Raw genomic sequence first — 56,926 nt, 5'->3', positions numbered from 1 at the left:
GGCCTGCGCACGCTGTCGGAAAACCCCGGCCTGCGGGATATGAGCCGTGGCGAAATCAAGAAAGAGCTGGACCGCTTCTTCCTGATCAACAATGTGCGCGGCCAGCCGACCGAGTCTGTGCAGATTATCCGCGGTGCCGACAGTATGCTGGTGAGCGTCGATTACGAACTGCGGCAGCCGCTGTTCTACAACGTGGATGTGATAATGAAATTCAACAAGCAGCTCAACACGGCCAAGGTCGAACTCTGCTGTGAGCCGCTGGTAGACCTGGAGCAATTCCGCAAACGTGACTGACCTGTTGCTGGACCGGCTGAGCCAGCGGCTTGGCCACACCTTTGCGCGCCGGGACCTGCTGGAACTGGCGCTGACCCACCGTTCCCACGGCAGCCGCAACAACGAGCGGCTGGAATTCCTCGGCGACTCGATACTCGGTTTCACCATCGGCGCGGCGCTGTTCGAACAGTTCCCTCTGGGGCGCGAGGGCCAGTTGAGCCGGTTGCGGGCGCAGCTGGTCAGCGGCGAGACGCTGGCCGAGCTGGCCCGGGAAATGAAGCTGGGCGACTGTCTGCGCCTGGGCGAGGGCGAGATGAAAAGCGGCGGTTTCCGCCGCGCCTCCATCCTGGCCGATGCGGTGGAGGCACTGATCGGTGCCATCTACCTCGACGCGGGCCTGGAGCGCGCGCGCGAGCGGATTCTGGACTGGTATGCCCGGCGGCTGCAGAACCTCTCCCTCGAGACCGCCAAGGATCCCAAGACCCGCCTGCAGGAGTGGCTGCAGGCGCGCCAGAGGCCGCTGCCGGAGTACCACGTGGTGGATGTCGGCGGCGCCGAGCACGCACAGAAATTTATCGTCGAGTGCCGGGTCGAGGGCCTCAACAGCCCGGTGCGCGGCGAGGCCGGCAGCCGCCGCGCGGCGGAAAAGGCCGCCGCCACTGAAGCCTACAACCGCCTCACCGGGCAGCGCTGAGTCTATTATTGCCCGGATACCGCGGGCCAATTTCGGAGAACTTCTTGAACGAACAAGCCACCAGTCGCTGCGGCTATGTCGCCATTGTCGGCCGGCCCAATGTGGGCAAGTCCACGCTGCTGAACCACCTGCTGGGGCAGAAGCTGGCGATCACCTCGCGCAAGCCCCAGACCACCCGCCACAACATGCTGGGTATCAAGACGCAGGGCCCCAACCAGATTGTGTTCGTCGACACGCCGGGGTTGCACGCGGATGCCGACAAGGCCATCAACCGCTACATGAACCGCGCCGCCAAGAGCGCTGTGCGGGACGTGGATGTGGTGGTGTTCGTGGTCGAGCGCACCCGCTGGACCGAGGGCGACCAGTTGGTGGCGGACAAGTTGCGCGGCTTCAGGGGGCCGCTGGTCATCGCCGTCAACAAGGTGGACCAACTGGACAACAAGGGCGAACTGCTGCCGCAACTGCAGGCGCTGGCGGAACAGCACCCGCAGGCGGAAATCGTCCCCATCTCCGCTCTGCGCGGCGTCAACCTGGATGTCCTGGAAGATGTCATTGTGCAGAGGTTGCCGGAGGGGCAGCACTTCTTCCCCGAAGACCAGATTACCGACCGCAGCTCGCGCTTCCTGGCCGCCGAAATCGTGCGCGAGAAGGTCATGCGCCAGTTGGGCGCCGAAGTGCCCTACCAGGTCACGGTGGAAGTGGAGGAGTTTGCCCAGGACGGCCCGATACTGCACATCAGCGCCGCCATCTTGGTGGAGCGCTCCGGGCAGAAGCGGATGATCATCGGCAACAAGGGCGAGCGCATCAAGCAGATCGGCAGCCAGGCGCGCCAGGATATGGAGCGGCTGTTCGACAGCAAGGTGATGCTCAACCTGTGGGTCAAGGTCAAGTCCGGCTGGTCCGACGACGAGCGCGCACTGCGCAGCCTCGGTTACCGGGACGACTGAGCCGACCGACAGGGGATTCCGAAGGTGGAGACCACTGATCACAACCCCGCAACAGGAGTGCGCCGTGCCCGCTGCAGCTGCGGCGCCACCGTCTACCTGCAACTGGATAGCGAGCCGGCCCCGATCGGTGTGCCGGTGGGCGCTTTCGCCGATCCGGAGTTTCCCGGCCCGCCGGCCTCTATCCACGAGAGCCATCGCCACCACTGGGTGACGCTCCCGGACGATATCGGGCATTTGCCGTAATGGCGGGGCCATCGATGTCACAGCCGCAAACGCCCCTGGAACCCGCCTATATCCTGCACTCGCGCCCCTACCGGGACTCGAGCCTGATCCTGGAACTGCTGACCCCGGAGCGCGGTCGCATTGGCTGTGTGGCGCGCGGTGCGCGGCGCGACAAGCAGCGTCGCCAGCACTCGCTGCAACCCTTTTCGCCGCTGTTGGTCTCGCTGCTGGGGCGCGGCGACCTGAAAACCCTGGGCCCGGTGGAAAATGCCGGTGCGTCGCTGTGGCTGAAAGGGCGCGCCGTCTACGCGGGGCTCTATGCCAACGAGCTGCTGGTGCGGCTGTTGCCGGTGGGCGAGGCCCAGTACGCGGTGTTCGCCGCCTACCAGACATTGCTGCAGTCCCTGGCCGCGCTCGATGGCGGCAGTTCGGAGCAGCTCGAAGCGCCCCTGCGGCGCTTCGAGTTGCAGTTGCTGTACCAGCTCGGCAGCTGCCCCGAGCTGGGGTATTGTGCGGCAACGGAGGGGCCGGTGCGCGCCGACGGCAGCTACCGGCTGGAGAGTGAAACCGGTTTTGTGCCGGTGGTGCGGCGGGAGGATGCGCGCTATGGTGTCGGCGAATTTGCCGGCGCAGAGTTGCTGGCGCTGGCGCGGGCCGTCGACAGCGGCGAAATGGCCGCGGCGCTGCTGCCCGCGGCCAAGCGCCTGACGCGGCTGCTGCTGGCGCCGCTGCTGGGCGACAGGCCGCTGCAGAGCCGCGAATTGTTCAGACAGGTGTACCGGAAACAATGATCGTCAGTATCGGCACGGATATCTGCAGTTACACCCGCGTGGAGGCGGCCTGGCGGCGTTTCGGCGACCGTTTTGTCGAGCGGGTACTGTGTGGGAACGAGCGCGCGGCCTTCGCCGGCCTGGCGATCCCGAATCGCGCCGCCTACCTGTGCAAGCGCTTCGCTGCCAAGGAGGCGCTGGGCAAGGCCCTTGGGACCGGTATCGGCGCCGGTATTTCCTGGCAGCATATCGAGGTGCGCCGCCGCCGCGGGCAGGGGCCAGAGGTGTTCCTGAGCGGCGAGGCGCGCGCGCGCGCGGAACGTATGGGCGTGGAGCGTATCCACCTGACACTGTCCGACGAGAAGGACTTTGCGCTGGCGTTCGTGATCTTCGAGGGGGGCTAGTGGTCCATGCGGAAAGTTGTGTAACTGTTCGCGTCGCCAAAGCGCCCAGCTCTGCGTTGAGAAAGCTTGAAATAGAACCACTATTCCTGCGCTTTTATTCCTGCGCTTTCTCGCCTTGATCTGAACACTTTGGCTGTGCTCCTTAGTCACCAAACTTTCCGCATGGACCACTAGGTCAGGAATTCCCCGCGGACTCCAGGCCGAACAGTGCGTCCAGGTTCTGCTCCGAGGCCCACTCCCGCAGCGCGCGGATTTCCCGCGCGGTGTCATCCACCAGTTTCCGGTCGATTTCCGCCGCACTGTCGCCCTGCAGCGGTCGCAGGTATTCCTGTAACCTGGCGGTGGCGTCGCGCAGGCGCGGCACGCCGCAATAGCAGCAGCCGCCATGCATCCGGTGCACCAGTTCGAACAGCGCCCTGTGGTCGCCGGTCTCGCGCAGGCGCTTCAGTTCCTGCTCGTCCTGGACCAGCCCCTTGATCAGCATCTGCAGCATGTCGCGGGCCAGGCCGGCGTCGTTGTTGCTCAGGTTGAGGCTGTCCCCTATATCCACCAGTCGCGATCCGCTGCGCTCCGCCTCCGCTGGCGGCGCAGCCGGGGCCAGGATCTTCATCCAGCGCTTGATCATGTGGTTCAGCTGGGCTTCGCTGACCGGTTTGCTGAGATAGTCGTCGAGGCCGGCGGACAGCAGGCGCGCTTTCTCCTCGGCGCCGGCGTGGGCGGTCAGGGCGATGATCGGGATGCGGCCGCGGCTCTCCAGCTCGCGAATCCGGCGGGTGGCCTCGATACCGTCCATGTCCGGCATCTGGATATCCATGAAGATCAGGTCGAAGGATTCCCGCCGCCAGCGCTCGATGGCCTCTTCACCGCTGGCAGCGGAGACCACCTCGATACCCTGGCCGCGCAGCAGTTCGCAGACCAGCAGGCGGTTGGCCTCGTGGTCGTCCACCGCCAGCACCCGCGGTGCCGCCGGCCAGGGCAGGGCCGGGTGGGTGCCACTGGGGCGACTCTGGCCATGGTTGGGTGCGGTCCGCTTGACCGCGCGCAGGAGGCTGTCCCGGGTCACCGGTTTGCCGAGGAAGGTCAGGGCCCGCGTGCGCAGTTGCTCGTAACAGCGGCGCAGTTCGACCGGCGAGCCCTGGATGATGGTGCGACACTGGTAGGTGTCCACCAACTGTTGCACCGTGCCGATAAACTGCTCGAAGTCGCCGCCGGCGATGGCGGTGTCGATGATTACCGCATCCGGCAGTGCGTCGTGCCGCCACATCTGTTCGATGGCCGGCTGCAGGGTACTGGTATCGCCGAGCTCCACTGGTTCCACCTGCCAGAACTTCAGCAACTGGGCCACCTGCATGCGGGTCATGCGGTTGGGGTCGGCGATCAGGATACGGCAGCCGGGGAACCGGTCGCGGGTGGGCAGGGTGCGATTGCGCTCCAGCAACAGCGGCAGGTGTACCCAGAAGGTGGAGCCTCCGCCGGGCGCCTCGTCGATGCCGATGCGGCCGCGCATGCGCTCGATCAGGCTGCGGGCGATGGCCAGGCCCAGGCCGTTGCCGCTGATCTGCTGGCTCTGTGGCTGTTTCTTGCTTTCCAGCAGCTGTCGCAGCTCGCGGCGGCCCTGTTCATCGATGCGGTTGCCCAGGTCGGTGACGCTGATGCGCACCAGCAATTCCGAATCCTTGCCGCTCTGCACGCTCATGCGCACCGGGATATTGCCGTCGGCAGAGCTGCGCACGGCGTTGCCGACCAGGTTGGTGAGGATCTGCTTGATGCGCAGCGGGTCGCCGATCAGGGTGTCGGGCAGTTGACTGTCGATCAGCGGCACCAGCTCCAGGCGCTGTTCGTAGGCGAACGGGGCCAGAATCTGCAGGGTTTCCTCGAGTAGCTGGCCCGGGTTCATGGGGATGTGGTCCAGCACCAGGTTGCCGGATTCGATGCGCGAGAAATCCAGGATGTCATTGATGGTGGTGAGCAGGTTTTCCGACGAGCGCAGGATCGTCTGCAGGTAATCCCGCTGCAGCTCGTCCACCTCGGTTTTCAGCAGCAGGTTGGTGAAACCGATGATGCCGTTCAGCGGCGTGCGGATCTCGTGGCTGGTGTTGGCGAGGAAGTTGGATTTGACCCGGCTCGCCTCCAGTGCCTTCTTGCGCGCCAGATCCAGCTCGATATTCTGCTCTTCCATGCTGTCGAGGGACTGGCGCAGGTCTTCCATGGACTGCAGCAGGCTGGATTTGTACTCCTGCTGGTAACAGGCCAGGTTCTCGGCCATGCGGTTGATCTGCTCGCCGAGGTGATTGGTCTCGCGGGTCTCCGTCTCCTCTATCCGGATGTCGAACTGGCCGTCCCCGATCCGCTCCAGTTTGTTGCCGATCCGGGCGAGGCTGCGGGCAAAGCGTTCGGAGATGAAGGTGGACCAGACCAGGGCGCCCAGGGTGCAGATGATCGCCGCCAGCAGCCCCACCAGCAGTACCTGGTAGATACCGATGATGAAATAGGGGCGGTGCAGCTCGATACTGATCCAGCAGTGGATCTCTTCATCCTGCAGCGGGTGCAACACGAGCAGGTTGCCATGCTTGTTGAAGACCAGGGTATCGCGACCGTGGAGTTCGTCGGCACCGACAACGGTGCGCGGTCGCGGGCCGACACCCACCAGCTTTTTGAGTCCGGTCGCCGGGTCCGGCTGCTCGTCCTGTGTGGTGTAGATATGTACCGAGCGCACCATGTCTTTTTCCAGCATCAGGGTCAGGAGACTGTGGCGCAGCCATTCCAGGCGCATCTCGTTGGGATGCCCGCCGGAGAGTTCGAGCAGGGCCGCCAGCTGTTCCGCGCTGGCGCGGCCGTGGGCCAGCAGCAGCTGGCGGCGGTCGTGCATCTGTTGCAGGGAGAACACAATCGCCAGTACCAGCGCAAGCACCAGGGCAGGAGCCAGGGTAAAGCGAAACAGGATGGCCCGCAGTGAGCGCAGGTGCGGCGGTGGATCCTGAAGCGGCGCGGGGGGCGGTGAGGCGGCCATGGCAAATATCGGTTCTGGTCGGGAGCGTTATTTTTGTTCGATTCTACTCCTCTGTGCAGTATATGTAACCAACGGCTATATGGGCGTCTGGATTCGCGCCGGCGGCGCCGGGCGGGTAGAATAGCGCACCGTTTTAGTCAGGATCTGGATGGAGCATGGATTACCCCACGATTGCCGACTGTGTGGGCAATACCCCACTGGTACGCCTGCAGCGCCTGCCGGGAGAGACAAGCAACACTGTTCTGCTCAAGCTGGAGGGGAACAACCCCGCCGGTTCGGTCAAGGACCGCCCGGCCCTGTCGATGATCCAGCGCGCCGAGGCCCGCGGCCAGATCAACCCCGGCGATACGCTGATCGAGGCCACCAGCGGCAATACCGGTATCGCCCTGGCGATGGCGGCGGCGATCAAGGGCTATCGCATGATCCTGATCATGCCCGAGAGCGCCACCGACGAACGCAAGGCGGCCATGACGGCCTATGGCGCCGAGCTGATCCTGGTCAGCGCCGAAGCCGGCATGGAAGGCGCACGCGATCTGGCATTGCAAATGCAGGAGGAAGGGCGGGGCCTGGTGTTGAACCAGTTTGCCAACGACGACAACCCGCGCGCCCACTACGAGGGCACCGGCCCGGAGATCTGGCGCCAGACCGGCGGTCGCATCACCCATTTCGTCTCCTCCATGGGCACCACCGGCACCATCATGGGCTGCGGCCGCTATCTGAAGGAACAGAATCCAGGGGTGCAGATCGTCGGCCTGCAGCCCACCGAGGGCTCCAGTATCCCCGGTATCCGCCGCTGGCCGCGGGAATACCTGCCGGAAATTTTCGTGCCCGGGGAAGTGGACCGGGTGATCGATATGGAACAGCGGGAAGCGGAAGAGATGGCGCGCCGCCTGGCGCGGGAAGAGGGCATCTTTGCCGGCGTCTCCTCCGGCGGTGCCGTGGCGGGAGCACTGCGGCTGTCGGCGGAAGTGGAGAATGCCACCATCGTCGCCATCGTCTGTGACCGCGGCGATCGCTACCTGTCATCTGGATTGTTTGATGAATAGCACAATGGTCCATCACCCTTTGTCGCATGTAAGAGAATCCGGCGGCGGCCCTGCTACCGCTGGCTGTTCGTGAGACACACAGTGAATACCTCCATGTACGCTCGCAATCGACATCCCTGTCTCATACGGTCCCACGAACAGCCAGCGGCATCAGGACCTTCGCATCGGTTCCGCAGTTTTTTCCCGGAGCCTGAGGGGCGGTAATCAATGGTTCAAGTCAGAAAACACCACTCTGTCGGCGCCGATGGCGAGCTGGATCTGGAATCCTGGCTGCGCCACGTGCAGACGCTGGCCAATCTCGACGGCGGCGCACTGGTGACCCTGCGCCGCGCCGCGGAGATGAGCGCGGAGGCGGAGACGCGGGCCATTGCCGCGGAAAATATCTGGGCCGAGGGCGCCAGCAGTTTTGCCACCGGCCTGGAGATGGCCGAGATTCTCGCCGACCTGCAGATAGACGCCGAGGCGCTGATCGCCGCGGTGCTCTACCGCGCGGTGCGGGAAAAGCGCTTGGAGCTGAAGACTGTCGAGGAGACGTTCGGCAAGAAAGTTGCCAAGCTGATCCGCGGCGTGCTGCGCATGGCCGCGATCCGCAGCCGCAGCGCCGACACCGGTGACGAGCGCCAGGGCACCGCGGTGGAGGAGCACTCGGAAAATATCCGCCGCATGCTGGTGGCACTGGTGGACGATGTGCGCGTGGCGCTGATCAAGCTGGCCGAGCGCACCTGTGCGATCCGTGCGGCCAAGAATGCCGAGCCGGCCAAGAAACGCCGCGTCGCGCGGGAGGTGGCCGACGTCTACGCGCCGCTGGCCCACCGGCTGGGTATCGGCCATATCAAGTGGGAACTCGAGGATCTGTCGTTCCGCTACCTGGAGCCGGACGACTATATGCAGATCGCAAAGCTGCTCGACGAGAAGCGGCTGGCGCGGCAGCACTATATCGAGGAAGTCCAGCAGTTGCTGCGGGACGAACTGGGACGCGCGGATATCGAAGGCGAGGTCTACGGCCGCGCGAAACATATCTACAGTATCTGGCGCAAGATGCGCCGCAAGAACATCGGCTTTTCCCAGGTTTACGACATTCGCGCGGTGCGCATCCTGGTGCCCACGGTGCGCGATTGCTACGCGGTGCTGGGTATCGTGCACAACCTGTGGCGCAATATTCCCAACGAATTCGACGATTACATCGCTTCGCCGAAAGAGAACGGCTACCGCTCGCTGCACACCGCGGTGATCGGCCCGGAACGCAAGGTGCTGGAGGTGCAGATCCGCACTTTCGCCATGCACGAGGAGGCCGAGTACGGGGTCTGCGCCCACTGGCGCTACAAGGGTACCGATGAGAAATCGGATGGCCAGGACAGCTACGAGCAGAAGATCTCCTGGCTGCGCCAGGTGCTCGACTGGCACGAGGAGGTGGGTGGCAACCCGCTGCAGGACGACCTGCGCTCCAGCGAGGCGGACAGCCGCATCTACGTATTCACCCCGGATGGTCACGTGGTGGACCTGCCCCGCGGCGCCACGCCGCTGGATTTTGCCTACAAGATCCACACCGAGATTGGCCACCGCTGCCGCGGCGCCAAGGTGGATGGCCGCATAGTGCCGCTCAACTGTGAGCTGCAGACCGCCAACCAGGTCGAGATCCTGACCGGCAGGCGCGAGTCGCCGAGCCGCGACTGGCTCTCTGCCGGCATGGGCTACATCACCACCTCGCGCGCCCGCGCCAAGATCATCCACTGGTTCAAGCAACAGGCCCGCGACCAGAATGTCGCCGATGGCCGCAGTATTCTCGACGGCGAGTTCAAGCAGCTGGCGCTGATCGATTTCGATTTCGAAAAGCTCGCCGCGAAACTGAACATGCACTCGCTGGACGACCTGTACGCGGCCGTGGGCGCCGGGGATATCGGCGTCGGCCAGGTGTTGAATGCGGCCCAGCGCATGGTCAAGGTGGAGCGGGTGGACGCCGAACCGTCGCTGACCGCGTCAGTGGCCCGCGGCGAGGGCAAGGCGGATGTCTATATCGACGGTGTCGGCAACCTGATGACCCATATCGCCCGCTGCTGCAACCCGGTGCCGGGGGACGAGATCATGGGCTATATCACCCTCGGCCGCGGCGTCTCCATTCACCGCAAGGACTGCGCCAATATGCTGCGCATGCAGGCGGAGGAATACGAGCGCGTGCTGCAGGTGGAATGGGCGCAGAAACCGAAGGAACTCTACGCCGTGGAGATCATGATCGAGGCCTATGACCGCCACGGCCTGCTGCGCGACATCACCGCCATGCTCGACAGCCAGCGCATCAATATCACCGCCATGCAGACCCGCTCCAACAAGCACAAGCACACGGTGGACATGGTGCTCACCGCCGAGGTGCACGGCTTCGAGGAACTGAGCCGCGTGCTGCACCGTATCAACCAGCTGCCCAACGTGGCATCGGCCAAGCGGCGGATACTGCATTGATACTCGGGACTCGGGACTCGGGACTCGGGACTCGGGACTCGGGACTCGGGACTCGGGACTCGGGACTCGGGACTCGGGACTCGGGAGCGCGGAGCTCCAGGCCCGCGTAGGGTGCGCTGTGCGCACCAGCTGAACTGTCGGTGCGCAGGGCGCACCCTACGGAGAAGGAAACACTGTGCAAGATAAGCAGTACACAATCGAAGACCTGCTCCACCTGATGGCCCGGTTGCGCAACCCCGACGGCGGCTGCCCCTGGGACCTGAAGCAGGATTTCTCCACCATCGTTCCCTCCACCATCGAGGAGGCCTACGAGGTGGCCGAAGCGATCGAGACGGAGGATTTCGAGCACCTGCACGAGGAGCTCGGCGACCTGTTGTTCCAGGTCATCTTCTACGCCCAGTTGGGCCGGGAAGAGGGCCACTTCGATTTTGCCCGCATCGTCGACACCCTGGTGCGCAAGCTGGTGCGCCGCCATCCGCATGTTTTCCCCAGTGGCGGGCTCTATGGCGATAACAGCGGCGGAGCCATCGACGAAGCCCGCGTGAAGCAGAACTGGGAGGCGATCAAGGCCGGTGAGCGCGGCGCCAAGGGCGAATCGGGCACCCTGGATGGCGTGGCCCCCGGGCTGCCCGGCCTGACCCGCGCCGTAAAGCTGCAGAAGCGCGCCTCCCGCGTGGGATTCGACTGGCCGGACATCAGTGGCGTGCTGGACAAGATCGAAGAGGAACTGGCCGAGCTGCGCGAGGCGGTCGCCGCCGGCGACCGCGAGCACGCCGCCGGGGAGTTGGGGGACCTGCTGTTTTCCTGCGCCAACGCCGCGCGCCACCTCGAGGTGGACCCGGAAACGGTACTGAGGGGCTGCAACCGCAAGTTTGAGCGGCGTTTCGGTGTGGTGGAGGCCGAATTGGGAAAAACGGGCCGCTCGCCCGAGGACGCCGGACTCGATGAGATGGACAGGCTGTGGGAGCGCGCCAAGGAAGGGGAGTAAGGCCTCCTGTCCGCAGGGATCTGTCACCGCTGCCCGCAATCTCAGCGGGGTGCGATCAAGGTGTTTTCACACTGCCCCGTCTTTTCGAATTCCGCCACATTGCCGAGGGTCGTTCGCGTGATATTGGTCATCGCCTCGCGGGTAAAAAAGCCCTGGTGGCCGGTGATCAGCACATTGTTGAAGGTCAGGAGCCGCGCGAATATATCGTCGCTGAGCACCGTGTCCGAATGGTCCTCGAAAAACAGGCTGTCCTCCTCCTCGTAGACATCCATTCCCAGGTAGCCGATTTTGCCTGACTTGAGCCCGCGGATAATGGCGGCGGTATCGATGACGGCGCCGCGGGATGTATTGATCAGGCAGACGCCGTCTCGCATTTGGGCGATCGCGTCGCTATCGATCAGGTGGCGGGTTTCGGGCAGCAGTGGACAGTGCAGGGAAATGATGTCCGATTGGCGACAGAGTGTCTGTAGCGGTACATAGCGCATGCCCAGATGGCGGCACTCGGCGTTTTCCACCGGGTCGACCCCCAGCAATTCGCAGCCGAACCCGTGCATGATACGGCTGAATACGGTGCCGATTTTGCCGGTCCCCACCACGCCCACGGTTTTGCCGTGCAGGTCGAAACCCATCAGGCCCTCCAGGGAAAAGTTGCCCTCTCGCACGCGCGCATGGGCGCGCACGATGCGCCGGACCAGGCCGAGGGTCAGGGCCGCCGCGTGCTCCGCCACGGCATAGGGAGAGTAGCCGGGAACATTGGCGACCAGGATGCCCAGCTTATTGGCTGTGGCAATGTCCACATGATTGAAACCCGCCGAGCGCAGCGCCAGCATCTTCACGCCCCGGTCGCGCATGCTTTCCAGCAGCGGCTCCTGCACCGGGTCGTTGACGAAGATACAGATGGCCGGCGCATCGCCGGCCAGGACCAGGGTATCGCGATCCAGGTGGGTGTCGATATACAGCAGTTCGTGGCCGAACTTGCGGTTGAAGCGATCGAAATAGCGCTTGTCGTAGTTGCGGGCGTTGTAGACGGCGATCTTCATCGTGTTGGTCATATTTTCAGCAATATACAGGGAAGCATAGTCGCCGCAGCGACCCGCGGCAGGCGGTGGGCAGGGGGCTGCAGGCCGCGTATAACCTTGCCCCCCAGTGGGGCAACGTGTAAGGTAGCGCTCTTTTCATGCGGCGGGGATTGACACGCCGGCATAATCTGGAGGCATTCTGACCATGCGAATCATTCTCTTGGGGGCGCCGGGGGCCGGCAAGGGCACTCAGGCACAGTTCATTACAGAGAAATTCGGCATCCCGCAGATCTCCACCGGCGATATGCTGCGCGCCGCGGTCAAGGCGGGAACCCCGCTGGGTCTGCAGGCCAAGGACGTCATGGAAGCGGGTAAACTGGTCTCCGATGACCTGATCATTGCGCTGGTGAAAGAGCGCATCTCCCAGCCGGATTGTGTCAATGGCTTCCTGTTCGATGGTTTCCCCCGCACCATTCCCCAGGCACAGGCGCTGCTGGATGCGGATGTCCGCATCGACCATGTGCTGGAAATCGCCGTGGACGACGAGGAAATCGTCAAGCGCCTGTCCGGCCGCCGGGTACACGAGGGCTCCGGGCGCGTATACCACGTCGATTACAACCCGCCAAAGCAGGAAGGTGCCGACGACGTTACCGGTGAACCGCTGGTGCAGCGCAGCGACGATACCGAGGAAACCGTGCGCAACCGCCTGGCGGTGTACCACGAGCAGACCGAGCCGCTGGTCGGGTTTTACCGCGAACTGGCCGAGCGCGCCCCTGAAACCGCCCCCAGATGCAGCAAGGTGATCGGTGTCGGAACCATGGACGATATTCGCGAGAAGGTATTTGCTGCGCTGTCCTGATCTGCTCCTGTCGCCGGATCGTATAAGAGGCTCCCGAATGGGGGCCTTTTTTATGTCTGCTATTGTTCCGTGCAATTGGTGGCTTGCGAAGCGAACAGGTACCATCTGGGCCTGTCAGTAAACGGGGATTGTTTCATGTCGACAGCGGTAATTTTGATGAATCTGGGGACGCCGGCGGAACCGACGGCCCCCGGGGTGCGGCAGTTTCTGCGCGACTTTCTCTCGGATCCCCGGGTGGTGGAAATTCCCCGCCCGCTGTGGCTGGCGATCCTGCACGGCCTGGTATTGCCGCTGCGACCGGGCAGAATCGCTCCCGCCTATCGCGAAATCTGGGGGCGAAGTGCGGATGGGGAGGCGGTGGAAGGCTCGCCGATACTCCACTACACCCAGCGGCAGGCGGAATTGCTCCAGCAACGCCTGGCGGGCACGCGACCGGATATTACCGTGACTTACGCCATGACCTACGGCAAGCCGGACCTCGATTCGGTTGTTCACCGCCTGCGCCGTCAGGGCTTTGAATCCTTCCTGGTATTGCCCCTCTATCCGCAGTACTCGGCCACCACCACCGCCGCAATCTACGACCGGGTGGCGCGGATCTATCGCAGCTACCGCGATGTACCGGACATTTCCCTGGTGCACGACTACTATCGCCATCCTTTATATATCCGCGCGCTGGCCGATTCGGTGCGCGAACTCTGGGACAGAGAAGGCCGGGCGGAGAAGCTGTTGCTGTCCTTCCACGGTATTCCCAAGGCCAATGTGACCAAAGGCGATCCCTACTACCGCCAGTGCAATGAAACGGCCGAACACCTGGCCGCCGAACTGGGCCTGGACAGGGATTGCTGGCAGGTGAGTTTCCAGTCCCGTTTCGGCAAGGCGGAATGGTTGCAGCCCTATACGGATAAAACCTTGATCGAGTGGGGGAAAAAAGGGCTGGCCAGTGTCGATGTCATCTGCCCGGCCTTCGCCGCCGATTGCCTGGAAACGCTGGAAGAAATTTCTGTGGAGAATCGCGCTAATTTTGTCGACGCGGGAGGGGGGCAATATCGATATATTCCCGCCCTGAATGCGCGCGCCGACCATATCGAGATGCTGGCGGCCATTGTCGGGGAAAAATTGCCGGTAAAAGCGCAGCTTTAATGCGCCGCATTTTTGCCTCTACCGTACCCGAAAATGGAAATTTCGGGCGGTTTGTCAAAAAAACACACTTTTTTGTAAAAAAATCCTTTCTTTTTGGCCTTTTTTCTTGCAAAGCGGGTGTTTTTTATTAACTTTGGTAAAGTCGTATCGTTTTAAACGTTATGGCTTGCTCTGAACTTGCAGTATGACCGCCCCCGGGAGGTCTTTCTTCAGCAGCAAATCGGCAATATCGCCAGGGAAGTTGTTCCGCAACACTGCGAGGGGCACTGGAGGCGACCACCGTATCCATTCTGCGGAGTACACCAGCGGTTAAGGGTGATGAGTAGATGGATAGACGAGCAGCAAAGGGTGCCGGGGGTCGATAGTCACTGGCTACCCGGGCAGTTGTTGTGAAGCAGCTTCGACACACTTTTGAGTTTGCAGAGGTAGTTCTACAACTCAGAGAGGAGACAAGGGATGGCACGAGTAGCGAAGAAGAAAGCGCGCAGCAAACGCGCTGCCAAGGCGAAAGCTCCGGTAGCGGTTTCTCCGGCAGTGAACAAGACGCAGAAGGCCGTGGATTCGGCGACCAAGTCGCTGGACGCCCAGCTCGATCGCGTCGCCAAGGCGCGGGCGCGGGTGCAGAAAAGCAATACTGCAGCCGCGAAACAGGCACTGACCAACGCGAACGCCAAGGCGAAGGATTTACGCGCCAAAGTGGCGTCGGCAAAACAGGACCTGGCCAAAGCCAAGGCGATGGACACCGTTCGCCAGGCGGAGGAGGCAGCCAAGCAGAAAATTGCCGATCTCGCGGACAGTCTTTCCAGCAAGGCCGAAAAGGACCTGTCATCGGCGATGAAAGCGTTCGAGTCGCGCTGGAAGAAAAATCGCGCCAAGGCCGATGCGAAAAAGCTGAAGACTGCAGAGCGGAAGGCTGAGAGCAAGGTCAAGGCCGCCGCCAAGAAAGCGACTGCCAAGGCCAAGGCGCTGGACAAGAAGGCCGCAGCCAAAGCCAAGGCAGATGCCAAAAAGGCGGCCAAGAAAAAGGCCGGTCGTCCGAAGAAGTCTGCCGCCAAGAAGAGCGCTGCGAAGAAGAGCACCGCCAGGAAAAGCACGGTCAAGAAGTCGGCCCGCCGCGGGCGCCCACCGAAGAAGCAGACGGTAGGCAAGAAGACGGCGGCCAGGAAAACGGCCAAGCGCCGCGGTCGCCCGCCGAAGAAACGCTGATTTTACCGATCGGCACACGAAGCCCCGGTTCTGCCGGGGCTTTTTCGTTGCCGAAGCAGCGCCCGATCGGGCCAGCTCCCGCACTGATACATGACTCGCCCGGCCGACCGTGACACAATTCGCCCCCACCGAGTTGTAGAAACGAGTGACGCTGTGAAGATTCTCGCCCTGGATACCACCTCCGGAGCCTGTTCCGTAGCCCTTTACTGCGATGGCCGGATGACGGAGCAGTTCGTCGAGGCGGAACGGGACCACACCCGCCGCCTGTTGCCGATGGTCGACCGCGTGCTCGGCGATGCGGGCCTGGGGCTCGCCGGGCTGGATGCGCTGGCGGTCAGCCGCGGTCCCGGCTCCTTTACCGGCCTGCGCATCGCCATCAGTTGTACCCAAGGGCTGGCCTTTGCCGCGGACAGGCCGGTGGTGCCCGTTTCCAGCCTGGCCGCACTCGCCGCCGGGGCCCGGCGGGCGCACCCTGAGTGGCGGGGCGGCGCCATCGCCGCGGCCCTGGATGCGCGCATGCAACAGCTCTATTGGGGCGTGTACGGCGCGGAGACACCCAATGCCAGCCTGTTGCCGGAATCGGTACAGGATCCGGCGCAGGCGGCGCAGTTGTTGGGCGAACCCGGCCTGCCGCAGCCGCTGTACGGTGCCGGCCCCGGCTGGCACTATCTCGCGGACGATGCAGTGCCGCTGGCGCAAACCGACCTGAAGGCAGCGATTCACGCGCGGGATATTGCCGAGCTGGCCCTGCCGCTGTTGCAGGGCGGTGCCGCCGTCGCGGCCGAGGAGCTCGAGCCCCTCTACCTGCGCAACGAAGTGACCTGGAAAAAACGACAGAAAATCCGCGCGCGATAACCCATTCATGGACATTCTTCAGATAATCTTCCTGGCCCTGACCCAGGGCCTCACCGAGTTTCTGCCCATCTCCAGCTCGGCCCACCTGATCCTGCCCTCCGAGGTCCTGGGCTGGCCCGACCAGGGGCTGGCCTTCGATGTCGCGGTGCATTTCGGTTCGCTGGTGGCTGTGGTGTTCTATTTCCGCCACGACGTCTGGGCCCTGATCCGCGACGGCCTGGGGGGCTTTGCCAGTGGCGACTTCAGCGACGACGGGCGCCTGGCCTGGTTGATCGTGCTGGCTACCATTCCCGCGGGGCTGGCCGGGCTCGCCTTCCAGGGCTTTATCGAGACGGAACTGCGCTCCGCGGCAGTGATTGCCGCCACCACCATCGGTTTCGGCCTGCTGCTCTGGTGGGCGGATGTGCGCGGTGTGCGCACCCGGACACTGGCGGACCTGGACTGGAAAAAGGCGCTGTTGATCGGCGTCGCCCAGGCGGTGGCCCTGATTCCGGGGACTTCCCGCTCCGGTATTACCATGACCGCGGGGCTGATGCTGGGCATGAAACGCGAAGCCGCCGCGCGCTTCTCTTTCCTGATGTCGATTCCGATCATCGCGCTCAGCGCCATACTGCTGACCTATGAACTGGTGACACAACGGGGGCCGGTTCCCTGGGAGGATATTCTGCTGGGCACACTGTTGTCGGGGATCAGTGCCTATCTCTGCATTCATTTTTTCCTGCAATTTATCAGTCGTATCGGCATGGCGCCTTTCGCTATCTATCGCCTGATACTCGGCGCGGCGCTGATCTGGATGCTGGTGGGATAATTGTCGGGACTCGGGACTCGGGACTCGGGACTCGGGACTCGGGACTCGGGACTCGGGACTCGGGACTCGGGACTCGGGACTCGGGACTCGGGACTCGGGACTCGGGACTCGGGACTCGGGACTTCAATGGTGCGCACGGCGCACCCTACGACTACGACTACGACCCGGAGCAGGCTGAAAGCCAGAAAGAATAGCGCCCCTCTCTCATTGGGAGAGGGGCCGGGGGAGAGGGCGCCCGACCGCGCCACTGAACTAGAGATAAGGAGCAACCAAATGGCAACCGTCGCATTTCTAGGCCTGGGCATAATGGGCTACCCGATGGCTGGCTACCTCGCCAAAGCCGGCCACGCGGTACGCGTTTACAACCGCACCGCCAGCCGCGCGCAACAGTGGCTGGGCGACTACGCCGGCGAGGCCTTCGACACACCCGCGGAGGCGGTCCGCGGCGCTGAATTCGTATTTGCCTGCGTCGGCAACGACAACGACCTGCGCCAGGTGGTGGCGGGAGAGCAGGGTGCTTTCGAGGGGATGGAAAGCGGGGCGCTGTTCGTTGATCACACCACCGCCTCCGCCGACGTCGCGCGTGAACTGGCCGCCATCGGGGCGGATAAGGGCATCGGCTTTCTCGACGCCCCCATCTCCGGCGGCCAGGCGGGCGCCGAGAACGGCGTGTTGACCGTCATGGTTGGCGGCGAAGAGACGGATTTCGAGCGCGCCCGCCCGCTGATCGACTGCTATGCGCGGGCAGTGAACCTGCTCGGCCCGGTGGGCAGCGGCCAGCTGTGCAAAATGGTCAACCAGATCTGTATCGCCGGCGTGGTGCAGGGGTTGGCCGAGGGGCTGCACTTCGCCAGGGCCGCGGGCCTGGATGCGGAGCAGGTGGTCGAGGTGATTTCCAAGGGCGCGGCGCAGAGCTGGCAGATGGAAAACCGCCATAAAACCATGCTCGCCGGCGAATACGAGCACGGTTTTGCCGTGGACTGGATGCGCAAGGACCTGGCCATCGTACTAGACGAAGCGCAGCGCAATGGCGCGCTGTTGCCGGTGACGGCGCTGGTGGACCAGTTCTACAGCGAGGTACAGGCGCTGGGCGGCGGCCGCTGGGACACCTCCAGCCTGCTGGCGCGGCTGACCAACCTGCGCTCTTTCGACTGAATCCCGGTTTCCCCGCCGGGGCGGCTTTCCTGGGAACGCGGAGCTCCAGCTCCGCAATCGCGGCCATGGGCCGCTCCTACCGTTTCGATCAACCTATGAATGTCCTCCTCCTCTCCGCCTACGACGCCGACAGCCACAAACGCTGGCGACGCGGCCTGGTCGAAGCCATCCCCGACTGGCGGTGGACGGTACTGACCCTGCCGCCGCGCTATTTCAGCTGGCGTGTGCGCGGCAACAGCTTGAGCTGGAGCCGCGGCGAGGCGGCCGAAACCCTGCGCCGGCCCTGGGACCTGATCGTCGCCACCTCGATGACCGACCTGTCCGCGCTGCGCGGCCTGGTGCCCGAGATCGCGGCGGTGCCCACCGCGGTCTACTTCCACGAGAACCAGTTCGCCTACCCGCTGAGCGGTGACGCCTTCGGCTCCGTGGAGCCGCAGCTGCTGAATATCTACACGGCCCTGGCGGGAGACCTGTTGCTGTTCAACTCCGACTACAACCGCCGCACATTGCTGGCGGGGGCCGAGGCGTTGCTGAAGCGCTTTCCCGACTGTGTTCCGCCCGGGCTCGGTGCGGAGATCGCGCAGAAGTCACAGGTGTTGCCCGTGCCTCTGGAGGAGAGTGCCTTTGCGGTGGGCAAGCGGGGCAGATCCAACCGGCCGACGTTTATCTGGAATCATCGCTGGGAGTACGACAAGGGGCCGGACATCCTGCTGGCCGCGTTGCAGCAGTTTGTCCAGCAGGAGCTGCCGTTTACGTTGCATATGGTCGGACAGCAATTCCGCAAGCAGCCGCCGGAGTTCGCCCGTATCCGGGAACTGCTGGTCGAGCACGACGCGCTCGGGGCCTGGGGCTATCAGCAAAGCGCGGCGGACTATCGCCGCCTGCTGCGGCAAAGTCACGCGGTACTGTCCACGGCCCGCCACGATTTCCAGGGGCTGGCGGTGCTGGAGGCCGTCGCCGCCGGCTGTCGGCCACTGGTGCCGGACAGCCTGGCCTATCCCGAGTGGTTCGGGCCCCTGGGCTACCACTCCGGTGGGGGTGAGGATTCCGCCGCGATTGAGCTGGGCGATGCCATGGGGGCCAGTGCCGGGCGTATCCTGCGGGGCGAACCGCTGGCAGTAGCAGATGTTTCCCGCCTGCGGTGGCCGTCGCTGGTGGGGCGCTATCGGGAGTTGCTCGGCAATCTGGCGGCGAGTGGGGAACCCGGCTAGCGCGCGCCATACAACCCTGCGTGCGAAAAGGGTATTATTCGCCCCTCAATTCCCGACCAGACAGCACGGAACAGCAACGATTTATGAGTAAGCAGCGCGTACTGACCGGCATTACCACCACCGGCACCCCCCACCTGGGCAACTACGTGGGTGCCATCCGCCCCGCGATCGCCGCCAGCCAGCAGGAGAACAACCAGTCCTTTTATTTCCTGGCCGACTACCACGCGCTGATCAAGTGCCAGGACCCGGAACTGGTGCACCAGTCCACGCTGGAGATCGCCGCCACCTGGCTGGCGCTGGGGCTGAATACCGACAATGTGGTCTTCTACCGCCAGTCGGATATCCACGAGATTCCCGAGCTGACCTGGCTGCTCACCTGTCAGACCGCCAAGGGCCTGATGAATCGTGCCCACGCCTATAAGGCGGCGGTCGACGCCAACCGCGCCGATGGCGAGGATTCCGATTTCGGCGTGACCATGGGCCTCTACAGCTATCCGATCCTGATGGCCGCGGATATCCTGATGTTCAACGCCAACCAGGTGCCGGTGGGTCGCGACCAGATCCAGCATATCGAGATGGCCCGGGATATCGCCCAGCGCTTCAACCACCATTACGGCGAGCATTTCGCGCTGCCGGAGGCGCTGGTGGACGACCATGTGGCGGTGCTGCAGGGCCTCGACGGCCGCAAGATGAGCAAGAGCTACGGCAATACCATCCCGCTGTTCCTGCCGGAGAAAAAGCTCAAGAAGCATATCAACAAGATCGTGACCAACCTGCTGGAACCGGGCGAGCCCAAGGACCCGGATACCTCCACGGTATTCCAGATCTGGCAGGCCTTCGCCACTGAGGCGCAGACTGCGGAGATGCACAAAGCGTTCGAAGAGGGTATCGCCTGGGGCGAGGCCAAGAAGCAGCTGTTCGAACTGATCAATGGCCAGATCGGCGAGGCGCGGGAGCGCTACGAGGAGTTGTTGGCGAACCCGGCGCAGATCGAGGTGGAACTCGAAAAAGGCGCGGAGAAGGCCCGCGCCGTTTCCGCCCCCTTCCTGGAAAAGCTGCGCCACGCGGTGGGTATCCGCAAGATCGGCTGATCGTCATCGGTGACCGCGGGAGCGGCAGCGCCCGCGGGACATACCTGCGCCCCATTCGCCGCCAGCACCAACCGGAGTGACCATGGCCTACCTCTATCTCGCCATCGCCATTATCGCCGAAGTCGCCGCTACCACGGCGCTGAAGGCATCCGAGCAGTTCACCCGGCCCGGCCCTACGCTGATCGTCGTGGTTGGCTACGGTATCGCCTTTTACCTGCTGACACTGGTACTGCGGACTATTCCGGTGGGTGTGACTTACGCCATCTGGTCTGGCATGGGCATCGTGCTGGTCGCTGTAGCCGGAGCGGCTGTCTACAAACAGATTCCGGATTTGCCCGCCATCATCGGCATGGGGTTGATCCTGCTGGGGGTCATCGTGATCAATGTGTTTTCAGGCACGGTGGAGCACTGACTCCTGTTGCCTTCCGGTCTCTCCAGGCCGGTCTCTTCCCCGCTTTCCATCCAGCCCTTTCGTTCCCGCATTCCCGCACCTGCCCGCGTCCGGGCCAATCACCGAAACGAATGATATTTGATCAAATCGGTGCGGTTGGCCGTTAATAACTTTGAAAGTAACAATCATTCTTATTAATATCGCGCGCCATAAGTTGCCCGTGACCCAGTCAAATGGAGTGGGCGCAATGAATATCTGACGCTGATTAAGGGAACGCCATGCGTAAAGCCTGTTTCGAAAACGGTACCGCGGAAAACTCACCGTTTTCCAATCTTTCACAAGTTGTCGGCCTCTCCGGCCTGGCGCTGGCCATTGCAGTAGCCAGCGGCTCCGCCAATGCACAGTCGGGAGGGCAGGGAGAAAAGGCGAAGAGCCTGGAAGAGGTATCGGTGACCGAGGAACTGAACCTCTCCCGCCAGACCTCCATCGGCAAGCTGGACGTGCCTGTCAGTGAAACTCCCTTCTCCGTTTCACTGCGCAGCAAAGCCTTTATGGACGAGGTCGGGGCCAAGTCGGTGCAGGATACGCTGCAGTATTTCGCCGGTGTCAATGGCGGTACCTACGGTATCGATTCCCGCGGCGACTGGTCCACGGTGCGCGGTGTGGATCCGGTCCTCTTTATCGATGGCCTGCAGTCACTGTTTGGCAGCTACAATGGTGCCCGCGCCAACGCCTATGCATTTGAGCGGGTGGAAGTCATGAAAGGGCCTTCATCCGTACTCTACGGGCAGGGATCCACTGGCGGTATCGTCAACCTGGTATCCAAGCGACCGCAACGCGAGTTCGGTGGTGAAGTGCTGGTACAGGCCGGCGACTACGATCGCAAGGTGCTCGCCGGGGACGTGAGTGGTGTTCTGGACAGCGATGGCGAGTGGGCCTACCGCCTGGTGGGGTACCAGCGCGATGCCGATGCCCAGGTCGACTATGTCGAGGACAACAGCCTGTTGTTGATGCCGTCTGTTTCCTGGCGCCCGAGCGAAGACACCGAGGTAACCTTCCTGACCAGTTACCAGAAGGACGAAACCGGCACGACCGCCGCTTTCCTGCCCTGGGGCGGAACACGTATCGACAACGCCAACGGCGATATCGCCACCGATACCTTTCTCAGTGAGCCGGGTTGGGACAAGTACGACACCGAACAGACGGCTTACAGCCTCTGGGCCGATCATCGCATCAACGACAACTGGGGTATCAACGCCAGCGTGCGCTACTCCGAGGGCGAGGTGGATTACAACTCCATGTATGCCGATTTCGGCCTCAGTCGCCTGAACCCGGACATCCGCGAAGTTTCGCGCACCGTCTATATGAGTGACGCCAGCAGTGACCTGCTGATTTTCGATGTGCGTGCCAATGGCACTTTCAATACCGGGGCACTGGAGCACCAGTTCTCCATCGGTGTGGACAGCCAGGATGCGACCATCGACAACGATCGTATCAGTATCGCCGGGGGCGGCGGCACCATCGATATCTTCGATCCCGTGTACGGCAATTTGCCCGGCAATGAAATACAGCCACTGGACCAACCGGAGACAACCACGGAGCAGTTGGGCTTTTACCTGCAGGACCAGGTGAGATTGTACAACTGGATCTTTACCGGCGGCCTGCGTCGCGACTCTGTGGAGTCCGGTACTCGCGGTGGCAACAGCCAGGAAGACGATGCCACCACCGGGCGTCTCGGCGTGATGTATGCGTTTGATGGCGGTATTTCGCCCTATCTCAGCTATACGGAGTCGTTCGAACCGGTCGGCGGTGCCGACAGTGCGGATCGTCCGTTCAAGCCGGTAGAGGGCGAGCAGTTTGAGGCGGGGGTCAAGTACCAGCCGGCCGGAACCAACCTGTTGCTGACTGCGGCGGCCTACGAGATCAAGCAGAAGAACCGTCTGACCCCGGATCCGGAAAACCCTGGATTCGATGTACAGACCGGGGAAGTCACCATCGACGGTGTGGAGCTGGAGGCCAGTGGCAACTGGGGCAATTTCACCCTGGTGGCCAACTACAGTACGACCAACACTGAAGTCAGCGAGAGCAACAACCCGCTGGAGTTGGGTACAGAGCTGGTTGCCGTGCCGGAACAGCAGCTTTCACTGTGGGGTAGCTATGAGTTCAGCGACTGGTTGCCCGGACTGGATCTCGGCTTCGGGGTGCGCCATGTCGGTGAAAGCTATACCGGTGTGGATAATGTCGCCTATATTCCGGAAGCTTTTCCCGCGGACAACCCGGACTATACCCTGTACGACGCGACCATCGGCTACACGCTGGACAGCTGGAAATTCCAGTTGAATGCGAAGAACCTGACCGACGAGATCCATACTACGTCCTGCCTGTATCGCGGCGACTGCTTCTACGGCGAGCGCCGCTACGTCACCGCTGAGGCCAGATACACGTTCTAAAACCGGGGGGCCACAGCTTTCACATATTGAGATAGGCGGAATAACCGCTGTCGGTGCGGACCCCGTATGGCACACTAATCCGGATCCGCTTCCCGCCGGTGCCGGGCCCGCCAGCGCGGGCGGGGTGTGCCCTCATCGGGTGCCGGCCAGCCCTCCCGCTGCGCGCTGCGGTCGCCGTCGTGTTCCTCGGTCTGGTCGTGAAAGAGGTGCACCCGGGTCTCGAACGGCATGTCGATATGTGCCTCGTCGAGGGCGAGCTTTATCGCGCGCACGACGGCGGCGCCGATATGGTTGGCATCGGTCTGGCGGCTGTGGGTCCACCATCGCACCCGGATGTTGACCGCGCTGGCCGCCAGCTCCCACGGCAGTGCTTCCACCGGCTGTCCATGCCGGTGCTGTAGCGGCCTTACTCCCGCGCCGGGCCCGCGTGTCCCGCCGGGCGCAGGAAGCTGCCGTGGTGCAGGTAGTGGATCACCTGTGCGATCACCTCGTCGTTTTTCATCATGAAAACGTGGGTGACCGGCATGGCCAGGTGGTCCTTCATGCCGTCGAGTTTGGTGCTCTCAACCGATACCTTGCCGTCGTCTGTGTCGGGAATCATCTGCGACAGGATCAGGTTGATACTGCGGGTACCGGCGATAATGCCCAGGTCGAAATCTGCCGGCCCGAGCTTGTTGGGAACGCTCAGGCTGCCGGTTCCCAGTTGCAGGCCGGCATCGCCGAACATGAAATGGAAGCCGGGAAAGTCGCCCAGCCGGTCCACCACTTCGCTGCCGTTATTCGGTGGGCCGAGCATCACGACGCGACCGAGATTGTCCACCGGCACGCGGCTCAGGTATTGCCGCACGAGAATGCCACCCATGGAATGAGTGACAAAATTGACCCTGTCGCGACCGTGGCATTTGTCCAGCGCCGGGGCTATGGCCCTGCCGGCGAGCTGCTCGATCGGGTAGTCGGTGGAAGGATAGTCCACATTGACGGTGGCAAACCCGGCATCCGCGATGGCGGACTCCAGCTTGGTCATGGACGCATCGGATTTGCCCAACCCGTGCAGCAGTATGACGCATTCCGATTGTGCCAGGGTTGTCACCGGCAGCAGGAGTAGCAGTAGCAGGGTGACGGTTCGCATGTTTGGCCCCTTGTTGTTTTCGTCCCAGCTTATCAGCTTTCCGGTGCCGCTTCGCCCGGCGGATAGGATTGTCCGCCGCGCACATTCACGTCCTGCTGCGGGAAGGGTATGGAAATGCCGTTTGCATCAAATGCCTCCTTGACCCGCCGGGTCATGTCCCAGTACACCTCCCAGTAATCCTCGCCCATGACCCAGGGCCGCACGATAAAGTTTACCGAGCTGACTGCCAGCTCCGCGACGCGGATCACAGGCTCCGGACTTCTCAATACCTTCGGGTGGTTTCTCACCGTTTCCTCAAGTACCCGCTGCGCGGTTTCGATGTTGTCGTCGTAGCCGATACCAAAGGTCATATCCACGCGGCGGGTGGCGGTGGTGGTGTTGGTGATGACATTTCCCCAGACGTTGGAGTTGGGCACGATAATCACCTGATTGTCCGGCGTGATTACGGTGGTGGACATCATGCTGACAGATTTGACGGTACCGGCGACACCGCCGATATCGACGAAGTCCCCTTCGTCGAACGGTCGGTTGAACATGATCATCAGGCCTGAAGCCAGGTTGCCCAGGGTGTTCTGCATGGCGAATGCGGCGACAAATGAAGCCCCGCCGATCAGCGCGAACAGCGGTGTGACATTGATGCCGAGCAGGGCCAGCAACATCAGCAGGCCGATGGCGAGGCACAGCCAGAAAACCGCAAACTCGACAAAATTCTCCAGCAGGCGGGAAAAGTGCGGGGACCTCTGTGCGCCCCGTCGCGCCCAGTGGCCGACGATGCGGGCTAGTGCGAGCAGCGCGATCAGCCCGATGATAAAGGTCGCAAATTTGACCAGCAGCCTGAGACCGCCCTCGCTGGAGAACAGCCAGCTCCTGAAGTATTGCCAGACGGTTTTCAGGTCGGCGGTACGGGTTTGCTCCATCAAAACGGCGGCGCGGTAGTTCCGGTAAACCCTGATCTCATCGGCATTGCCGCCCTTGCTCTCCCAAGCGTCCAGCACCGAGGCGAAGTGGTGGCCCATAACCTCGCGTTCTGCGCCGATGGTCAGCATGTGCGCTCGCCCGGCATCGGCTTTTTCGACATCTGCAGCCTCCTCTGCGGCGTTGATCGCAAGCTGTGTCTGAATCAGCTCGGTGGTCTTGTCACGGTAGAGTTCGAACCATTTTTCCGCCACCGCACCCAGTTGATCGCGGGACAGTGGCGTCAGGCGGAGGGACAGCTCTTCGCTGTCGATGCTGGGATCGCTCACCCGGGGCGGCAGATCGGGCGTCTCGGTGGAATCGGACGGCGCTTCTCTGGCGGCAGCCGGGGCCTCGCTGTCGGCGCTTTCATCCTCCTGCGCCAACAGCGGCAGTGACAGCAGCAGGCATAGCCAGGTGCAGGAAATACAGGGCAGTGAGCGTGCCGGGCGCGAAAGGGGCATGGAGTACCTCATGTTACGGGAGCCGGCGGACCTGCGGAGAATCGGCGCGGAGGCAACCGCCGGCATACAGCGCAGGCAGTAAGTATAGAAGTGCGACGGAGGGGGCGGGCGAGGCCGGGGCACGTGTCGGCCCGGCCCCGGTGTCAGCGGGGCGGCACAGCCTGCCGGATTGCGGCGACGAACTGCTCGGGCCTGTCCGGGGTGACGACAATGGTGCGGGCCGGAAAGCGGAGTACGACGCAGTTGGCACTATCTGTTGCAAAGGCGCGATAGCGCCCCAGTGTGTCGTTGCGGAACAGGCCGATAAAGCCGAAAAGACCGCCGTTGCCGAAAATGCGGATGGAGCCGCGCATGGCCTCAGCCTTTGCCTCTGCACTCTGCAGGTCGCCCAGGTCGATACGCGTTGTCCAGGCCGGACGCAATACCTGCAATGTCTGCCCCTGGATCGCATAGCCGCGGATCGCGAACAGTGCGCCCAGCAACAGGATTGCGGGGGGCAGCCAGATGGAGATCGCGAACAGTACTGATCCGGTCTGCGGTGCCCTATTCAGCAGCATCAGCGGCAGCCCCAGCAGCAGAATGGCAACCAGCGCGGTCAGCCACTTCAACTGGCGGCTCCAGGGTGCGGTAAAACGAATGGATTGCATGCTTCTATAACGCCGATAGTGATGGTTAAGCGGTCAATCATACTGGTGTGCCGGAGCCGCGGCAAAATGGCCGCGGTGGTGTGATTGGCTGGAAAAGTCAGTAAAACTGAGTGGAATGCATCCGCTTGGCAGGAGTAGAATTTCCCGGGTGTGACCAAGTTGACCACTGCAGTTCTGAGGACAGAGATGCACATATCGGCTGGCAATAACCGTTCGGCACTGGTGGTGGAAGGTGGCGCGATGCGCGGTATCTTCGCCGCCGGTGTCCTGGACGCATTTCTCGAGGCGGGCTATGCGCCGTTTGACTTCGCAATTGGCGTCTCTGCCGGCTCCACCAACCTGATTGGCTACCTGGCGGGCGACCTCGGCCGCAGCCGCCGGATACTGCTGGACCACGCCCGCCGGGCCGATTTCATCGACTGGCGACGCGCCCTGAAAGGCGGGCACTTCTGCGACGTGAGCTGGCTGTGGCACGCCTCTTACAAGGAGGTGCCGCTGAATGTCCGGCACTACTGCTGTAGCGGTGTTCCACTCTATGCGGTCACCACCAGTATCCACACCGGGGAAGCGCGCTACCTGGAAGTGACGGCGGAGAATATGCACGAGGTATTTCCCGCCTCCTGTGCGATTCCGCTTTTCTACCGCGATTTTCCCCGTGTAAACGGCGAGCCGATGACCGACGGCGGCCTGGCGGATTCCATTCCCGTATTGCGCGCCTACGAGCAGGGCGCCCGGGATATCACCGTGGTGCTGTCGCGCCCGCTCGGCTACCGCAAGCGGACGGGCCGGACGCCGCGGCTGATGAAGCAGTTTTTCCACGATCACGCGCGCCTGTTCGAGGCGGTATTGGAGAGGTCGCAGCGCTATAACCGGGCGCTGGATTTTATCCGGTCGCCGCCATTGGGCTGCCGGGTCACGGCCATTGCGCCGCCGGTGGATTTCCCGGTGGGGCGTTTTACCCGCGAACCGGTATTGCTCGAGCGGGGCTACCAGTGTGGCCGCGCATCGGGCGTCGAACACCTGGGTGCTGTGGAGGCCGGCCTGCCCGACGCGGGTTAGTATGCGGATTCGGCCCGCTTCAGCCGAACAGGTACGGGAAAAGCCTGCGCCTGTCCTCTTCGCCGAGCGCTTCCACGCGGCGGATATTGTTTTCGGGGATATTTTCCGGGTCCGGGTAGTGGCTCAGCACCCGCTCGATACTGGCCTCGCGGATCAGGTGCAGGATCGGGTAGGGCGCGCGATTGGTCAGGTTTTCCGCATCCTCCGAGGCGGTGTCCGCGAACTGGTATTGCGGGTGGAAAGTGGCGAGCTGGTAGATGCCGGTATAGTCGTTGCGCTCGATCAGCCACTCGGCCAGATCGAGGAACTGGTTGAAGTCGGCAAAGTCGCCCAGGTAAGGATGCTGCGATTGACCGGGCACGATCAGCAGCGTGGTTTCCAGCTCCCGCGCCGGCGTGTGGTCGAGGAGCCGCATCTCGGCCAGCAGCTCCGCCATCAGCGTTTCGTCGTCGCGGGCCTCGCTGATGGCGAAGCGGATCTGCCCGGCGCGCATGGGGCGGCGGGCAAAGGGGCAGAGGTTCAGGCCCACCACCACGTCGGACAGCCACCGCTGCACTGGTCGCAGGATTTCCTGCCGGGACACCGGCGCTACCACATCAGGTCGTCCGGGATCTGGAACTCCGCGTAGGGATCGTCCTCATCCGGCTCGCCGGATTGTTCCGGTGGCGGTACCACCATGGCCGCGTCGCGCTCGGCAATCTTGTCGGCGATGACCCGCGGTACCAGTTCGAACCGGTCGTCCTGGGCGACGATCACCAGGCGGCCGTGGGCCAGGTGGTCGCGGATTTTCCCGGTGACATGGATGGTCTTGATCTTGCGGTCGAAGGTGAAGTTGTAGGCGATATCGCCATCGCCTTTCGGCTGCTTGTTGCCGTCCACCATCTGCCGGATCTGCGCCGCAATGGCTTTCCGCTGTGCCCCGGCCTCGCGTTCGGCGTTCAGGGCGCGGTCGCGGGCGACTTTCTCGGCGCGCGCCTTCTCGGCAGCCGCCTTGGTTTCGTCTACCACCGGCTGGGCGGACTTTTTCGCCACCTTCTTCTGCTTGCGCTTCTCCTTGTCGACCTGCTTGGCCTTCTTGCTGTCTACCAGGCCGGCTTTCAGCAGTTGATCCTGTAGTGAAGTCATAGTCGTGCTTCCCGAATTTGGTTCTGTGCCGGGTGGGGCCGCTCCCGCGTCGGCTGCCGGCACCCGGTTGGCATTGCCCGTGAAGGGGTTTGGTCAAAAAGTGCGCTAAAGGGCGGGGATGATACACAAAAGTGTGGCGGGACAGAATGGTTTGGCGACGTCTGCCTGTGGGGGGATGACCAGACCAACCAGCGCGGCTGGCTGGTCATGGGAAAGGCCTGGTTCCAGGCTGCGCTCGTGAGAATCTCTTCAGCTCTCAGGAAGCTCCAGCGCGCTGTAATTCTGGCGCATGGCGCCGACCAGCAGGCCCACCAGCATCTCGAAAATCTGCAGCTCCACCCATTCCGGAAGGTAGGGGATGTTGAAGTCTTTGTTGAGTCTCGACCCCATCACCGACTTTATCTGCTCCGCATCCTTGTCCGAGATTCCATCGCTGATGCTTTTTACGCAGCCGTAAATTTCATTGGGAAGATGCCTGTACAGAAGTCGGTCGACCTTCTTCGTTATTTTGACGAAAATGGTTTTTTCCCGACCGTCGCTGAAAAAAGGAATATCGATTTTTTCATTCAAGCGAGAGGCGATGGCCTCAATCTCTTCCTTGGACAGCATTTCAATCTGCTTGTCCATATCTTCCACGACCTGGCTGTACTGGTCATCCGTGAGTGTAATGGTGGTGGTCATCTTTATTCCTCTCTGCTGTGGGCCCGGACTGTATCGGCCTACGCAACCACTGCCCCGGTAGCAGGCTCAATCTCGGTGGCGATAGGGTAAGGCTTTCCTGTGCGTATCCGGGAAGGGTGCCTTTGGGGACGTACGTCTCAAAAGCCGTGTGCGGCCATCCGGCCTCTGCCGTTTATAGCGAAGTTTTCCGACGCTGCGCAATCGCCAGTTGGCCTCCGGGCTGCAGATTGCGCCAATAAAACGACTGTTCGGCAGGGGCCAATACAGGAAAGGGAGTTGATGCGAATAAGTCAGCCCCTATCCCGGATTCCGCTGCGCTCCATCCGGGCTACGCCAGTTGTAATAAACGCGGCGTATCGAAATTGTATTTTCAGGCCGGTTGACTTTGTCTAATTGACCCTCAGCAATCCCAGTTTGTCGAGCTCGCGCCTGACGTCGCCAACGGAGCGGGCCCGCCGTGCAACCATGCCCACTTCGGCAGCCGCCGCTACATTGACCGGATTGTCATCGAAAAAAAGCACCCGTTCGGGCTCGGCCCCGGTCGACTCCAGCACGTGCAGGAAAGCGCGTGGGTCGGGCTTGGCCAGTTGCATCCGATGCGAGGCGAAAATCTCGCTGAAATACCGGGGCAGCTGGAACTCGCCGACGAGTCGGGGCCAGTGCAGCGGATTGGTATTGGTCAGGGCTGCGAGCCGGTAGGATTTCCGCAGTGCCGTCAGCAATTCGTGGGTGCCATTGAACGGGCCGATCGGCCAGCGCGCAAAGGCGTCGAGAATCTCCTCGGTCCCGGCCTGCAGGCCCAGTTCCCGCTGCAATCCCGCGGCGAAGTCGCCGGTGGCGAGTTCCCCGCGTTCAAACTGCATGGCCGTCTCGGATCGGAACCAGTCGATGCCGTCGAAGGTCCTACCGCCGCCGAACCATGCGTCCGGAAAGGGGGAGGGCTTGAGTTCAACCAGTACCCCGCCGAGGTCGAAGAGAATCAGTTCCGGATGCTGTTTTACGGACATACTGTATTCGCTCTCCTGTAGGTTCCTTCTTGCAAAACGCAAGTGCAGCTGCTGTCGGTACTATCGGGGAGCGGCAATGGCACGGCTGTCGCAAGGCCAGCCATACAATGGTCGCATCCCGTCGGGAAACCGGCTCCCGGCGGCGGATGACCAATAAGTTCTATTGCAATCCATACAGTACCCGGCCCCGCTCGCGGAGTGGGTAAAAGATCGCCTATTTGCAGGTTTTCGATATTAAATACTGTTTCTTGTTTTGTTTTCGGTCGATTGTATGATTTCGGCGCGAGACCGTCGAGGGAGCTTCTGCAGGGCGCCCGGGTTGGCGATATCCCGGCCTCCCGATCCCATATCCATGTTGCTATACTCCGCGCCCCCAACCAGCAGCATTGCGATTTGTGGAGTAGTAGATGTCTGATTCACTGTGCGACATAGGTTTTATCGGCGCCGGGGTGATGGGTAAGAACCTGATCCTGAACCTGGCGGACAACGGCTACCGGGTCTGTGCATTCGACCTGGACCACAGCCGCCTCAACGCACTGCTGGAACAGGATGGCGGGGAGCGCGGTGACGCGCCGGCGAGGGTGGAAGTCTGCAACTCCTATACCGAGCTGCTCTCCAAGGTGAAGGCGCCGCACCTGATCATTCTCTCCGTACCCGCCGGTGCGCCGGTGGACGATGTCTGCAACAAGCTGCTGGATGCGGGCCTGAAGGCCGACGATATCGTCGTCGACACGGGCAACAGCCTGTGGACTCATTCCGTCGAGCGCGCGAAGCGCTACGAGGGCAAGCTGATCTTTTTTACCACAGCGGTTTCCGGTGGCGAAGTGGGGGCGCGCTTCGGTCCCTCCCTGATGCCCAGTGGCGATCCCTATGCCTGGAGCCGCATCGAGCCGGTTTTACACGCCATTGCGGCCAAGGTGGATCCGGGCAGTGGCCAGCCGATCGAGCGTTTTGAGCCGGGCAACCCGGTGACCGAGGGCGAACCCTGCGCGAGCTATATCGGCCCCATCGGTTCCGGCCACTACGTGAAGATGGTGCACAACGGCATCGAATACGCCGACATGCAGATGATCTGCGAGGCCTACCATGTGATGCGCAGTTCCCTGGCGATGTCGCCGGCAGATATCGCGGCGGTGTTCCGGGAGTGGAACAAGGGCCCGCTGAACAGTTACCTGATCAATATCAGTGCCGAGGTACTGGCAACCACCGATGCAGAGACAGAACAGCCACTGGTGGATGTGATTCTCGATCGGGCCGGCCAGAAGGGCACCGGCCTGTGGACGGCGGTCAGCAGCCTGGAAGTGGGGTGCCCGGCGCCCAGCATCGCCGAGGCTGTCTACGCGCGCGCTCTCTCCACCCGCAAGGTGCTGCGCACCCGCGCGGCGCAGAAACTGCAGGGGCCGGTCGTAGAGCCGGTGGAGGCGGCCGGGCGCGCCGAGGCCATCGCGCAGCTGCACGATGCCCTCTACTGTGCCAAGATCTGCGTCTACGCTCAGGGCTTCGACCTGATGAAGCTGGCTGCACGGGAGCAGGGTTGGCAATTGAATTTTGCCGAGATCGCCCGTATCTGGCGCGCCGGCTGTATTATCCGCGCCGTCTTCCTGCAGTCGATCAGCGATGCCTACGAGCGGGATACCCGGCTCTCCAACCTGTTGCTGGACGATTTCTTCGCCCGGCAGATTGCCGAACACCAGGGCAACTGGCGCCGCGCGGTGGCCGATGCCACCATCAACGGTATCCCGGTACCGGCGCTGTCGTCAGCGCTCAGCTATTACGACGCGTTCCGCACGGAATCCCTGCCGGCCAACCTGCTGCAGGGCCAGCGCGACTTTTTCGGTGCGCATACCTTTGCCCGCGTCGACCGGCCGGAACAGCAGAAGTATCACGTGCAGTGGAGTGAACCCGGGCGACCGGTAGTGGAGATCTGATCCCGCGGTGGCTATCGGACGCCGCTCTCTCTTTCAATCGCGGCTGTACTCGTCGTGCAGCCGCCACCACTGGTAGGGCTGCCCCTGCGGCCAGCCGGCCGGTGAGTCCTCCCAGGTTTCCTGGCGTCCCAGCGGCGTCAGGTCGAGAAAGGTCCAGGTACTGCCGAGTGCCTCCACCCCGCGGCCATTGGTGAAATAGGTGCGATATACCCTGCCGCCGTCGCGCAGGAATACATTCAGGCCGAACCCCCCGTCGACGCCAAAGTCTGCATTGAAATCATCGCTCGTGGTGTACCAGGGAAGTTCCCAGCCCATACGTTTTCTGAAGGCTTCTATCTCCCCGATCGGTGCCTGTGATACCAGGGCCAGTGAGGTGTCGCGGGCTTGGAGATGCGCGAGGTGGCCGATATTGTCGACGAACATGCTGCAACCGGAGCAGGGATGTTGATCCGCGGGCTTGAGCATGTGGTGGTAGACAATCAGCTGGCGTCGACCCTCGAACAGATCCGGTAGTTGCCGTGGCCCGCGGGGGCTCTCGAAGGCGTAGCGCTTTTCCACCGGGACCATCGGCAGCCGGCGGCGCTCGGCCGCCAGTGCATCACGGGCGCGCGTCGCAGCTTTCTCCTTGGCCAGAAGTGCCTCGCGGGCCGCCTCCCACTCCGCTTTTGAGACTATTTTCGGCAGCGGCATATCTTTCTCCTTGCTTTGCTTCGGTTTCTCCCTGCTGTCGAACGGGAGCTGCGGCGTTCGACACCGGCGTGGACGGCGTCTGCAGATCACGGAGAATTGCGCGGAAATCAGTGGGAGTTGGAGTTTTTCTTGCCCGCGAGCCGGGCCTCTACCTGTGCCCGCTCGCTTTCGCTCAGCGGACCGTAAAAGCGCGGATAGCGCCAGCCGTAACCCCAGCGGAAGCTGGTGGGCCAGAAGGGCGAGCCGCCGACCCGCACGCCGGCCAGCATCAGCCTGCCCAGGTCCGGCTTGCCCTGGTTTGCGACGCAGTGTTCCAGTTCGCGGTCCGCGGCCAGGCGCTCGGCGTAGGTGCCGCCTTTCCAGTAGGCGAAGTCGTGGGCAACACAGCAGTCCAGCCACAGCTCCCTGTCCGAGGGCGTTCCGTTGGGGAAGGCGCTGCAGCCGTCTGTGGTAAAGGGTTCCAGATCCGCCGCGCCGGCCGGGGAGGCCAGCAGGCAGGTTGCCAGGGCGGCGGCGAGGAATGGCAGTCTGGTGCGGAACAATTGCGTCATGGCGGAAAAGCTGGAGGCTGTCCAGTTTGTTGCGGCACACCGGGGCATTACACGGAGTCAGCCCACAGGAGTCAAGCGTCGCTGGAGGTCAGAATACGACCTCGTCCACATCTGTCCGCTGCTCCGCTTCGTCGCGGGTAGCCCGCGCGACTATCTCCTCGACACTGGCGCTATCCGTATTGGCGCCGCCAAAGGCCGCCAGCAGGTCGGTGAGCAGGGCGGAGATCTCCAGGGTCATCACCGAGAAATCCGCATCGAAGCGCTGTGCGGCATTCTCGGCATCGATATTGTCCGCCTTGTCCACCAGTTCGTCGCCGAACTTGACGCGCTTCAGGGCCAGCTGGTCATCGACGATAAACTCGATCCCGCCCCGCCAGATGAGCCCCAGCTTGTGCACCTGCAGCCCGGCCACCAGATGGTTGTGGATCTCCTCGGCACACAGGTCCTGGTTCTTGCAGCGGATCACGCTGCCGCTGTCTTTCGGGTCGCGCAGCTCCGCCTCGTGGCCGAATTCGAATTGGTGTGGCGCTTCCGGTGCGCTCAGCCAGTGCGTCATGGTCTGCTGCGGGACATTCCTGGCCGACAGCGGTATCACCGCCAGGCTGCTGATGGCCTCGCGCAGATTCTCCAGCAGTTCCTCCGCCGCGGACGCCGAGGCGGCATCCACCACCAGCCAACCGTCCTTCGGCGCGATATAGGCGTACTGCAGGCGCGACTTGGCAAAGGCCTTGGGGCGCATCTCCAGCAGTACTTCGTCCTTCAGGTTCTGCCGCTCCTTGCGGCCCACCTGGCGGGACTCTTTGGCGGAGATGGCCTGGGCCATTTCCTCGACCTTCTCGTTGATCACCGCGGCGGGGAGAACTTTCTCCTGTTTCCTGGCGCACACCATCAGGTAGCCGTTGGCGGCGTGCACCAGTTCACTGCCGTGGCGACCCAGCGGCGGCACCCAGCCATAGCGTGCCGCGTCCTGGCTGCCACAGGGCACGAAGGCGCCCGGCTCCAGCAGTTCGTTCAATTTTTCGGCAGAGAGGGCGAATTCTTTGGTAAGGCGATAGACGCGCAGATTTTTAAACCACATTACAACAGGCCATTCTTTCTTTTGCTTCCAGACAGCCGGCAATTATGGTCAATATGCCGCGCTTCATCTACCACCGGATGCACTGTCGGGGCGGGCGCAATGTCACGCTTGCCGCTGCCGGTCCGTCACCCACTCGAGAACTTCGGTCATTTCGCCGAAACTGGCGGTCGCACGGGAAAAGTCGTGATGTGCCGACATCGCATTGGGCACCACCAGGCAGGGAATATCCGCCTCCGCGGCAGCGGTGAGGCCGTGTTCGGTATCCTCGATTGCCAGGCATTCGTCGGCAGTGACGCCGAGATGCCGCATCGCCAGCAGGTAACCGTCCGGGTGCGGTTTGTTGCGCTCGACATCGTCGCTGGCGACAACGGTGTCGAAGTAGGGGGCCAACTGGTGGGTGCGGGTGGTGGCGGCGACGGTCGACTGGCTGGAGCCGGTCACTATCGCCATGCGCAGGCCCCGGGAATGGAAATGGCCAACGACCTCGCGCACGCCGGGCATCATCGGGAAGGCCGTGCGGGACAGGTATTCGCGGGTTCCCGCCGCCTTCTGTTCGACCAACTGTTCCGGCGTCTCGGCGATGGAAAATCGGACAATCATATCCAGCGCATTGGCCATGGCCGGCACCCCGGCGTAGTACTCGCAATACTGTTGTTCGGTTAGGTCGGTGTCGTAGCGGGCCAGCACCGCCCTCCAGATCTCGAAGTGGGCGGGTTCCGAGTCCACCAGTGTGCCGTCGTGGTCGAAGAGAATGGCTTTGATGGGCATCGGGACCTCCGTCAGTTCGAAATCGGAAAACTGGAAAGGGCACATTCTACCGGAACCATGCCGGAGGGCGTAGGTGGGGGCGGAGGCCGGTCCGGTTGCGGCGTGGTATAACCGGCGGCAGCTGTCCATTCAACCTGCAGTGGGGTAAGAATAATGAGGATACACCTGAGAAAAGCCGCCTTCTCCCTGGGAGTGGCGCTGGCACTGGCCACGGGGCCGGCAACTGCCGCTGAGCTGGAGGCCAGGTCTCCAGACGGCGAGATCCGGGTCCGGGTGAGCGACGAGCAGGGGGTTCCCCGCTACAGCGTGCGCTATCGCGGTGAAACCGTCGTCGAGCCCTCGCGCCTGGGGATGGTGTTCAAACGGGGCCGGCCATTCGCCAGCGGCTTCGAGATCGCCGACAGCGAGCGGACCTCGGTCGACAGCCGCTGGCAGCAGCCCTGGGGTGAGCGCCGCAGCATGCGCGACCACCACCGGGAGCTGAGCGTGGAGTTCGCCCGGGCCGGTGGCAGCGGCGGTTTTACCGTGCGCTTCCGCCTGTTCGACGACGGTATCGGCTTCCGCTACGAGGTCCCGCAGCAGGATGGCCTGGAGCAGGTGGAGATCGTCGATGAACTGACCGAGTTCAACCTCGCGGACAGTGGCCACTCCACGGCCTGGTGGATTCCCTCCCGCGGCTGGAACCGCTACGAGTACCTGTACCGCACCACACCGCTGCAGAATGCGGAAATGGCCCATACCCCCTTTACCGTAAAAATGCAGTCGGGCACTCATCTGAGTATCCACGAGGCGGCCCTGGTGGATTACTCGGCCATGTCCCTCGACCAGCGCCGGCCCGGCCACTTCAAGGCCGCCCTGGCGCCCTGGTACGACGGCACGCTGGTGAAGACCGCGGCGCCGTTCAAGAGCCCCTGGCGCACACTGCAGATTGCCCCGGACGCCGTGGGGCTGTTGAACTCGGAGCTGATCCTGAACCTGAACGAACCCAACAAGCTCGGCGATGTCTCCTGGGTGGAGCCGGGCAAATACGTGGGTATCTGGTGGGCGATGCACCTCAATGAAAAAACCTGGGGCTCCGGCGAGCGGCACGGCGCCACTACCGCCGAGACCAAGTGCTATATGGACTTCGCCGCCAAATACGGTTTTGACGGTGTATTGGTTGAGGGCTGGAATACCGGCTGGGATGGCGACTGGGCATCGAACGGCGATATCTTCAGTTTTACCCGACCCTATCCGGATTTCGACCTGGAGGAAATCGCCGCGTATGGGCGCGAGAAAGGCGTGCGCCTGATTGGCCACCACGAGACTTCCGGCAGCGTCACCAATTACCGCAAGCAGATGGACGATGCCTACGATCTCTACCGGAAGTACGGCGTCACCCAGGTCAAGACCGGCTATGTGGCGGATGGCGGCGATATCAAGCGCGTCGACGACAAGGGTATCGCCCGCAACGAGTGGCACGACGGCCAGTTTATGGTGGGCGAATACCTGCACAGTGTAAAAGAGGCGGCCGAGCGCAAGATCAGTATCAATACCCACGAGCCGGTCAAGGCCACTGGCCTGCGTCGCACTTACCCCAACTGGATTTCCCGCGAGGGTGCGCGTGGCCAGGAGTTCAACGCCTGGGGCTCGCCGCCCAACCCACCGGAGCACACGGCCATCCTGCCCTACACACGCATGTTGTCCGGCCCCATGGACTTTACTCCCGGTATCTTCGACCTGGGCTTCAACGGCCTCGACGGCGAGAACCGCCCGCAGACCACACTGGCCAAGCAGCTCGCACTCTACGTGGTGCTCTACAGCCCGATCCAGATGGCCGCGGACCTGCCGGAAAACTACGAGGCCCGGCCGGACGCCTTCCAATTTATCGTCGACGTGCCCACCGACTGGGAAGAGAGCCGCGCGATTGCCGGTGAAGTGGGGGACTATGTGGCCTTCGCCCGCCGCGAGCGCGGTGGCGACGACTGGTACCTGGGCGCGCTGACCGATGAAAAAGCGCGCACGCTGGAATTGCCGCTGGACTTTCTCGAGCCCGGGCAGCGCTATGAGGCGCAAATCTACCGCGACGGAGCCGAGGCGGATTGGGCCACCAACCCGTACGATATGGTCATCGAGCGCAAGGCGGTGACCAGTGAGGAGGTTTTCCGTTTCCGGCTGGCGCGCAGCGGTGGCGCCGCGGTGCGGTTCAGGGCGTTGGATTGAATGCCCGCGGACGTTTGCGGATTCTGCAGTGACTGAAAAGGGGCCCCGGGCCCCTTTTTTATGGCGATACCGACGCTGTGGAAAGTGTTGTTACCCGCCGTCGCACAACCGGTTCCCGAGAATGTAATTTCCTGTAAGTCGATTGGCATTCCTTTCTGCCGCCGGAGCCCCGGGGATCGGATACCATGTCGGGCAGTCGCCGTTCCGGGCGACTTAAGGGGCCCGTTCCGGGGCCGGCAATTTCTGGGGGCAATGGAGTGCCTTGTCTGTTGTCAAATGATGAGTCCGCGGTCCGTCGTCTGCTTTTCCCGCGGGTTTGCTGACTGTCAGCCCTCTTCTTTCATTGCTGTTGTAAAACCGCGCCGAATGGCCCGGGACGCCCTTTATGGCGTATTAAACCAATAACATAACTGCAGTAAAAAAGGAGACGTGTGATGCCCGATCTCGACCCCAAAATTATTGAACAGCTGCAAAGGCCTGTTTTCATCCCGCCCGATGACCTGGTTATCTCGATTTACAAGGAATGCACGCCGCGTATTCTGTTGGTGTCCGATGGACTGACGTTCGACAGTGCCAGCTTTGGCCTCTCGACATTTGTCAATACGCTCAGAACCGGAACCATCCACGGGATGACCCCGATCGTTAAAACTGCGTTGACCGGTAATGGCGATGCCGATTACGAAAGCTTCACTTTTACCGAGTCCTCCCTGTCCATCAATAAATACGATGTCCTGTTCCTGTTTGCGTATGATTCTTTCGGTACCCTGCCTGTGGCAGAAAGAACGGTGATCGAGAAGTTTATGAATGATGGTGGCGGTGTATTTGCGACGGGTGATCACGCCACACTAGGCCTGCGTCTGTGCGGGGACATTGCCCGCGTGCGGGGAATGCGCAAGTGGAATGGTCCCTCTGCCAGCAGCCCGTCGCGCCTGTCTACCAATGATCCCGGCGTAGACAACCAGTTCCAGTTCTCCGATCAGTCCGACGCTATTCCACAAAAAATCTATCCGGCGTATAGCGGGGACGAAATCGAATCGGCCCCGCACTATCTGTTGCAACACCCTACCAAAAGAGTTATTGAAGTGTTGCCGGATCATCCTCACGAGAGTGAATGTGTGCTGCCCGATAACCTGAATGACGAGAGTGAGTGGCCGCGTGATGGTGAGGGCGATGTTGTCTCGCCAGAAATCGTGGCGCTTTCGGTTACCTACGGCGGCGGGTTTCAGGGACCCAATAAACAGCCCATCAGCGAACCTCGCGCGTTCGGGGCCATCGGCGCATACGACGGCCACAGGGCCGGTGTCGGCCGTATCTCGGTGGATGCCACCTGGCATCATTTCATCAATATCAACCTGGGTGAGGACGGCACCCGCCTGAGTGCCAATGCGGATGCCTACGAAAGGGTCAATCAGTATTTCCGCAATATTGCCACCTGGCTGATGCCGAGGCGCGTGCGTCGCTGCCTGCGCTGGCCGGTGATTACCACTCTGCGGGACTACTACCCGGTTCGCGAGTTTCTGCCGGAGTTGGCGGAGGGCAAGTTGACCCTGGAGAAGGCGATCGATGCCGGTGTGGAACTGGAGTCCACCCTGTCCCAGTTCTTGACAGCAGGAGATCGGAAGGAACTGGTGGAGGATCTCGTGGAACTGGCTGGCTCGAGGCTGAATGAGTTCTCGTTGCCTGAGAAGGAGCAGAGCCGGGTCAACCGGATTTTCATGCGGTCGATGTTGCCTGGACCGCTGGTACGCCAGGCTGCCTGGGGTGCGCTGGCACATGCGGTGGCCACTGCTTTCCCCCACAGTTCGGATCTGCAGGCCCGCTTCAAGGAAATCGGTGGTGTTGAAGGGCTGGATAAACACCTGCAGGCTTCGCTGTCGGAGTCTTTCGAACAGTTGAAAGAGGCCGTTGTCGCCGGGCGCAAGGGCGTGGATCTGTACCTGGAATACCTGTAAGGGCTGGTCCATAGAAGCCGGGTGGATTATGGTCCACCCGGTTTTTTATTGTCTTCGGGATACGTTGATCCCGGTGTGGGCCGGGTCGCCGCATGGATTTTGTCTCTCAAACCGGCAGAAGCCGTGCCTGCGGGTGCATCCAGAACAGCAATCAATACGTCTTATGCTGAGTGAGAGCAGAAACCGACGTTAAAGGTAGGGCAGGGGACCATGCGCGCAATTGGCAATTTTCTGTGGTTTGTTCTGGGAGGGTTCTTTATGGGCCTGATGTGGTGGCTGGCTGGGCTGATCGCCGCCATCACCATTGTCGGGATTCCATGGGCCCGGGCCTGTTTTGTCATCGGCCAGTTTACCTTCCTGCCGTTTGGCCGCGAGGCAATCGGTCGCTGGGAGCTCTACCGGCGGGACGATATCGGCACCAGCCCGTTTGGTGCGGTCGGCAATATCCTCTGGTTCCTGTTCTGTGGCCTGTGGCTGGCCATCGGCCACCTGTGCAGTGCGCTGTGCTGTTTTATTACCATTATCGGGATTCCATTTGGCATCCAGCACCTGAAGCTGGCCGGCATTGCCCTGTGGCCGATCGGCAAGACGATTGTGCCTGTCGAGGTGGCCGAGGCGGCTCGCAGGGCGAACGCCGCGGCAACAGTAGCGGGAATTCGAGGGTAACTGCAGGGCACAGGTTGGGCAGGGCAGGCTGTTGTACACCTGCACCCGCCCTGCCAGGGTGATCAGGCACCCACTTTCAGCGGCAGCCCGGTAACGCTCTCGATGGCCCCCCAGATGACGCTCACCACTGCATTCCATACCTTTTCTATGGTGACGGTAAGCAGGCCCCGCAGGGTCTTGGCGAAGTTGAGTGCCATATCCTCGAGTGAGTCCAGGAAGTAGTCCCTGAGGTCCTCTTCGATTTCATCGTTGATCATTGCGGTGGCAATAAGCTGCGCCTGCTTGGCCAGCGCCTGCACCTGCCGCTCTGAAAAACCGCGGATTTCGGCAACATCGTTGTCTATGATGGTCGAGGCGGCGTCTTTGATGTCCGCGACCAGTTGATTGACGTCCAGTGACATATCGATCTCCTTATCGGTTCAGGAAGGCTTCGTAGGTGAGTGCCTGGTCCATCGAGATAACCACCCCGTTCTTGAAAATTTTGACAGCGCCGGGCGTGAGGCCCCGGTCTTCGTCAGTTTCCCGCATTTTCTGCAGGGTCCCCGAGATCTGTTCCAGCGATGCAACACTCGGCGGGCTGTCTTCAAACAGTATCTCCCTGTCACTGGCAATCAGGTAGTCATTGATTTTTTCCAGTATCTCTGCGTCCGGTATCGGGCGGGTTTCGGACTGCATGGCGAGCGCTTCCACCCTGCCAATCAGGTTGTGATAGGTGTCCTCGCGCTCGGGAAATGACTGTTTGGTAGTGCCCATGGACACCGATGAGAAGAAACCCAGCAGGCTGGCGTTGACCTCGGTCAGGTCGGAGTAGAGCTCCTTGTCGTAACCCGGGGCCAGCTGTACACAACCGGTCAGCAGGATTGAAAACAGCAATAGGGTGATTGATCGCTTGGCGAGACAGGTCGCACGCATATTTTTCTCCTTTTTCTAGTTCAGGCTTCGGTGGCTTCCGCTGGCAGTTGTTGTATCGCCAGCTGTTCCGGAGCCAGTTTTGCCACCAGCGTATTGACGACCTCCTGGTTATCGAAATAACGGGAGTGTGTCCGCGCTGCCAGTTTGTCGGGAAAGGTACCGTAGGAGTTGACCTCCAGCTCGCTGCACTTGGCGGAGGCGGGTACGGAAGAGCCGCTGGCGAACCAGTCGGTACGGGCCTTGATATCGACCCACTCGACAAGGTCCTCGCGCCGGGAGAGGGACACCACCTCTTCCTGGAGCCACCCGGCCTGTTTGCCGAGTACTTCGATCAGGGAGCCGAGCGTGAGGATACGCACGGGGATTCCCACCGGTGGCAGGTCGGCGAACAGGTCGACAGTGACCACGCTGCCGAAACTGTGGCCGACCACCGTGAGAGAGTGATACTCGGCTGGGTCCAGGCGCGCCTCGAGCTGTTCGCGGACCCGCCGGATGATTTCGAAACGCATCGCGGGCTGACCGGCGGCGCTGGGCTCGTCGGTGATATAGCGTTTGCAGAAATCCGAGATGTCGACCAACAGCGAGACCGGCACCGCGGCGATCAGGAGGCTGATCACCGCCCAGATCTTCCAGCCGCCGATCGCATCGCTAAAGCCCTTCAATGCATCGGTGACGTCGTAGAGCGGGCTGCTGGCCTCCAGGTGGACGGCTTCGATAAACAGCACGATAGTGCTCAGGTACCACGCGATCAGTGCAGATGCCGAGAGCGTCAGCCCGAATGTCAGGTACTTGCGCCGCAGTACGCCCTTCCAGATATGGATATTGGCAATCCAGAACCAGAATAGCGAAAAGCCGCGGATCATGCGGGTCTTCAGCGACTCCTGGGTGAGACTGGGTACCAGGTCGTTCCAGTAGGCTTCGGCGATATCGACCTCGTGGCGGTCGTCGCCGGAGCCGGCCCGGAGCCTGCGCACGCCCGGTGGCACGGCGGAATCGGATATCTCCGCCAGGGGAGTGCGCTCACTGGCGGCGACCAGTCCCGCGGTAAAAACAGAGAGCTGCTCCGAACTGGATACCCGCGCCAGCCCCGGGATCAGTAAAATCAGGTTTCGTTTCATACTATGCCCGGGAGGGTGCGAACCCAGGATCGCTTATTGTTGAATGGGGTACAGTTCCCAAGGTTGTGTGATCTGGGTCTGCTTTTATATGTCAGTCTGCCGGGGAAAGTAAACGGCGGAATGGGGAAGGCAACACGAAGCCGTTAGAAATGGACAAAAGTCATTTAAGTCGCTTATAAAATTGCAATGATGTGACAGGCGGTGTGGAGTGGGACGGGCGCTGCCATTGTCGACGGCGCCCGTTGCGGCATGCAGGGTTCAGCCCATCCGGTGCAGTGCGCAGACCTTGTTGCCGGCGGGATCGCGCAGATAGGCCAGGTACAGTTTGCCCAGGGCGCCTTCGCGCACACCGGGAGGTTCTTCACAGCTGGTGCCGCCATTGGCGAGCCCCGCCGCGTGCCAGGCATCTGCCGTTTCGGGGTTCTCTGCGGCAAAACCGATAGTGCTGCCATTGCCGTGACACGCCGGCTCGCCGTCGATGGGCTTGCTGATCGCAAAGACACCGCTTTTGGTAAAGTAGAAGCAGCGGCCTTTTTCATCGATCTTGCCCGGTTCGCAACCCATGGCCCCCAGGACGGCATCGTAGAATGCCTTTGATTCCTGAATATCGTTTGCGCCCACCATGATATGGCTAAACATTGTGCGTCTCCCTGTTATGGTTTGAAAGGTGGCTGGGCCTGTGACTGGCAGCCCCTGTCTACTATTCGTGGGTAACTCGGACATATAACGCCGGGTCGTCTCTATTGCCGCCCGACTGCCGCCCGGAAATATTCAGCGGCCCGGAATCGCCGTGACCACCTTCACGAAATACTCCCAGAAATTCCCCACACTCTCAATATGCACCCGCTCCTCCGGCGAGTGCGCCCGGCGGATGGTGGGGCCGAAGGAGACCATGTCCCAGTGGGGATAGGGCTTGGACAGCAGGCCGCACTCGAGGCCGGCGTGGATGACCTTCACTTCCGGTTCGCTGCCTTCCATTTCCCGGTAGACCTCTTTCATCAGTGCCAGCAGCGGTGACTGCATATTGGGTGTCCAGCCGGGATAGGGATTGTCCAGCGATACAGCGGCACCGGCCAGCTCGAAGGCGGCGGCCACGTTGAGGGCGTGCTGGTCGCGGGCACTGTCAGACAGGCTGCGCACCAGGCACTGCACGCGTACGCGGTGCGCGCCATCCTCCTGCTCGGTAACCACACGCGCCAGGTTGTTGGAGGTTTCGGCGATCCCCTCCAGTGCGGTGCTCATGCGTTCGACGCCGTTGGGGCAGCAGCGCAGGGCGCGGATCAGTTTTTGCTGGGTGTCCCGGTCCAGCGCGTTGGCGGCGGTATCGGTCTCGTCCAGGGTTATATCCAGTTTGGCTTCGTTGTCCAGCTCCGCGCCGATTACGGCACTTTCCCGCTGGACGATTTCCATCAGTCGCGCGGCACTGCCCGCGGGCGCGGCAACAGTGGTAAAGGACTCCCGCGGAATGGCGTTGCGCAGGCTGCCGCCGTCCAACGCGGCGATGCGCAGGTCCGGGATTTCTGCCAGTGCCGCATCGACGATGCGGTTGGCGATCTTGTTGGCGTTGCCGCGGCCCTTGTCGATATCCAGGCCGGAGTGGCCACCGCGCAGGCCGCGTACGCTCAAGCGGAAGGTCTTGTGGTCGGCCGGCAATGGCTCGGCGGCGTAGGGCAGTTGAATATTGATATCCACGCCGCCGGCGCAGCCGACATAGAGTTCGCCCTCGTCTTCGGTATCCAGGTTCAGCAGCAGTTCCGCGTCGAAGTAGCCGGGCTGCAGGTGCTTGGCGCCGGTCATGCCCGCCTCTTCGTCGATGGTGAGCAGGGCTTCCAGGGCGGGGTGTGGGATATCGGTGCTTTCCAGCAGGGCCAGGATGGCGGCCACACCGATGCCGTTGTCGGCGCCCAGTGTGGTGCCGGTGGCCGTGACCCATTCGCCGTCTATCTGTGGGCGGATCGGGTCTTTCAGGAAATCGTGGTCCGAGTCGGCATTTTTCTGCGGCACCATGTCCACGTGGCTCTGCAGGGCGATGACCTTGCGGCTCTCCATGCCCGGGGTGGCCGGCTTCCTGATGATGACATTGCCAATTTTATCCAGCTCCACGTCCAGGCCACGCTCTTTGCAGAAGTCGACAATGTAGGCGACAACCTGTTCTTCGTGTTTGGAGGGGCGCGGGATGTCGCAGAGCCTGGCGAAATGCTTCCAGAGGGGTTTTGGATTGAGTTCGGCGATGGATGACATGGTGTTTCCTTCTGGCTGAGCCCGCCGGGGTGGCGGCGGCTCGGGTTTTGACCGGGCGGGCTTTTGGCCCCCGCGGCTGGAAATCTCTGATGCCCGGGAGAGATTGTGCCGGCACTTCGAAAGTTGCCGGTTTACCTAGTGGTCCATGCGGAAAGTTGTGTAACTGTTCGCGTCGCCAAAGCGCCCAGCTCTGCGTTGAGAAAGCTTGAAATAGAACCACTATCCCTGCGCTTTCTCGCCTTGATCTGAACACTTTGGCTGTGCTCCTTAGTCACCAAACTTTCCGCATGGACCGCTAGCGTCGACTGTGATCCCCTCTCCCGTGGGAGAGGGGGGCTCTGCGGAACCTTTACGCGGGCTGCTCGGCTTCGACGAGTTCCAGTGCGATGCGACGCTTGTCCACGTCCACACCGGAGACCTTCACCGTGACCGGCTGCTCCAGTTGGTAGGTCTTGTCGTTGTAGGTCAGCCTGAGGTGTTTGCCGTCGAAATCCGGCAGGTTTTTCCTGTCGGTGTTCAGGCGCACGAAGCCGTCGATACCGTTGTCGTCCAGGCGCACGCCCAGGCCGGCGCCATTGACCAGGGTGATTTTGCCGCTGAAGGTCTGGCCGGCCTTGTCCTGCATAAACTGGGCGTAGAGCCACTGTTCCAGTGCGCGGTTGGCCTGGCGGCCGCGCATCAGGCTGTCCTGCAGGGACTCGAGCTGTTCGTCGGACAGCGTCTCCGCCTTGTTTTCCTCTGCCGCGGCGCGCAGTACGCGGTGGTTGTGCAGGTCGTTGTACTTGCGGATCGGTGAGGTGACGGTGGCGTAGGCGCCGAGTCCCAGGCCCAGGTGGGCGCCGGCCTTGTTGTCGAGCTGGCCCGGGCGCAGCATGCGCTTCAGGACGGTGAGCAGGTACTGCATCTCCGGTTCGCGGTGGGTCTCGAGGAACTTGACCAGTGCCAGGTAGTGCTCCAGCTGCAGCAGGTCCCTGTCTGCGTATTCCGGCACTGTTTCCTTGAGCAGGCTCTTGACCTCGCCCATGCGTTCCTCGCGGAAGCCCAGATGGACGGAGAAGCAGCCCTGCTGCAGTGCGGCCAGTTTTTCGCCGATGCTGATATTGGTGGCGAGCATGGCTTCCTCCACCATGCGCTGGGCGACGTTGCGTTCCTGTTTCTCGATGCGCGCGATCTTGCGTTGCTCGTCCAGGTGGATCTCGTAGTCGGGCCGGTCCTCCATGATCAGCGAGTGGCCGGCGCGGTAACTGGCGCGGGCGGCACTCAGGTCTGCGAGGGCCCGCAGGCTGTCTCGCTGTGCTTCCGGCACCGCGCTGTCCTCGCCGCCGATAAATCTTGCAACCTGTTCGTAGCTGAGTTTGTGCTGTGAGCGGATGGCGCCGAACTCGTAGCGGCTTTCGCCGAGGCCGCCGTCGCTGTCGACATCGACATGTAGTACCAGCGCCGGGCGCAGTTCCCCCTCCACCAGGGAGAAGCGGTTCTCGCACAGGTCGCGCGGCAGCATCGGCAGGGTTTCGCCGGGCAGGTACTGGCTGTGGGCGCGCCTGAAAGCCTCCCTATCCAGCGGGCTGCCGGGCTCGATGACGCTGGACGGGTCGGCCACGGCGATATGCAGGGTCCAGCCACCGTCGCGCGGGCTGACCGCCAGGGCATCGTCCATATCGCGGGTGGACTCGGCGTCAATGGTGGCGAAGCCGTACTCCGACAGGTCCTTGCGCCCGGCGACCACCGCTTCCAGTCTGTCGGTGATTTCCCCGGCCTGTTTCAGCGCGGCGTCGTCGAAGCGGTCGGACAACCGGTGCTGGGCCACGACGAAGGCGTGTTCGATACCGGGCATATCCGGTTTGCCGATCACACTGGCCACTTTGGCCTGGGCCCTGCCGTCCCTGAACGGGTGGCGGTTGATCCTGGCGCTGATGAATTCGCCCGGCTGTGCCTTGCCGCGGGCTTTCGGTGGCAGGAAGATCCAGCGGTTGAAGCCGGGCAGGCTGGGCTGGATAAAGTGGCCCTGTCCGCGCTGCACATATTTGCCCACCAGGTGCTCCAGCTCGCTCTCCAGCAGCGCGTCCAGCTCGGCGGCGAGTTTGCCCTTGTCCTCTTCGGAAAGGCTGACCCGCACCCGGTCGCCGGGGAAGACACGCTCCATTTCCGGCGGCGGCAGGAAGGCCTCGCGGCCGTCGTCCAGCACCACAAAACCGAACTTGCCGTTGCTGCCGCGGACCCGGCCCTCGGCGAATTCCTTGGTGGAGCGAATATCGGATTTCAGATCTTTGAGTTGTTTCAGCGCGTCGGCGTTCAGCATCGGGGGTTCTCAGTCACGGGATCGATTTGGGCGCGGATTCTACCAGAGCGCGGCGACAGGGCCAGTTCCACGGGGTTCGGCCGCGCCGGCAACGGGTGACCCGGTGGATTCGTTCATCCTCGAATGACCCTTTATCCTAATATTTCCACAATATGGTGACGATTTAGCCTCTTTTGCGGCTCGTTATGCAAAGTTTGCAAACTTTATATCCTGTTCGTAGATATAATCTTACCTTCTGATAAGAACAGACAAGGGCTGTGGTTGTTCCCCAGCTGTAGAACCGGTCCCCGGAGAGGAACAGACAATGAGTATATTTTCCCATTCCGCCTACGATAAGCACGAACAAGTGGCTTTTTACCAGGATGCCAAAAGCGGCCTGAAGGCGATTATTGCGGTGCACAACACCAATCTGGGACCCTCACTGGGTGGCTGCCGTATGTGGCCCTACGCCGATGACGGCGAGGCCCTGAACGACGTTCTGCGCCTGTCCCGCGGTATGACCTACAAATCCGCCATGGCCGGCCTGAAGCTCGGCGGCGGCAAATCCGTGATCATCGGCGATCCGCGCAAGGACAAGACGCCGGAACTGCTGCGCGCCATGGGTGAATTCATCAACACCCTGGGCGGGCGCTATATCACCGCCGAGGACTCGGGCACCAGTGTCGAGGATATGCACATTATCGGCGAGCGTACCGAATTTGTCTCCGGCCTGAACGAGAGTTCCGAGCACGGCGGCGACCCGTCCCCGTCCACTGCCTACGGTGTCTTTGTCGGCCTCAAGGCCGCCGTCGAGCACCGCTGGGGCAGGACCGACCTGAGCGGCCTGAAAGTATCCGTGCAGGGTGTCGGCAACGTCGGCTTCCGGCTGGCGAAGCTGTTGGAGGAGGCAGGGGCTGAATTGTTCGTGACCGATATTTTCCAGGACAACATCGATCGCGCCGTCAATCAGCTGGGCGCTACCGCCGTGGGTGCCGAAGAGATTTTCGACCTGGATGTGGACCTGTTTGCCCCCTGCGCCATGGGCGCCATCCTCAACGACGACACTATCTCCCGCCTGAAGGTTGGCGCCATCGCCGGTGCCGCGAATAACCAGCTGGCGGAAGAGCGCCACGCCGAAGTGCTGCGCGAGAAGGGCATGCTGTACGCGCCGGATTATGTGATCAACGCCGGCGGCATCATCGATGTCTACTACCAGCAGCAGGGCAGCCCTGAGCGCGGCGGGGACGGCTACGATCCGGCGCAGGTGAAGGCGCATATCGAGACCATCGGCACCACCATGCAGGAAGTCTTCCAGCGCGCGGAAGAGAGTGGCGAAACCACGGCCCATGTGGCCGATCGCGTGGCGGAAGAGCGTTTTGGCCACGAGGACGCGCTAAAAAAAACTGATTCTGCCGCTGCGTAAAAATTGATCACTGCAGTGTCCGGCGGCGCCCCAGAGGTATGCGTGGTTGCAGAATTGACCACAGGGCCCGCTGGAGCTGCCGGCTATTCTCCCCAAAGCGATTGCGTCATCGCTTTCTCTCAGTGATGTATTTCCCGGGCACCCCGGTGCCCGTTTTTTCCTTCCCCATCGTATCGATGGACTGATTCGACGAATCCGGCGCAATCTTCCCGCCGATTTTGCCTACACTTTCCCTTCTGGAGGGGCGCCCCGGAATTTCTGCGAGTGCCGCCGGTCCACCCACTAGCAATAGACCAGGGAATAACAAGATGAAGTTGCACCAGCTCCTGTTCGGCCTCCCGCTCGCTGCCAGCCTGCTCACCGGCTGCGGCAACGGCAATGATGACACCCACAAGGCCATGTCCGTCGACAAGGAGGCCGCCGCCAGCAGCCGCGCCGCCGCCGCCGACAAGGAGGCTTTTGTCGAGCCGCCGGCACTGGAGATTCCCTTCCACAAGGAGCAGCTGGAAAACGGCCTGACAGTGATTGTGCACGAGGATCACAAGGCCCCGGTGGTATCGATCAATATCTGGTACAAGGTGGGTTCCAAGGATGAAGAGCCGGGCAAGACCGGCTTTGCCCACCTGTTTGAACACCTGATGTTCAACGGCTCCGAAAACTACCCCGGCGAATACTTCGAGCCCTTCCAGCGTTCCGGTGCCACGGATATGAACGGCACCACCAACAACGACCGCACCAATTACTTCGAAACCGTGCCCAAGGGGGCCCTGGATATGGCGCTGTGGATGGAGTCGGACCGCATGGGCCACTTCAGCGGCGCCATCACCCAGGACGTGCTGGACGAACAGCGCGGCGTGGTGAAAAACGAAAAACGCCAGGGGGAAAATGCGCCCTACGGCAAGGCCTTTGACACCATCGCCAGCAGCACCTTCCCGCCGTTCCACCCCTATTCCTGGACGCCGATCGGCTCCATGGAAGACCTGGACGATGCCAGCGTGGACGACGTCAAGCAGTGGTTCGCCGACTACTACCAGCCGGCCAATGCCATCCTGGTGATCGCCGGCGATATATCCGTGGAGGAAGCCATGGCCAAGGCGCGCCAGTATTTTGGCGATATTCCCAGTAGCAACGTGCCGCCACGGATCAAAAACTGGGAGTTGCCGGCGCAGGTCAACAAGCGCGAGATCCTGTTCGACCAGGTGCCGCAGACCCGTATCTACAAGGTCTGGAATGTTCCCGCCATCGGCAGCGAGGAGGAAGACGCGCTGGACCTGATCACCTCCATGCTGGCCAACCGCCAGAACTCGCTGCTCTACCGGCGGCTGGTGCGCGATGAGCAGGTAGCCACCAATGTGAGCGCCTTTTATTACGGCCGCCAGCTGGCCGGGCAATTGATGGTCATCGTCGACGTCAAGCCCGGGCAGCCGCTGGAGAAGGTCGAGGAGCTGCTGGACAAGGAGCTGCGCCAGTTCGCCAGGAGTGGTGTCACCACCGAAGAGCTGCGGCGTATCAAGCAGAGCGACTTCGCCAGCCTGGTCAAGGGGCTGGAGAAAACCGGCGGCTTTGGCGGCAAGAGCGATATCCTGGCTCGCTCCGAGTTCTACTACGGCGATCCGGGCGCACTGCTCGACGGCCTGAAGAATTTCGCCAGGCTGACGGCGCTGGATGTGCAGAATGTCGCCAGCCGCTGGCTGACCGATAACAGCTATACGCTGATCATCAAGCCCAAGCAGCAATTCACTGCCGCCGGCGAGGGAGTGGACCGCAGCGAACTGCCGGCGGTGGACAAGAATGTCGAGCTGGAACTGCCGCAACAGCATGAATTCACACTGGACAACGGCCTGCGTGTGGTATTGGCGGAGCGCCACGATACGCCGGCGGTGTTCATGAACCTGCAATTCCACAGCGGTGCCGCCGCCGACGGCGACAAACCCGGCCTGGCCTCCGTTGCCGCGCGCATGCTCAGCGAGGGCGCGGGCGAGATGGATGCACTGCAGTTCAGCGCGCGCGAGGAGGAGCTGGGGGCCAGTATCGGCGCCGGCAGTGGCCTCGATTACAACAGCATCACATTCAGTGCCCTCAGGAACCAGTTGGAGCCATCGCTGGAGCTGTTTGCCAAGGTGATCAAGGAGCCGCTCTTCCCGGAGGAGGACCTGGAGCGGATCAAGTCCAACCGCCTGGATGCGATCGCCCAGGAGGAGGCCCAGCCACAGGGGTTGGCCCTGCGGTCCCTGCCACCGCTGCTGTTCGGCGAGGATCATCCCTACGGTTCGCCACTGACCGGTTCCGGTACCGTCGAAGGCGTGAAGGCGATCAACCGCGACGACCTGGTGGAATTTCACAACCAGTGGGTGCGTCCGGACAACGCCACGCTGACCATCGTCGGCGATGTGACACAGAAGACACTGGAACCCATGCTCAACAAGACGCTGGGTGGATGGCGGAAGCCGAAGGAAGAACTGGTGCGGGTGTCGGTGCCGGCAGTGGAGCGGCCGCCGGAGGCCAAGGTCTACCTGCTGGACAGGCCCGGCGCCCAGCAGAGCTACATCATGGCCGGCCTGGTGATGCCGCCCTGGCAGGAGGAGGGCGCCGAGGCATTCGATGCCATGGCGTCGGTGATTGCCGGCAAGTTCACCTCGCGGGTCAATATGAACCTGCGCGAGGACAAGCACTGGTCCTACGGCGCCCGCGCGGTATCGCTGGATACTGAGGGACAGCGCCCTTACATCCTGTTCGCGCCGGTACAGACTGACAAGACGGCGCAGGCCATCGAGGAACTGCTGAAGGAATACCGGGCTTTCCTGGGCGACAAACCCGTTACCGGGGAGGAGTTGTCGGACTACCGGGACGACGAGGTTCTCAAGCAGAGTGCACGCTTCCAGACCAAGGGCCAGCTGTTGTCCAGTATCACCTGGCAGGTGGAGAAGGGTCTGTCGCCGGAGTATATCGCCGGCTACCCGCAGCGGGTGTCCGCCCTGACACGCGAGGATGTCGAGCAGGCGGCGGAGAAGTTCCTGCAGCCGGGGCAGTTTACCTGGGTGATCGTCGGCGATCTGGACAAAATCCAGGAGCAGATCGAGGCCTTGGATATCGGCCCGGTGACGGTACTGCCGGGCAAGTCATAGCGGAGCGCGGGGACGGGTTGCTGTAAACCATGGACGGGGACACCGAGGACCTGCTGGCCGGATTGGGGCGCGAGGCCCGGGAACTGCTGGCGGAAACGGCCGACATCGCGGTGCTCGGCCAGGTCGGCATCATTGCGCTGGTCTACGCCATTGCGTTTCTGGTCACGCATCGCCTGCAGACGCATGTGGCGGCGCTGCGCCAGCCGCCCTCGGCCCCGCAGCGCTATCCGGGACGGATGCTGCTGTACCGCTTCGGCAGGCTGCTGTTCCCACTGCTGGCCATTCTGTTGCTGAAAGTGGTGGCCGCGTTTATCCCCCGATTGGTTGGCGAGAGCTGGGTGGTGCAGTTGGCGATCGCCATTGCCCTTGTGCTGTTGTACAACGCTTTCATCCGGGAGATTGTCACCAGTCGCGCTGCGGCCTCTGTGTTCCGTTGGGTGGGGATGCCGATCCTGCTGTTGTACGGCCTCGGCGGACTGGACGATATCGTCGCGGTGCTGGATTCGATGGCGGTGCAGATCGGCAACATCCGCCTGTCTGCCTACGGGATCGTCCGCACCCTGATCTTCGGCTCGTTGCTGTTCTGGCTCGGCCGCGTTTCCAACTCCACCGGGCAGACGATCATCCGCCGCCAGGAAGCCCTGGATCTGCGCACTCGGGAAGTCTTTGCCAAGCTGTTCGAGATCGTGCTGTACGTCGTTATCGCCGTGCTGATCCTGCAGTTGATGGGCATCAACCTGACCACGCTGGCGGTGTTTGGCGGCGCGGTGGGCGTGGGGGTCGGTTTCGGGCTGCAGCATATCGCCGCCAATGTGATCTCCGGCATCATCATTATCCTCGACCGCTCCCTGACCCTCGGCGACTACATCGAAATAGAGGATGGGCAAAAGGGCACCGTGGTGAAAATGAGCATGCGTTCAACCATATTGGAGACATTCGATGGCAAGGATGTGGTGGTGCCGAACGAAAAGTTTATTTCCAACGCTTTCGTCAACTGGACGCAGAAGAACAAGAAGCAGCGCTACCGGGTGGATTTCTCTGTGGCCTACAGCACCGATGTGCGCCGGGTGGTGGAAATCATCAAGGCGGCGGTGGCGGCCCACCCGCAGGTGCTGAGTGGAGAAACACTCCCCATCGAGGAGCTGCCGGACTGTGAAATCGACAGTTTCGGCGACAACGGCGTCAACATGTTCGTGGAATTCTGGATGGAGGGCATAGACGACGGTCGCAACCGGGTCGGCGGCGACCTGCTGTTGACCATCCTGGAGACACTGCAGCAGAACGGTGTCGAGATTCCTTTCCCGCAGCGCGATGTGCGCCTGGTCGGGCAGCCGCAACGCGGCGCGCGCGGGTGAGCCGGCCGCGCTCATTTGCGTTTGATTGCCGGGATTTATTTTCGACGCCTGACGGTATCACGCTTTCGCACAGTCGCGAGCGTTTACCTGATCCTTGCGCTACACCAGGTATTGGTTCTCCGACAGGTGGCGATCCGGCACCTCGAAAAACCGCACGGCCCTGTTGCCACACTCCTTGCCGAAATCCGGAAATGTCTTCATGCGGTCGGCAAATATGCCGGAGCTGTGCTGGAAGCAGCCGCCCACATTCATCATTCTGTTGAAATCCGCCCGGAGGCTCCACATCCCCACGCCTTTCCCGGCCAGGTACATGCGCACACGGCGGCAACTGGGCGCGACAGCGTATGCGTAAAGTTTCACCGGAGGGGACATCCCTTGGGCTGAGTGGGCGATTGCGGTAGATTGTATGGCTTTATCATTCGGCCGCAGGGGCTGAACGTTTTTTTGACTTTATGTCGGGGCTCAGGGTGGAACAATGACAACAACTGCCAAAGCGGGACACTTTCGCTTATATCGCGTGCGCCTGGCCGGTGCCTTGTTGGGGATGTTGGCGGTTTTCGCCGTCTCCCCGGCGCTGGCAGAAGAGCTGGCCATCTATGCCGGCAAGCTGTTCGACAGCGAGAGCGGCGAGCTGCTGGAGGATCGCACCATCCACGTGGCGGACGGTCGCATCGAGTCGGTGCAGAAGGGATTTGCCCGGCGGGACCGCGAACAGCTGGTGGACCTGCGGGACTACACGGTGTTGCCGGGCCTGATGGATATGCACACCCACCTGGCCTACGAATACGGCCCGCGCACTTACATGGAGACCTTCACCTGGAACGATGCGGACTACACGCTGCGGGCTGTGGACACGGCGCGGCGCACACTGGAGGCCGGCTTCACCACGGTGCGGGATCTGGGGGATCACGGCAATGTGACCATCAGCCTGCGCAACGCGATCGACAGCGGCACCGTGCCGGGGCCGCGTATCTTCACCGCCGGCAAGTCCATCGCCACCACCGGCGGCCACGCGGACCCGACCAACGGCTACCGGCACGACCTGATGGGCAGGCCCGGTCCGGCCGAAGGGGTGATCAATGGCCCCATCGATGCGCGTGAGGCGGTGCGCCAGCGCTACAAGGACGGCGCCGATGTGATCAAGATCACCGCCACCGGCGGGGTGCTCAGCGTGGCCAAGAGCGGCCAGAACCCGCAATTCATGGCCGACGAGCTGGAAGCCATCGTCGCCACGGCCAAGGATTACGGCTATACCGTGGCGGTGCACGCCCACGGCAAGGAGGGAATGGACCGCGCCATACGCGCCGGTGTCGACTCCATCGAGCACGGCACTTACATGGACGGGGAAACCATGGAACTGATGAAGCGCAACGGTACCTGGTATGTGCCCACGCTGGTGGCGGGTGAGTGGGTGACGCAGAAGGCCGCGCTGGACGGCTTTTTCCCGGAAATGGTGCGCGCCAAGGCCGCCACCATCGGCCCGCAGATCCAGAAGACCTTTGCCGAGGCCTACCGCCGCGGTGTCAAAATCGCCTTTGGCACCGACAGCGGCGTCAGCCGCCACGGCGACAATGCGCGCGAGTTCAACCTGATGGTGGCGGCGGGCATGACCCCCGCCGATGCGCTCCGCAGCGCCACCTGGAACGCGGCGGACCTGCTCGATATGCAGGATGAACTGGGCAGTGTCAGCGCGGGCCGCAGGGCCGATATCATCGCCGTGGCGGGCAATCCGCTGGAGGATATTTCCGAGATGCGGCGGGTGCGGTTCGTGATGAAGGATGGGGAAGTGATCGTGGCGGCGGACTGACCGGCCGGGGGGCTGGCCGGTCCGCAGTTCGGGGTGCCTGCGTTCAGGAATTCCCGGTTCAGGAGTCCCTACTCAAGCTCGAATACCAGGTCCAGGTTCACGGAAATGGTTGTTTCCCCCGGTGCCACCGGCGTGGAGCTGTCGGCCCTGGCCGCGGCCATTTCCGTGCGCAGCATCGGGCGCGGGCCGCCGATATTGCCGTTTTCCGACACGCTGACGATACGGCGCACTTTCATGCCCAGGCTCTCGGCATAGGTCTCGGCGCGTTCCTGCGCCGTTTCCAGCGCCTGCTGGCGCGCTTCGGCCATCACCGGCTCCGGCTCGCCGATCTCCAGGCTGGGGCCGTGGATCTGGTTGGCGCCGGCAGCGGCCAGGGCATCCAGTACCCCACCCAGTTCTTCGATTTTGCGCACCTTGACGCTCACCGTGTTGCGGGCGATGTAGCCGGTGATTTCCGGTTTGCTGTTGGGCTGGTGATGGTAGCGCGGCGACAGGCTGATGCCGCTGGTCTGCACGTCTTTTTCGTCGATACCGGCCTTGTGGATGGCCTTCATCAGACTCTCCATCTGCGCGGCGTTGTCCTGCATCGCCTTCTCGCTGTCTTCCGCCTCGGTGACGACACCGGCGGAAATATTGGCGGTGTCCGGCACGCGGCTGGCTTTACCGGTGGCGGAGATGGAGACCAGGGTGCCTTTCTCTCCGGGGGCGCGCTCACCCCCGCAGGCGGCGAGGGTAAGGGCCAGTAGTGCGGCGAGAGAGACCTTTACAACCTTCATAACATTTTCCTTGTGGTCGTTTCTGGATAAGTGTGCGTATGGTAAGGCGCACAATCTGAATGGCAGCTGAGCGGAGCTTTGTTTTTATCAGGCAAACACCTGCCGATAAGTTTCACTCTCCCCGTGGTAAATGGCAAACCCGAGGCGCAACAGCCGCTGGCGCCGGTCGCAGAGAACCGCGCGGGATTTCAGCGCTTTCTGCAGCATTTCCGATTTTTCCGCGGTGCCGCAATCGAAAGTGAAAAAGTGGCCGTGGCCGTTTTCCAGGTCGTGGTGAAGCAGGTTCTGCCGGTTCAGCAGGGGGTGGCCGGCGGCATCCATGGTCTCCAGGAAGCGCCGTTGTGCCGCCAGTACATGGTCGTGAATCCTGTCGACGGTAATGCCCTCCCGCTCAAACAGCCCGAACACTGCCAACCCCTTGTACAGGGTGCTGTAATCCATGGTGGCGCCGGCAAAGCGCAGCCAGTTGTCGGAAAAGCCGACGCGGTCGGCGCGGTCCTCTAGTTCGGCCATTTCGGCGAACCAGCCGGTGTTCAGCGGGCGCAGGTTGCAGTCTTTGGGAATGCTCATAAAGCAGAGCCCCTCGCCGGCGCCGAGGTATTTGTAGGAGCCGGCGGTAAAGAAGACCGTGTCCGCTACCGGGCCCAGGTCCAGCGGCCGCGCGAAGAAGGCGTGGTAGCCGTCGATGACGAATTCGGTGCGCGCCGGCTTGCACGCGGCGATCTCCAGCAGTTGCGGAAAGACCACGCCGGAATCGAAAAATACCAGGCTGGCGTAGGCCAGCTGGTAGTCGTTGCGGTGCAGTTCCTGTTCGAAACGCTCCGCCAGGGTGGCGTAGGGTTCCTTGGCAATGCGGGTGACCTCGACGTTGTCCAGTTCCTCCAGTCGCTGCAACTGTCGCGCAAAGCTGTAGAATTCGCCATCCGTGGTCAGGATGCGCAGCGGCCTCCCCGGGTCGAAGGCGCTGAGCAGGCGGCAGACCAGCTCGTGAGTGTTGGGCGCCAGTGCGATGCGGTCGGGTTGTGGCAATGCCAGGGTGCGGGCCACCGCCGCCTGCCAGGCGGGGATCTTCTGTTCAAAAATTGGTCCCCACTTGTCGTCCGCCAGCTGCGCGGCGTCGTGCCAGTACTGCTGCACCGCGTCCAGGGTCACGTCCGGCCAGTAGTGGTGGGAGTGGCAGGCCATATGCAGCATCGAGGAGGGCGCGCCGCTGGGGGCCTGCAGGAATTGTGAATAGTATTTTTGGTACATTTGATCCTAGTGCTTCAATGCGCGATATCCTATGTTGTCGCCGATTGTAGATGGTTGCAAAAACGAGGAATAGTCGAGTGGAATATCTGCACACCATGGTCCGCGTGGCCGATCTGGAAGCTTCGTTGAGGTTTTATTGCGAGAAGCTGGGCTTGCAGGAGGTCAGCCGCAAGGAAAATGACAAAGGGCGTTTTACGCTGGTGTTTCTCGCCGCGCCGGGGGATATGGACAGTGCGCGGGAGAGCAGGGCGCCGATGCTGGAACTGACCTATAACTGGGACCCGGAAAGCTATACCGGTGGGCGAAACTTTGGCCATCTGGCCTATCGCGTGGATAATATCTACGCCACCTGCCAGCGGCTGATGGACGAGGGCGTTACCATCAACCGTCCGCCGCGCGACGGCCATATGGCTTTCGTGCGCTCGCCGGACAACATCTCCATCGAGCTGTTGCAGAAAGGGGAGGCACTGGAGCCCCAGGAGCCCTGGGCGTCCATGGAGAACACCGGCGAGTGGTAGCCGGCGCCCGCAGGGGCTAACCCCATTTGATTTCGAGTACAGCAGTGAAAAAATCCAATTGCGTCTTGCTGGCAGGTGCCGGTGCGGCAAAGCGAATTCGCGAGGAGGGGCTGCACCAGCGGCAGTTCTCGACCCTGGTGGGCGCCTCGGGTGGCCCCAAATGGCTGGTGATCAGCCAGCTCGACCGGGTGTTGATGGGGGAGTTTTTCCGCGATCGCCGCGAACCGA

Annotated in this window: 53 protein-coding genes (2 of these 53 only partly in view); 30 read left to right on the top strand and 23 right to left on the bottom strand. The window is 62.3% G+C overall.

Features of this window, described 5'->3' with window-relative positions:
* The 6 genes in view from MWN76_RS15810 to acpS are tightly spaced (at most 44 nt apart) and all read left to right on the top strand, a layout consistent with a single transcriptional unit that may run on beyond the window.
* Positions 1-294 carry the 3' portion of a DUF4845 domain-containing protein gene (locus MWN76_RS15810; protein WP_250462923.1) on the top strand. 147 nt of this gene lie to the left of the window's left edge, so the window shows 294 of its 441 coding nt (coding positions 148-441); the start codon falls outside the window, past its left edge; the stop codon is at positions 292-294.
* On the top strand, positions 287-967 hold the full coding sequence (gene rnc, locus MWN76_RS15805; RefSeq protein WP_250462920.1) for a ribonuclease III: 681 nt from the start codon (positions 287-289) through the stop codon (positions 965-967). Before MWN76_RS15810 ends, rnc begins: the two co-directional genes overlap by 8 nt.
* A 44-nt stretch (positions 968-1,011) precedes the next feature.
* Positions 1,012-1,914 (top strand): GTPase Era, encoded by a 903-nt coding sequence (gene era / locus MWN76_RS15800; RefSeq protein WP_250462917.1) that lies wholly within the window; start codon positions 1,012-1,014, stop codon positions 1,912-1,914.
* 24 nt (positions 1,915-1,938) lie between these two features.
* Positions 1,939-2,157 (top strand): GFA family protein, encoded by a 219-nt coding sequence (locus MWN76_RS15795; protein WP_250462914.1) that lies wholly within the window; start codon positions 1,939-1,941, stop codon positions 2,155-2,157.
* A gap of 14 nt (positions 2,158-2,171) precedes the next feature.
* Positions 2,172-2,927 carry a DNA repair protein RecO gene (gene recO, locus MWN76_RS15790; RefSeq protein ID WP_250462912.1) on the top strand — a complete coding sequence of 252 codons (756 nt, stop codon included), beginning with the start codon at positions 2,172-2,174 and terminating at the stop codon, positions 2,925-2,927.
* Positions 2,924-3,310 (top strand): holo-ACP synthase, encoded by a 387-nt coding sequence (gene acpS, locus MWN76_RS15785; RefSeq protein WP_250462910.1) that lies wholly within the window; start codon positions 2,924-2,926, stop codon positions 3,308-3,310. The genes recO and acpS overlap by 4 nt, the downstream gene beginning before the upstream one ends.
* A 175-nt stretch (positions 3,311-3,485) precedes the next feature.
* Here acpS and MWN76_RS15780 read toward each other — a convergent pair whose 3' ends face one another.
* Positions 3,486-6,320 (bottom strand): response regulator, encoded by a 2,835-nt coding sequence (locus tag MWN76_RS15780; protein ID WP_250462907.1) that lies wholly within the window; start codon positions 6,318-6,320, stop codon positions 3,486-3,488.
* Positions 6,321-6,475: 155 nt separating this feature from the next.
* On the opposite strand from MWN76_RS15780, the gene cysM reads away from it, so the two are divergent.
* The 3 genes from cysM to mazG all read left to right on the top strand — a co-directional run bounded on the left by cysM (position 6,476) and on the right by mazG (position 10,808).
* Positions 6,476-7,366, top strand: a complete 891-nt coding sequence (cysM, locus tag MWN76_RS15775) for a cysteine synthase CysM (RefSeq protein WP_250462904.1) — start codon at positions 6,476-6,478, stop codon at positions 7,364-7,366.
* Positions 7,367-7,573: 207 nt separating this feature from the next.
* Complete coding sequence (relA, locus tag MWN76_RS15770) at positions 7,574-9,820, top strand: GTP diphosphokinase (protein WP_250462902.1); 2,247 nt, start codon at positions 7,574-7,576, stop codon at positions 9,818-9,820.
* Positions 9,821-9,995: 175 nt separating this feature from the next.
* Positions 9,996-10,808 (top strand): nucleoside triphosphate pyrophosphohydrolase, encoded by an 813-nt coding sequence (mazG, locus tag MWN76_RS15765; protein ID WP_250462900.1) that lies wholly within the window; start codon positions 9,996-9,998, stop codon positions 10,806-10,808.
* Between the two features lie 41 nt (positions 10,809-10,849).
* Here mazG and MWN76_RS15760 read toward each other — a convergent pair whose 3' ends face one another.
* Positions 10,850-11,860 carry a 2-hydroxyacid dehydrogenase gene (locus MWN76_RS15760; protein WP_250462897.1) on the bottom strand — a complete coding sequence of 337 codons (1,011 nt, stop codon included), beginning with the start codon at positions 11,858-11,860 and terminating at the stop codon, positions 10,850-10,852.
* A gap of 172 nt (positions 11,861-12,032) precedes the next feature.
* Here MWN76_RS15760 and adk point away from each other — a divergent pair, with 172 nt between their 5' ends.
* The 10 genes from adk (at position 12,033) to MWN76_RS15710 (ending at position 22,993) form a co-directional block, all read left to right on the top strand.
* Positions 12,033-12,686, top strand: coding sequence for an adenylate kinase (gene adk / locus MWN76_RS15755; RefSeq protein ID WP_250462895.1), 654 nt, complete (start codon positions 12,033-12,035; stop codon positions 12,684-12,686).
* A gap of 135 nt (positions 12,687-12,821) precedes the next feature.
* Positions 12,822-13,826 carry a ferrochelatase gene (hemH, locus tag MWN76_RS15750; protein WP_284500579.1) on the top strand — a complete coding sequence of 335 codons (1,005 nt, stop codon included), beginning with the start codon at positions 12,822-12,824 and terminating at the stop codon, positions 13,824-13,826.
* Positions 13,827-14,282: 456 nt separating this feature from the next.
* Complete coding sequence (locus tag MWN76_RS15745) at positions 14,283-15,032, top strand: aldehyde dehydrogenase family protein (RefSeq protein WP_250462891.1); 750 nt, start codon at positions 14,283-14,285, stop codon at positions 15,030-15,032.
* A 153-nt stretch (positions 15,033-15,185) separates the two neighbouring features.
* Entirely contained in the window at positions 15,186-15,887 is a 702-nt protein-coding gene (gene tsaB / locus MWN76_RS15740; RefSeq protein ID WP_250462889.1) for a tRNA (adenosine(37)-N6)-threonylcarbamoyltransferase complex dimerization subunit type 1 TsaB, read from the top strand.
* Between the two features lie 7 nt (positions 15,888-15,894).
* Positions 15,895-16,695, top strand: a complete 801-nt coding sequence (locus MWN76_RS15735) for an undecaprenyl-diphosphate phosphatase (protein WP_250462887.1) — start codon at positions 15,895-15,897, stop codon at positions 16,693-16,695.
* 273 nt (positions 16,696-16,968) lie between these two features.
* The gene (locus MWN76_RS15730) at positions 16,969-17,850 is read left to right on the top strand and encodes an NAD(P)-dependent oxidoreductase (RefSeq protein ID WP_250462884.1); all 882 of its coding nucleotides are present in this window, start codon (positions 16,969-16,971) and stop codon (positions 17,848-17,850) included.
* Between the two features lie 95 nt (positions 17,851-17,945).
* Positions 17,946-19,061: a tRNA-queuosine alpha-mannosyltransferase domain-containing protein gene (locus MWN76_RS15725; protein ID WP_250462881.1), complete on the top strand. Its 1,116-nt coding sequence runs from the start codon at positions 17,946-17,948 to the stop codon at positions 19,059-19,061.
* Positions 19,062-19,144: 83 nt separating this feature from the next.
* Positions 19,145-20,152: a tryptophan--tRNA ligase gene (locus MWN76_RS15720; RefSeq protein ID WP_250462878.1), complete on the top strand. Its 1,008-nt coding sequence runs from the start codon at positions 19,145-19,147 to the stop codon at positions 20,150-20,152.
* Positions 20,153-20,234: 82 nt separating this feature from the next.
* Positions 20,235-20,564 carry a DMT family transporter gene (locus MWN76_RS15715; RefSeq protein ID WP_250462875.1) on the top strand — a complete coding sequence of 110 codons (330 nt, stop codon included), beginning with the start codon at positions 20,235-20,237 and terminating at the stop codon, positions 20,562-20,564.
* Between the two features lie 257 nt (positions 20,565-20,821).
* Complete coding sequence (locus MWN76_RS15710; protein ID WP_250462871.1) at positions 20,822-22,993, top strand: TonB-dependent siderophore receptor; 2,172 nt, start codon at positions 20,822-20,824, stop codon at positions 22,991-22,993.
* Positions 22,994-23,067: 74 nt separating this feature from the next.
* Here the strand turns inward: MWN76_RS15710 and MWN76_RS15705 are convergent, their stop codons facing one another.
* From MWN76_RS15705 to MWN76_RS15690, 4 genes are all read right to left on the bottom strand, one after another.
* Entirely contained in the window at positions 23,068-23,370 is a 303-nt protein-coding gene (locus tag MWN76_RS15705; RefSeq protein ID WP_250462869.1) for a mechanosensitive ion channel family protein, read from the bottom strand.
* 29 nt (positions 23,371-23,399) lie between these two features.
* Complete coding sequence (locus MWN76_RS15700) at positions 23,400-24,122, bottom strand: esterase/lipase family protein (protein WP_250462865.1); 723 nt, start codon at positions 24,120-24,122, stop codon at positions 23,400-23,402.
* A gap of 32 nt (positions 24,123-24,154) precedes the next feature.
* Positions 24,155-25,540 carry a mechanosensitive ion channel family protein gene (locus MWN76_RS15695; protein WP_250462863.1) on the bottom strand — a complete coding sequence of 462 codons (1,386 nt, stop codon included), beginning with the start codon at positions 25,538-25,540 and terminating at the stop codon, positions 24,155-24,157.
* Between the two features lie 143 nt (positions 25,541-25,683).
* Entirely contained in the window at positions 25,684-26,187 is a 504-nt protein-coding gene (locus MWN76_RS15690) for a PH domain-containing protein (RefSeq protein WP_250462861.1), read from the bottom strand.
* 186 nt (positions 26,188-26,373) lie between these two features.
* Here MWN76_RS15690 and MWN76_RS15685 point away from each other — a divergent pair, with 186 nt between their 5' ends.
* Positions 26,374-27,246 (top strand): patatin-like phospholipase family protein, encoded by an 873-nt coding sequence (locus tag MWN76_RS15685; protein ID WP_250462859.1) that lies wholly within the window; start codon positions 26,374-26,376, stop codon positions 27,244-27,246.
* Positions 27,247-27,265: 19 nt separating this feature from the next.
* Here the strand turns inward: MWN76_RS15685 and MWN76_RS15680 are convergent, their stop codons facing one another.
* From MWN76_RS15680 to MWN76_RS15665, 4 genes are all read right to left on the bottom strand, one after another.
* Complete coding sequence (locus MWN76_RS15680) at positions 27,266-27,802, bottom strand: DUF1415 domain-containing protein (RefSeq protein WP_250462857.1); 537 nt, start codon at positions 27,800-27,802, stop codon at positions 27,266-27,268.
* Between the two features lie 32 nt (positions 27,803-27,834).
* Positions 27,835-28,371 (bottom strand): DUF2058 domain-containing protein, encoded by a 537-nt coding sequence (locus MWN76_RS15675; protein ID WP_250462855.1) that lies wholly within the window; start codon positions 28,369-28,371, stop codon positions 27,835-27,837.
* 249 nt (positions 28,372-28,620) lie between these two features.
* Positions 28,621-29,052 carry a hypothetical protein gene (locus MWN76_RS15670; protein WP_250462853.1) on the bottom strand — a complete coding sequence of 144 codons (432 nt, stop codon included), beginning with the start codon at positions 29,050-29,052 and terminating at the stop codon, positions 28,621-28,623.
* Positions 29,053-29,441: 389 nt separating this feature from the next.
* On the bottom strand, positions 29,442-30,059 hold the full coding sequence (locus MWN76_RS15665; RefSeq protein WP_250462852.1) for an HAD family hydrolase: 618 nt from the start codon (positions 30,057-30,059) through the stop codon (positions 29,442-29,444).
* Positions 30,060-30,466: 407 nt separating this feature from the next.
* Here MWN76_RS15665 and gndA point away from each other — a divergent pair, with 407 nt between their 5' ends.
* The gene (gndA, locus tag MWN76_RS15660) at positions 30,467-31,987 is read left to right on the top strand and encodes an NADP-dependent phosphogluconate dehydrogenase (protein WP_250462850.1); all 1,521 of its coding nucleotides are present in this window, start codon (positions 30,467-30,469) and stop codon (positions 31,985-31,987) included.
* Positions 31,988-32,020: 33 nt separating this feature from the next.
* Here gndA and MWN76_RS15655 read toward each other — a convergent pair whose 3' ends face one another.
* From MWN76_RS15655 to MWN76_RS15640, 4 genes are all read right to left on the bottom strand, one after another.
* Complete coding sequence (locus MWN76_RS15655; RefSeq protein ID WP_250462847.1) at positions 32,021-32,677, bottom strand: DUF899 domain-containing protein; 657 nt, start codon at positions 32,675-32,677, stop codon at positions 32,021-32,023.
* Positions 32,678-32,784: 107 nt separating this feature from the next.
* Complete coding sequence (locus MWN76_RS15650; protein ID WP_250462843.1) at positions 32,785-33,228, bottom strand: FAD-binding oxidoreductase; 444 nt, start codon at positions 33,226-33,228, stop codon at positions 32,785-32,787.
* An 88-nt stretch (positions 33,229-33,316) separates the two neighbouring features.
* Entirely contained in the window at positions 33,317-34,306 is a 990-nt protein-coding gene (rdgC, locus tag MWN76_RS15645; protein WP_250462840.1) for a recombination-associated protein RdgC, read from the bottom strand.
* A gap of 102 nt (positions 34,307-34,408) precedes the next feature.
* Positions 34,409-35,074: an HAD family hydrolase gene (locus MWN76_RS15640; protein WP_250462838.1), complete on the bottom strand. Its 666-nt coding sequence runs from the start codon at positions 35,072-35,074 to the stop codon at positions 34,409-34,411.
* Between the two features lie 153 nt (positions 35,075-35,227).
* On the opposite strand from MWN76_RS15640, the gene MWN76_RS15635 reads away from it, so the two are divergent.
* From MWN76_RS15635 to MWN76_RS15625, 3 genes are all read left to right on the top strand, one after another.
* Complete coding sequence (locus MWN76_RS15635; RefSeq protein ID WP_250462837.1) at positions 35,228-37,276, top strand: glycoside hydrolase family 97 protein; 2,049 nt, start codon at positions 35,228-35,230, stop codon at positions 37,274-37,276.
* Positions 37,277-37,710: 434 nt separating this feature from the next.
* Positions 37,711-39,228 (top strand): hypothetical protein, encoded by a 1,518-nt coding sequence (locus tag MWN76_RS15630; protein ID WP_250462835.1) that lies wholly within the window; start codon positions 37,711-37,713, stop codon positions 39,226-39,228.
* A 210-nt stretch (positions 39,229-39,438) separates the two neighbouring features.
* Positions 39,439-39,894, top strand: coding sequence for a YccF domain-containing protein (locus tag MWN76_RS15625; RefSeq protein WP_284500577.1), 456 nt, complete (start codon positions 39,439-39,441; stop codon positions 39,892-39,894).
* A 62-nt stretch (positions 39,895-39,956) separates the two neighbouring features.
* Here the strand turns inward: MWN76_RS15625 and MWN76_RS15620 are convergent, their stop codons facing one another.
* From MWN76_RS15620 to MWN76_RS15595, 6 genes are all read right to left on the bottom strand, one after another.
* The gene (locus MWN76_RS15620; protein ID WP_250462831.1) at positions 39,957-40,295 is read right to left on the bottom strand and encodes a hypothetical protein; all 339 of its coding nucleotides are present in this window, start codon (positions 40,293-40,295) and stop codon (positions 39,957-39,959) included.
* A gap of 10 nt (positions 40,296-40,305) precedes the next feature.
* Positions 40,306-40,806 carry a hypothetical protein gene (locus MWN76_RS15615; RefSeq protein ID WP_250462829.1) on the bottom strand — a complete coding sequence of 167 codons (501 nt, stop codon included), beginning with the start codon at positions 40,804-40,806 and terminating at the stop codon, positions 40,306-40,308.
* Between the two features lie 20 nt (positions 40,807-40,826).
* Positions 40,827-41,924: a hypothetical protein gene (locus tag MWN76_RS15610; RefSeq protein ID WP_250462828.1), complete on the bottom strand. Its 1,098-nt coding sequence runs from the start codon at positions 41,922-41,924 to the stop codon at positions 40,827-40,829.
* A 258-nt stretch (positions 41,925-42,182) separates the two neighbouring features.
* Positions 42,183-42,563 (bottom strand): VOC family protein, encoded by a 381-nt coding sequence (locus MWN76_RS15605; protein WP_250462826.1) that lies wholly within the window; start codon positions 42,561-42,563, stop codon positions 42,183-42,185.
* A gap of 132 nt (positions 42,564-42,695) precedes the next feature.
* Positions 42,696-44,165: an aminoacyl-histidine dipeptidase gene (locus tag MWN76_RS15600; protein ID WP_250462824.1), complete on the bottom strand. Its 1,470-nt coding sequence runs from the start codon at positions 44,163-44,165 to the stop codon at positions 42,696-42,698.
* Between the two features lie 349 nt (positions 44,166-44,514).
* A complete protein-coding gene (locus tag MWN76_RS15595) occupies positions 44,515-46,464 on the bottom strand; it encodes a VacB/RNase II family 3'-5' exoribonuclease (RefSeq protein ID WP_250462822.1) in 1,950 nt (649 codons plus the stop codon).
* Positions 46,465-46,768: 304 nt separating this feature from the next.
* Here MWN76_RS15595 and MWN76_RS15590 point away from each other — a divergent pair, with 304 nt between their 5' ends.
* From MWN76_RS15590 to MWN76_RS15580, 3 genes are all read left to right on the top strand, one after another.
* The gene (locus tag MWN76_RS15590; RefSeq protein ID WP_250462819.1) at positions 46,769-47,866 is read left to right on the top strand and encodes a Glu/Leu/Phe/Val dehydrogenase dimerization domain-containing protein; all 1,098 of its coding nucleotides are present in this window, start codon (positions 46,769-46,771) and stop codon (positions 47,864-47,866) included.
* A 308-nt stretch (positions 47,867-48,174) separates the two neighbouring features.
* Positions 48,175-50,991: a M16 family metallopeptidase gene (locus MWN76_RS15585; protein ID WP_250462816.1), complete on the top strand. Its 2,817-nt coding sequence runs from the start codon at positions 48,175-48,177 to the stop codon at positions 50,989-50,991.
* 29 nt (positions 50,992-51,020) lie between these two features.
* Positions 51,021-52,346, top strand: a complete 1,326-nt coding sequence (locus tag MWN76_RS15580) for a mechanosensitive ion channel family protein (RefSeq protein ID WP_250462813.1) — start codon at positions 51,021-51,023, stop codon at positions 52,344-52,346.
* Between the two features lie 99 nt (positions 52,347-52,445).
* Here MWN76_RS15580 and MWN76_RS15575 read toward each other — a convergent pair whose 3' ends face one another.
* Entirely contained in the window at positions 52,446-52,706 is a 261-nt protein-coding gene (locus MWN76_RS15575) for a glutathione S-transferase family protein (protein ID WP_250462810.1), read from the bottom strand.
* Positions 52,707-52,821: 115 nt separating this feature from the next.
* Here MWN76_RS15575 and MWN76_RS15570 point away from each other — a divergent pair, with 115 nt between their 5' ends.
* Positions 52,822-54,153: a metal-dependent hydrolase family protein gene (locus tag MWN76_RS15570; protein WP_250462808.1), complete on the top strand. Its 1,332-nt coding sequence runs from the start codon at positions 52,822-52,824 to the stop codon at positions 54,151-54,153.
* 68 nt (positions 54,154-54,221) lie between these two features.
* On the opposite strand, the gene MWN76_RS15565 is transcribed toward MWN76_RS15570, so the two are convergent.
* On the bottom strand, positions 54,222-54,929 hold the full coding sequence (locus MWN76_RS15565) for an SIMPL domain-containing protein (protein ID WP_250462805.1): 708 nt from the start codon (positions 54,927-54,929) through the stop codon (positions 54,222-54,224).
* Positions 54,930-55,016: 87 nt separating this feature from the next.
* On the bottom strand, positions 55,017-56,180 hold the full coding sequence (locus tag MWN76_RS15560; RefSeq protein ID WP_250462802.1) for an aminotransferase class V-fold PLP-dependent enzyme: 1,164 nt from the start codon (positions 56,178-56,180) through the stop codon (positions 55,017-55,019).
* Positions 56,181-56,257: 77 nt separating this feature from the next.
* Between MWN76_RS15560 and MWN76_RS15555 the strand changes: the two genes are divergently transcribed.
* On the top strand, positions 56,258-56,698 hold the full coding sequence (locus MWN76_RS15555; RefSeq protein ID WP_250462798.1) for a VOC family protein: 441 nt from the start codon (positions 56,258-56,260) through the stop codon (positions 56,696-56,698).
* 44 nt (positions 56,699-56,742) lie between these two features.
* Positions 56,743-56,926, top strand: partial view of a hypothetical protein gene (locus MWN76_RS15550; RefSeq protein WP_250462795.1) — the start only. The gene runs 923 nt beyond the window's last position; only the first 184 of its 1,107 coding nucleotides appear in the window; the start codon lies at positions 56,743-56,745; its stop codon lies off the right edge, out of view.

Source organism: Microbulbifer litoralis (genome assembly GCF_023634065.1).
GTDB lineage: Bacteria > Pseudomonadota > Gammaproteobacteria > Pseudomonadales > Cellvibrionaceae > Microbulbifer > Microbulbifer litoralis.
The sequence above is the reverse complement of the archived record's forward strand: the minus strand, read 5'-3'. Positions and strand labels throughout refer to the sequence as shown.

What these genes read in the sequence shown, in the direction of transcription:
- recO (WP_250462912.1), top strand. Translation starts at nt 2,172, where the DNA reads ATGTCACAGCCGCAAACGCCCCTGGAACCCGCCTATATCCTGCACTCG.
- acpS (WP_250462910.1), top strand. Translation starts at nt 2,924, where the DNA reads ATGATCGTCAGTATCGGCACGGATATCTGCAGTTACACCCGCGTGGAG.
- MWN76_RS15780 (WP_250462907.1), bottom strand. Translation starts at nt 6,320, where the DNA reads ATGGCCGCCTCACCGCCCCCCGCGCCGCTTCAGGATCCACCGCCGCAC.
- cysM (WP_250462904.1), top strand. Translation starts at nt 6,476, where the DNA reads ATGGATTACCCCACGATTGCCGACTGTGTGGGCAATACCCCACTGGTA.
- relA (WP_250462902.1), top strand. Translation starts at nt 7,574, where the DNA reads ATGGTTCAAGTCAGAAAACACCACTCTGTCGGCGCCGATGGCGAGCTG.
- MWN76_RS15760 (WP_250462897.1), bottom strand. Translation starts at nt 11,860, where the DNA reads ATGACCAACACGATGAAGATCGCCGTCTACAACGCCCGCAACTACGAC.
- adk (WP_250462895.1), top strand. Translation starts at nt 12,033, where the DNA reads ATGCGAATCATTCTCTTGGGGGCGCCGGGGGCCGGCAAGGGCACTCAG.
- hemH (WP_284500579.1), top strand. Translation starts at nt 12,822, where the DNA reads ATGTCGACAGCGGTAATTTTGATGAATCTGGGGACGCCGGCGGAACCG.
- MWN76_RS15745 (WP_250462891.1), top strand. Translation starts at nt 14,283, where the DNA reads ATGGCACGAGTAGCGAAGAAGAAAGCGCGCAGCAAACGCGCTGCCAAG.
- MWN76_RS15735 (WP_250462887.1), top strand. Translation starts at nt 15,895, where the DNA reads ATGGACATTCTTCAGATAATCTTCCTGGCCCTGACCCAGGGCCTCACC.
- MWN76_RS15730 (WP_250462884.1), top strand. Translation starts at nt 16,969, where the DNA reads ATGGCAACCGTCGCATTTCTAGGCCTGGGCATAATGGGCTACCCGATG.
- MWN76_RS15725 (WP_250462881.1), top strand. Translation starts at nt 17,946, where the DNA reads ATGAATGTCCTCCTCCTCTCCGCCTACGACGCCGACAGCCACAAACGC.
- MWN76_RS15720 (WP_250462878.1), top strand. Translation starts at nt 19,145, where the DNA reads ATGAGTAAGCAGCGCGTACTGACCGGCATTACCACCACCGGCACCCCC.
- MWN76_RS15715 (WP_250462875.1), top strand. Translation starts at nt 20,235, where the DNA reads ATGGCCTACCTCTATCTCGCCATCGCCATTATCGCCGAAGTCGCCGCT.
- MWN76_RS15710 (WP_250462871.1), top strand. Translation starts at nt 20,822, where the DNA reads ATGCGTAAAGCCTGTTTCGAAAACGGTACCGCGGAAAACTCACCGTTT.
- MWN76_RS15700 (WP_250462865.1), bottom strand. Translation starts at nt 24,122, where the DNA reads ATGCGAACCGTCACCCTGCTACTGCTACTCCTGCTGCCGGTGACAACC.
- MWN76_RS15695 (WP_250462863.1), bottom strand. Translation starts at nt 25,540, where the DNA reads ATGCCCCTTTCGCGCCCGGCACGCTCACTGCCCTGTATTTCCTGCACC.
- MWN76_RS15690 (WP_250462861.1), bottom strand. Translation starts at nt 26,187, where the DNA reads ATGCAATCCATTCGTTTTACCGCACCCTGGAGCCGCCAGTTGAAGTGG.
- MWN76_RS15685 (WP_250462859.1), top strand. Translation starts at nt 26,374, where the DNA reads ATGCACATATCGGCTGGCAATAACCGTTCGGCACTGGTGGTGGAAGGT.
- MWN76_RS15675 (WP_250462855.1), bottom strand. Translation starts at nt 28,371, where the DNA reads ATGACTTCACTACAGGATCAACTGCTGAAAGCCGGCCTGGTAGACAGC.
- MWN76_RS15670 (WP_250462853.1), bottom strand. Translation starts at nt 29,052, where the DNA reads ATGACCACCACCATTACACTCACGGATGACCAGTACAGCCAGGTCGTG.
- MWN76_RS15665 (WP_250462852.1), bottom strand. Translation starts at nt 30,059, where the DNA reads ATGTCCGTAAAACAGCATCCGGAACTGATTCTCTTCGACCTCGGCGGG.
- gndA (WP_250462850.1), top strand. Translation starts at nt 30,467, where the DNA reads ATGTCTGATTCACTGTGCGACATAGGTTTTATCGGCGCCGGGGTGATG.
- MWN76_RS15655 (WP_250462847.1), bottom strand. Translation starts at nt 32,677, where the DNA reads ATGCCGCTGCCGAAAATAGTCTCAAAAGCGGAGTGGGAGGCGGCCCGC.
- MWN76_RS15650 (WP_250462843.1), bottom strand. Translation starts at nt 33,228, where the DNA reads ATGACGCAATTGTTCCGCACCAGACTGCCATTCCTCGCCGCCGCCCTG.
- rdgC (WP_250462840.1), bottom strand. Translation starts at nt 34,306, where the DNA reads ATGTGGTTTAAAAATCTGCGCGTCTATCGCCTTACCAAAGAATTCGCC.
- MWN76_RS15640 (WP_250462838.1), bottom strand. Translation starts at nt 35,074, where the DNA reads ATGCCCATCAAAGCCATTCTCTTCGACCACGACGGCACACTGGTGGAC.
- MWN76_RS15635 (WP_250462837.1), top strand. Translation starts at nt 35,228, where the DNA reads ATGAGGATACACCTGAGAAAAGCCGCCTTCTCCCTGGGAGTGGCGCTG.
- MWN76_RS15630 (WP_250462835.1), top strand. Translation starts at nt 37,711, where the DNA reads ATGCCCGATCTCGACCCCAAAATTATTGAACAGCTGCAAAGGCCTGTT.
- MWN76_RS15625 (WP_284500577.1), top strand. Translation starts at nt 39,439, where the DNA reads ATGCGCGCAATTGGCAATTTTCTGTGGTTTGTTCTGGGAGGGTTCTTT.
- MWN76_RS15620 (WP_250462831.1), bottom strand. Translation starts at nt 40,295, where the DNA reads ATGTCACTGGACGTCAATCAACTGGTCGCGGACATCAAAGACGCCGCC.
- MWN76_RS15615 (WP_250462829.1), bottom strand. Translation starts at nt 40,806, where the DNA reads ATGCGTGCGACCTGTCTCGCCAAGCGATCAATCACCCTATTGCTGTTT.
- MWN76_RS15610 (WP_250462828.1), bottom strand. Translation starts at nt 41,924, where the DNA reads ATGAAACGAAACCTGATTTTACTGATCCCGGGGCTGGCGCGGGTATCC.
- MWN76_RS15605 (WP_250462826.1), bottom strand. Translation starts at nt 42,563, where the DNA reads ATGTTTAGCCATATCATGGTGGGCGCAAACGATATTCAGGAATCAAAG.
- MWN76_RS15600 (WP_250462824.1), bottom strand. Translation starts at nt 44,165, where the DNA reads ATGTCATCCATCGCCGAACTCAATCCAAAACCCCTCTGGAAGCATTTC.
- MWN76_RS15595 (WP_250462822.1), bottom strand. Translation starts at nt 46,464, where the DNA reads ATGCTGAACGCCGACGCGCTGAAACAACTCAAAGATCTGAAATCCGAT.
- MWN76_RS15590 (WP_250462819.1), top strand. Translation starts at nt 46,769, where the DNA reads ATGAGTATATTTTCCCATTCCGCCTACGATAAGCACGAACAAGTGGCT.
- MWN76_RS15585 (WP_250462816.1), top strand. Translation starts at nt 48,175, where the DNA reads ATGAAGTTGCACCAGCTCCTGTTCGGCCTCCCGCTCGCTGCCAGCCTG.
- MWN76_RS15580 (WP_250462813.1), top strand. Translation starts at nt 51,021, where the DNA reads ATGGACGGGGACACCGAGGACCTGCTGGCCGGATTGGGGCGCGAGGCC.
- MWN76_RS15570 (WP_250462808.1), top strand. Translation starts at nt 52,822, where the DNA reads ATGACAACAACTGCCAAAGCGGGACACTTTCGCTTATATCGCGTGCGC.
- MWN76_RS15565 (WP_250462805.1), bottom strand. Translation starts at nt 54,929, where the DNA reads ATGAAGGTTGTAAAGGTCTCTCTCGCCGCACTACTGGCCCTTACCCTC.
- MWN76_RS15560 (WP_250462802.1), bottom strand. Translation starts at nt 56,180, where the DNA reads ATGTACCAAAAATACTATTCACAATTCCTGCAGGCCCCCAGCGGCGCG.